Raw genomic sequence first — 57,671 nt, 5'->3', positions numbered from 1 at the left:
GCCGACGGCGGGCAGGAGAGAGTGGGGGGCCGCCCGGGTCGAGGTGCGCGCCGAGGGCGCGATGCTCGTCGGCGAGGTCACCTGCGCGGTGCCGGTGGCCGGCGGGGTACGCGCCGCCGCCGACCACGCCCGGGCGCTGGGCGGTTGGGTCGCCGTACGCGGTGCCGCCGGCGGCGCCACCACGACCCGGGTGACGGTCCCGTGCGGGTAGCGATCGCCGACGACAGCCCGCACTTCCGCGAGGGCCTGCGGGCGCTGCTGACCAGCCTCGGCGTGGACGTCGTCGCCGTGGTGGAACGCGGCGCCGACCTGGTCTCGGTGGTGATGGCCACACCCGCCACCGCCCCGGTGGACGTCGCCCTGGTCGACATGCGGATGCCGCCCACCGGCACCGACGAGGGGCTGCGCACCGCGCGGCGGATCAAGGCGTTCCGCCCGGACGTGGCGGTGCTGGTGTTCTCCGCCGACGACGAGGCCCCCTACGCCACCGAGCTGCTCGGCGGGGCGCTGCCGGGAACCGGCTACGCGCTCAAGTCCAACATCACCCAGCGCGACGTCCTGCGCTCGACGCTGAGCCGGCTGGTGCGGGGCGAGATCGTCGTCGACGGCGACGTCGCCCGCCGGCTGGTGACCCGGCCGGAACGCGCGCCGGACCTGCTCCGGCTGGACGAGCGGGAGCGCGCGGCACTGGTACTCGCGCTGCGCGGGCAGCCGGTCGAGGTGGGTGTGCTGGCGGGTCTGCGGGCGAAGCTGGGGCTGCCGGCCGTCCCCGGCGTCAGCTGCCAGCTGCTCGCCTGGCTGCTCGCGCCGGCCGACGGCCCTGGCCCTGGCCCTGGCCCGACGGATCGCGCCGGCCCGCGTCTGGACGCCCCGCCCCGTGACCCCCCACAGCGTGACGGAGCCGGATGAGCCACCTCAGCACCGCGGACGTCCCCGGGGCAGGGTTGAACCTGGTCGCGTTGACCCAGGGCAGGCCCACCCGGCGGGTGGCCACCGAGCGCGGCCGGGCGAACTCCCGCAGGCCGGCGGCGCCGTGGACCCGGCCGAACCCGCTGTCGCCGCTCCCGCCGAACGGCAGCGCCGGGATCGCCGCGAACGACAGCACCGCGTTGACCGAGACCATCCCGGCGTCGAGACGCGCGGCGATCTCCTCGCCGTGGGCCCGGGAGAACACGGTCGCGCCGAGGCCGTAGGCGGTGCCGTTCGCCAGGGCGACGGCCTCGTCGACGTCGGCGACGGTGCGCACGGTCATCATCGGCCCGAAGGTCTCCTCGCGCACGGCCGCGCTGTCCTCGGGGACGTCCACGAGCACGATCGGGTCGATGTACGGCACGCGCACCGACTCCGGGCCGCCGAGCAGCGCCGTCCCGCCGCGGGCGAGCGCGTCGTCGAGGTGGCGGCGGACGACCTCGCTCTGGCGGGGCAGTGTCATCGGGCCGTAGTCGGCGCCGGCGTCCGACCCGGGCCGGATGTCGGCGAGGACGCGGCGCAGCTGGGCGAGGAAGGCGTCCCGGACACCGGCGACGACGTAGACGCGCTCCACCCCGGCGCAGGTCTGGCCGGCGTTCGACGTCGCCCCCCAGGCCACCGCGCGTGCCGCGGTGGCCAGGTCGGCGTCCTCCGCGACGATCGCCGCGTCCTTGCCGCCGCACTCGACGAGGACGGGGGTCAGCGTCTCGGCGCAGGTGGCCATGACCCGCCGCGCCGTCGCCGCCGAGCCGGTGAAGGCGATCTTGTCGACGCCGGCCGTGCACAGCGCCGCCCCGGTCTCTGCGAGCCCGGTCACCGCGGTGAACACGCCGGGGGGCAGGTCCGGGTTCGCGGCGGCGAACGCCTCGGCCAGGTACACGCCGACGGTGGGCGTGAGCTCGCTGGGCTTGAACACGACGGTGTTGCCCGCGGCCAGCGCGTAGGCGATGGACCCCATCGGCGTCAGGACCGGGTAGTTCCACGGGCCGATCACGCCGACCACGCCGTAGGGCAGGTGGTCGATGCGGGCCTTGTGGTTGGCCAGCACGAGCCCGGTGCGGACCCGGCGGGCGCGCAGGACCCGGTGCGCGTTGCGCGCCGCCCAGCGCAGCTGCTCGCAGGCCAGGAGGAGCTCGAGCCGGCCGTCGATCTCCGGTTTCCCGTTCTCCAGGTGTATGAGCTCGATCAGGTCGCGGTCGTGGGCGGCGAGCCAGGCGTCCCAGCGCAGCAGGGCGGCGCGGCGGCCCGCGAAGCCCGCGGCCCGCCACTGCCCCGCGGCGGCCCGGGCCGACCGCACGCTCGCCGCCACGTCGTCGGCGGACATCGCCAGGTAGGTCCCGATGACCTCGTCCGTCGCCGGATTGCGTGTCTCGAACTTCGCCATCGCGACCACCGTCCCGTCCCGTCTCCTCGCCCGCCTGACGCCCGCCTGACGCGGCCGGCTGTCAGCTACTTGCCCTGGAAGACCGGTGCGCGCTTCTCGGTCCGGGCGCGGCGGCCCTCCTGCGCGTCCTCGCTGGTCCAGCATGCCTGGTAGGCGGCCATCACCTCACCGGGACGCACCGTCTCGGGGTCGGCGGCCGCGTTGAACGCGCGCTTGGAGTAGGCGAGGGTCAGCGGCGCGAGGCCGGCGATCTCCCGGGCCCAGGCGAGGGCGGTGTCGAGCCCGCCGACGCGCTGGACCAGTCCCAGCTCGAAGGCCCGGCGCGCCGGGACGCTCTCGCAGCCCAGCACGATGGCGCGGGCCGCGCCGCCGCCGGCCAGCTCGGCCAGCCGGCGCAGCGTCCACGGGTCCACCGACAGGCCGAGCCGCGCCGTCGGCACCGCGAACGAGGCCTCCTCGACGGCGACACGCAGGTCCGCGGCGAGCGCGAGCTGCAGCCCTGCGCCGATGGCCGGGCCGTTGATGGCGGCGATCACCGGGACGGGCGCGCCGGTGAGCGCGTGCAGCGCCCCGTAGAGCGCGTCGGTGAAGGCCTCGCCGTAGACCTGGTCGAGATCCGCGCCGGCGCAGAAGCTCGTCCCGGAGCCGGTGAGGACCACGGCACGGACACCGGCGTCCAGCGCCCGGCCGATGCCGGCGCGCAGGCCGAGGCAGTGCTCGGTGTCCAGCGCGTTGCGGCGCTCGGGCCGGTCGATCCGCACCACGGCGATCTGGGGGTCGCCGGGGCGCTCGCCAGTGCGCGCGGTGCTCTGCTCTGTGCTCTGATCGGCGTTCGGCTGGTCGGGCTGGGGGCTCTCACCGGCCGCGGGCCGGGGGTCGGACACGCCGCGAAGCTCAACGTCTATCACGGCGTCAACCCTCCCAGATCTCACCCCGCTGCTCCCGAAGTAGCGCGGAGCCACCCACCAGCACATGATCCACCAGGGTCCGCGGGGCCGGGTCGGGCAGGGCCAGGCACTCCCGGCGCAGCGTGGCCGCGGCTTCCTCCGCCTCCGCCCGCACACCCTCGAACCAGGCCGGGTCGTGCGTGTGGCCGAGCAGCAGCGCGACCCGGTCGATCGGGTCGCGCGCCCGCCACGCCGCGACCTCGGCGGCCTCCTGGTACCTGCTGGCGTCGTCGGACGTCGTGTGCGGCGCCATCCGGTAGGTGTTCGCCTCGATCAGGACGGGGCCCTGACCCGAGCGGGCGTGCTCCAGGGCCCAGGTGGTCACCGCATGCACCGCCAGCACGTCGTTGCCGTCCACCCGCACGCCCGGAAAGCCGAAGCCCGCCGCGCGGCGTGCCAGCGGCACGGGTGACTGGCGCGCGCTGGGTGTGGAGATCGCCCACTGGTTGTTCTGGCAGAAGAACACCACCGGCGCGCCGAAGCTCGCGGCCCAGACGAACGCCTCGTTCGCGTCGCCCTGGCTCATCGCGCCGTCACCGAGGTAGACCATCACCACCTGGCCGGCTGCGCCGTCGAGGCGGACGCCCAGGCCGTAGCCCACCGCGTGCAGGGTCTGCGACGCCAGCACGAGCACGTAGTTGGCCACGTTGTACGCCTCGGGATCCCAGCCGCCGTGCGTGACGCCCCGCAGCAGGCGCAGCACCTCGACCGGGGGGATGCCGCGGTGCCAGACCACGGCATGCTCGCGATAGCTGGGGAAGAGGAAGTCCCCCGGCTCGGCGGCGGCCGCCGAGCCCACCTGGGCGGCCTCCTGGCCCCGCAGCGGAATCCACAGGACCAGCTCGCCCTGGCGTTGCAGCGCCGTGGCCTCCTCGTCGAGGCGGCGCGCCCGCACCATCTCCCGGTAGAACGACTCCGTCTGCCGGGAGTCAGCACGCACAGTGAAACGCGGGTCGTCGACGAGAGTGCCGTCCGGCGCAAGCAGCCGAACACCCGTGTCGAACGGAGCGCCGTTCTCACTGCGTTCCGCCATCAACGTCATCCGTATTATTCCTGTCTGGTCGACGACACAGTTTGCGATGCCTGCGAGGAGGGGACACCCGAGGGGTAGTCATCACCCGACCCAGGGGGGCCGTCCGTCGTGTTTCAAATTGTTTGGATAGTGCTGGCAGGTCTCGTCATCGGTCTTCTCGCACGACTTATCATGCGCGGGCGGCAGGATATCCCAATCTGGCTCACCGTGGTCGTCGGTATAGTCGGCGCCCTGGTCGGAAACGTGATCGCCAGCGCAATCGGCGTGCGTAACACGTCGGGCATCGACTGGATTCGGCACATTCTTCAGGTCGGCGTCGCCGTTGCCCTGGTCGCGCTCGTCGCGCCGTTGTGGGCGAACCGCCACCAGCGCCATCCGGTCGGCCGCTAGCCCACCGGCGGGTCGGTGGGCCCGCTCCTCTTCCAGGGAGCGGGCCCGGCGGAGGTGGGGCCCGACCAAGCAGCCGTGCCCGCTAGACGTAGGCCTCGTCGACGTAGCACCAGCGCCAGTCCTCGCCCGGTTCGTACGAGCGGACGATGGGGTGCTCGTGGGTGTGCGCATGGGCACGGGCGTGCCGCGACGGAGAGGAGTCGCAGCACCCCACATTGCCACATGTGAGACACAGCCTGAGGTGCACCCATTGCGAACCGACCCGCAGACACTCTCCGCAGCCGTCCGGCGGGGTGGGCTCGACAGGTCGTACCAACGACAGATGCGGATCTTCGCCAGCGGCCATGAACCCATTCTCCATTGACCGAACACGGGCTGCCAAGCAGGCCACCATCCCGCCCCGAAATCTCAGTACGTCCTAAATTCTGGCGTGCGAAGAACCCGTGACCGTGGACACTGCCAACCGCGGCCACCGCCACCGGGCCGGAAAATGAATGGCCGCGGTTCTCAGAAGGCGGCGTGCCGCTCCACCGCGCTGAGCCAGGCCTGCGGGTGACTGGCCTGCGGGTTGTGATCGGCACCGGCGATCACCGCGAGCCGGGCACCCTCGATGGCGCCGGCCAGATCCCGCGCGGCACCGCGCAGCAGGACGTCCCGCTCGCCGACGATGACCGTCGTGGGGCAGCGGATCTCGCCCAGCCGGTCGATCATCGAGGGGTAGGCGTTGAGCTCGTGGCCGAAGGCGGCGAGGGCGGCGGGGTCGGCGTGGTCCCCATGCCCCAGCAGCGCGGTCGCGGCGGCGATGCCCTCCATGAGCGCGCCCATGCCCAGCCGGGACAGCAGATGATCACCCGCTGCCGGCGCCGCGGCGGTGTCCATCAGGATCAGCGACCGGACGGCCTCGGGGTGGGCCAGCGCGTACCGGAGCGCGATCACCCCGCCCATCGAATGCCCCAGCAGGTGCAGCGGCGCCAGCTCCAGCGTCGCGACGACGGTCTCGAGATCGCGGACGAGGTGGTCGAAGGTGTACTCCGGGCGGGCCGCCCGCCCGCTGGTTCCGTGGCCGCGGTGGTCGTAGGCCACGACCCGGCTCGACACGGCGCCGGCGAGCTCGCGGGACACCCCGGCCCAGTCCCTGGTGCTCCCACCGATGCCGTGCAGGAGCAGCAGCGGGGTGGATGAATGCGCCTGGCCCGTCCAGGTCTCGACGTGCAGCGCGAGGCCGCCGACGTCGACCCGGTGGCCGAGGTCCTTCTCCAGGACGGCGAAGACCAGGTCGTCGCGCAGCGGCACGCCGAACCGGGTGTCCCCGTAGGGGAAGGGCTCGTGGCGGTCCGTACGCCGGTAGCCGCGCCGCTCGTACCAGGCGATCAGCTCGGCGCGCAGCGAGATGACGTACAGCTCCATCCGGGCCGCCGCCCACTCGTCGCGGGCGAGTGCCTCCGCGGCGGTGAGCAGACGGTCCCCGATCCCCCGCCCCTGGATGTCCGGCTGGACGGCGAACATGCCGAAGTAGGCGCCGTCCGGGCGCCGCTGGAGCTGGCAGCAGCCGACCGGCTCCCCGGCCGGGCCGAGCGCGAGGAGCATCCGGATGTCGGGCTCGGCGAGCGCGGCGGCAAGCATCTCCGGGTCGGTGCGCTGGCCGCCCAGCAGGTCGGCCTCGGTGGTCCAGCCAACCCGGCTGTGCTCGCCCCGGTACGCGGACTCGATCAGCTCGACAAGCGCGGCGACGTCGCCCGGCCCGGCGGCGCGCAGGGTCAGCTCCGCGCGATCCCCGACGGGGTGATCCGCATCAGTGGCCATCAGGCGGCCGCGCCGAGCAGCTCGGCGGCGAGGCGGGGCAGGACGGCGCCCAGTGGCGAGTCGACGGTGAACTCCGCCCGCGCGTCGCCGCGGGTCGGGCCCTGGTTCACGATCCCGACCGGGATGCCGAGCTCTCCCGCCCGCAGTACGAACCGGTAGCCCGACATGACGGCCAGCGACGAACCGAGCACGAGCAGCCCGCGGGCGTTCTCGACCAGCGCGACCGCGGACGCCAGCCGCGCCGGCGGCACCGTGGCGCCGAAGAAGACCACGTCGGGCTCCAGGTCGCCCCCGCAGCCGGCGCACCCCACTACGACGAAACCGTCGATCGCCTCGTCGGGGAGGGTGACGTCGCCGTCCGGGTTGACCTCGGCGCCGAGCGGCGACGCGGCGGCCACCCCGGTGGCGAAGCCCGGGTTCACCGCGCGCAGGCGGCGGTCGAGCTCGGCCCGCGCACTGAGCGCCCCGCAGGCCCGGCAGCGGACCCGGGCGAGCTCGCCGTGCAGGTCGATGACCCGGAGCGACCCGGCGGCCCGGTGTAGCCCGTCGACATTCTGGGTGATGACGCCGTCGAGCAGGCCCGCGGCCTCCAGTTCCGCCAGAGCGCGGTGCCCGGTGTTGGGGCGCGCCCCGGCGACGTGGCGCCAGCCGAGGTGGCTGCGCGCCCAGTACCGGCGCCGGGCCGCCTGGTCCCGGTTGAACTGCTGGTAGGTCATCGGCGTGTGCCGGCGCAGCGAGCCGTTCGGCCCCCGATAGTCAGGGATTCCCGAGTCGGTCGACATCCCCGCTCCGGTGAGCACCGCGACGCCACCGCCGGCGACAAGATCACGCAACCGGGCGAAGACCATGCCTCGAGGGTATGGCCCGCCGCCCGGACGAGGCGGCCGGGTGCCGGCGAGGCGCCCCGCGGCGCCCGGTGGTGCCGCCCACACCACAGACGTACCGTTAGCTCATGAACACGCGCTGCAAGGACCCTGCTGAGGTATCTGGTCCGAGCGCCCCGCCCTGCCACCCTGCCGGCGAGCTGACCGATCTGGCCGCCGGCCACCCGGCCGCCGCGACGACGGGCTCCTGCGTGACCTGTTCCGACGGCGTGATCGAGATGGAGATCGTCCGCCTGGAGGAGGGCGGGCTGGCCCTGGCGCGGGCGTCGGCGGGCGTCGAGGAGATCAGCATCGCGCTTGTGCAGGCGCAGGCCGGCGACACCGTCCTGGTGCACGCCGGGGAGGCGATCGCCGTCGTGTGAATGACCGGTGAACGACCGGAAGGGGTGGGAGAACCGTGTCCACAGTCGAGGATCCGATCCATATTCTCTGGATCAACGCCGGACTCAGCTGCGACGGGGACTCGGTCGCGCTCACCGCAGCCACCCAGCCCAGCATCGAGGACATCGTTCTGGGCACCCTGCCGGGTCTGCCGAAGGTGAGCGTCCACTGGCCGCTCATCGATTTCGAGTCCGGGCCGGAGCAGGGCGCCGACACCTTCATCGACTGGTTCCGCAGGGCCGACCACGGCGAGCTCGATCCGTTCGTCCTGGTCGTCGAGGGGTCCATTCCGAACGAGGACCTGATCACGAACGGCGGCTACTGGAGCGGTTTCGGGAACGACCCGGTGACCCGCCAGCCGGTGACGACCAGCACCTGGCTCGACCGGCTTGCACCGAAGGCACTGGCGATCCTCGCCGCGGGAACGTGCGCCACCTACGGCGGCATCCACGCGATGGCCGGGAATCCGACCGGGGCGATGGGGGTGCCCGACTATCTCGGCTGGGACTGGAAGTCCAAGGCGCAGATCCCCATCGTGTGCGTTCCGGGCTGCCCCGTCCAGCCGGACAACCTGTCGGAGACGATCACCTACCTGCTCTACCAGGCGAGCGGGCAGGCGCCGATGATCCCCCTTGACGACCAGCTCCGCCCGCGTTGGCTGTTCGGCGCCACCGTGCACCAGGGCTGCGACCGGGCCGGGTACTACGAGGAAGGTCAGTTCACCACGGAGTACGGCACCCCGCAGTGCCTGGTGAAGATCGGCTGCTGGGGCCCGGTGGTGAAGTGCAACGTCCCCAAGCGCGGCTGGATCAACGGGGTGGGCGGCTGCCCGAACGTCGGCGGGATCTGCATCGCATGCACGATGCCGGGCTTCCCGGACCGTTTCATGCCGTTCATGGACGAGCCGCCCGGCGCCCACGTCTCGACCACCGCGAGCGGCCTGTACGGCGCGGTCATCCGCAGACTGCGCGCCATCACGATGCGTAAGGCGGACGTCGAACCGCACTGGCGGCGCCGGGACGTCCACGCAGGCCAGGACGACGATCGCGCGCGGGAGAAGGTGCTGACATGACGACCACCTCGGCGCACACGGCAACCGATGCCCGGGACGCCCACCTGCTGGAGATGTCGTGGGACCCGATCACCCGCATCGTCGGGAGCCTCGGCATCTACACGAAGATCGACTGGCCGGCGCGCAGGGTGGTCGAGTGCCACAGCACGTCGTCCATCTTCCGCGGCTACAGCATCTTCATGAAGGACAAGGACCCCCGCGACGCCCATTTCATCACCAGCCGGATCTGCGGCATCTGCGGTGACAACCACGCCACCTGCTCGGTATACGCGCAGAACATGGCGTACGGCGTGAAGCCGCCGCCGCTCGCCGAATGGATCATCAATCTGGGCGAGGCCGCCGAGTACATGTTCGATCACTGCATCTACCAGGAGAACCTGGTGGGGGTCGACTACTGCGAGAAGATGGTCGGCGAGACCAATCCTGAGGTACTCGAGCTGGCCTGGGCCACCGAGTCGCCGCACGCCGACGAGCACGGGTACCGGACCATCGGCGACATCATGCACGCCCTCAACCCGATCGAGGGCGAGTTCTACCGCGAGGCGCTGGGGATGAGCCGGCTCACCCGCGAGATGTTCTGCCTGATGGAGGGGCGGCACGTCCATCCATCCACGCTCTACCCGGGTGGCGTGGGCACGGTGGCCTCCGTCCAGCTGTTCACGGACTACCTCACCCGGCTGATGCGCTACATCGAGTTCCTCAAGCGCGTCGTCCCGATGCACGACGATCTCTTCGACTTCTTCTACAAGGCGCTGCCCGGCTACGAGGAGGTCGGCCGGCGGCGGATCCTGCTCGGCTGCTGGGGGGCGTTCAACGAGCCGGAGCGGTGCGACTTCACCTACCGGAACATGGCCGACTGGGGCCGGAGCATGTTCGTCACCCCGGGGGTGGTCGTCGACGGCAACCTGGTCACGAACAACCTCGTCGACATCAACCTCGGCATCCGCGTCCTGCTGGGCAGTTCGTACTACGACGACTGGGACGACCAGCCGCTGTTCGTCACCCACGACCCGCTGGGGAACCCGGTCGACCGGCGGCACCCGTGGAACCAGACCACCATCCCCCACCCGAGCCGGCGCGACTTCGACGACAAGTACTCGTGGGTGATGTCGCCGCGCTGGTTCGACGGCATCGACCACCTGCCTCTCGACACCGGCGGCGGCCCGATCGCCCGGCTGTGGAGCACGGCGCTGTCCGGGCTGGTCGACATCGGCCACGTCCGCGCGACCGGGCACAGCGTGCGGATCACGCTGCCGAGGTCGGCGACGGTCGGCGAGCGGACCTACGAGTGGACGATCCCCCGCTGGAGCAACACCCTGGAGCGCAACCGCGCCCGCACCTACTTCCAGGCGTACGCGGCGGCCTGCGCGCTGTACTTCGCCGAGCAGGCGCTGGCCGAGGTCCGGGCGGGCCACTCGAAGACATGGGAGTCCTTCGACGTCCCCGACGAGGCCGTGAGCTGCGGGTTCACCGAGGCCGTCCGCGGGGTGCTGTCGCACCACATGATCATCCGGGACGGCCGGATCGCGAACTACCACCCGTACCCGCCGACGCCGTGGAACGCCAGCGTGCGCGACGTGTTCGGCACGCCCGGCCCGTACGAGGACGCGGTGCAGAACACCCCGATCTTCGAGCAGAACCCGCCGGAGTCGTTCAAGGGGATAGACATCATGCGCACTGTCCGCAGCTTCGACCCGTGCCTGCCCTGCGGGGTGCACATGCACACCGGCGCCGGGCGCACGCTGGACGTCGTCCACACCCCGCACACCTTCACCCCCGCCGGGTGATCACGATGGCAGTGGGGACGGCGGTCGCGAGCACGGACCCGCGGGGCGCGGCCGGCCCACGGGCCCCGGCCGAGCGCGACTCGGCCGGCCCGCGGAACTCGGTCGACCCGCGCGCGGCGGCGGCCCGGGTGGACGACCTGCTCACCCGGCTGGAGCAGCTGGGCGACAGCCGGACCAGGGTGCTGGCCGAGGAGATCGTCCGAGCACTGATGGAGTTCTACGGGGCGGGCCTGGCCCAGCTCACGGCGATCGCGGGCGCGGAGAACGTGCGGGCCTTCGCGGCGGAGCCCCACCTCGGGGCGCTGCTGGCCATGCACGGCCTGCACCCGGTGAGCACCCGGCGCCGGGTCGAGGAGGCCTTCGCGCGGCTCGGGGAGCTCCCCGGGGCACACACCCTCCGCTTCGAGATCACCGGCACGGAGGAAGATCCGGTCGTCACCGTCCGCTCGTCGGGCCGGCCGCCCGGCCCGACGGTGGTCGCCGCGGTCGAGGACGCCGTCGAGACGGCCGCCCCCGAGGTGACCGTGCTGGTCGAGGGGGCCGGGGCCGCCGCGCCGGGCGACCTCGCCGCGGGGCGGGCCCTGCTCCCCGTGGTCGGGGTGGGCACCTCGTGACCGCGACGCTGCGCCGCTACCTCGCGCCCGGCACCGGCCCCGGCGCCGCGCGCTGCGAGCTCTGCGGCGAGCGGATCGCCGAGGAGCACGGGCACATCACCGACCTGGACACCCGCTCCATCCTCTGTTCGTGTCCCGGCTGCCGGCTGCTGTTCACCCGGGCCGGCGCCGGCGGCGGCCGCTACCGGGCGGTGCCGACGAGGTACCTGTTCGCGGCGGCCTTCCCCGCCGGGGCCGAGCTGCTCGCGGCGGCGGGCATCCCCGTCGGGCTGGCCTTCTTCGTGATCCACGACGGGGCGGTGGGCGCGTTCTACCCGAGCCCGGGAGGCGCGACGCACTGCGAGCTGCCGGCCAGCACGACGGCCAGCGGCTTCGATGCCGACCTGGCCGCGGCGGTGGGCTGGCAGCTCACCCCCGAGGTCGAGGGCCTGCTCGTGCACACCACCCGGGACGGCCAGAGCGGCTACCTGCTGCCGATCGACGCCTGCTACCGGCTGGTCGGCGAGCTCCGGCTGCACTGGCGTGGCTTCGACGGCGGCTCGCAGGCCCGGCAGCGGCTCGCCGCCTTCCTCGCCGACGCCCGCCGCAGGGCGGGTTCGCCTGACAGCGGGGCGGGTTCGCCTGACGGCAGGGTGGGGGCCCGCGATGGCTGACCTGGGCTTCGACTGCCTCGACGTCTCGCCGCAGCGTTACGCGGCGGCCCCGACGCTGCTTTTCCGGCTGCGCATCGCCGAACGCGGCGGCGAGCGGCTGCACGCGCTGGCGCTGCGCTGCCAGATCCGCATCGACCCGGGCGCCCGGCGCTACGACCCCGCCGAGTCCCGCGCGCTCACCCACCTGTTCGGGACGGGCCCGGGCCCGCCGCACCCGATCCAGTTCGCCACGGTCTCCACGGTGGTGCCGGGCTTCGCCGGCTCCACCGAGACCGAGCTCGCCGTGCCCTGCGGCTACGACCTCGAGGTCGCGTCCGGGCGGTACTTCGGCTCGCTGCGCGACGGGGTGATCCCGCTGCGGCTGATGTTCAGCGGGACGGTGTTCGGGATCGGCCCGAACGGCCTGCGGGTCGAGCAGGTGCCCTGGCATCTGGAGGCCGGCTACCGGCTGCCGGTCGCGACCTGGCGGGAGCTGATCGACATGTACTTCCCCGGCGAGGCGTGGCTGCGGCTGGACCGGCGCACCGTCGACGCGCTCGCGCGGTACCGCCTGGAGCGCGCCATCCCGACCGCGGACGCCGCGATCACCTCCCTGCTGTCCGGAGCGACACCATGAGCACTCATGACGGCGACGGCGCCCCCGCCCGGGCCGACCCGGTCGGCTTCCTCGACGACGCGGCGCGGGCGGTCTCCGACACCGTCCTTTACGAGGGATACCTCCTCTACCCGTACCGGGAGGACGCGCTGAAGAACCGCCACCACTGGCAGTTCGGCGTGCTGATGCCGCCGGCGTTCGCCGCGGCGGGCACCGGCGAGCACTCCGCCGCCCGCACCGAGTTCCTCCTGGACGGCGGCCCGGGCACGACGCTCCGGATCGGTGCCCGGTGGCTGTGGGAGGGCGGCGGCGCCCGCGGCGACGCGGCGGGGGCGCTCTCGGTGCGGGTCGGCGAGCTGGCGGGCGAGCCCGTCCGGCGGGGCCTGGTGCTCGGCGGGCCGGAACCGGGACGCGGCGAACTGCTGCTCGGCGCGCAGGCGCTGCCCGGCCCCTACGGCGGGTACCGGATCCACGCCACCGTCCGCAACGTCTCCGTCCCGCCCGGCCAGCCGCCCGCCGACCGGGACGCGGCGCTGGGCCGGGCGTTCGTCGCCGTCCAGGTGGTGGCCCGGGCGTACGGCGGTTGTTTCCTCTCACTGGCCGACCCGCCGGAGTGGGCGGCGGACGCCTCGCGGGCCTGCGTCAACGAGCGGCTGTGGCCGGCGCTCCTCGGCCGCCCGGGCCGCCCGGGCCGCTCGGACACGGTGCTTGCCGCGCCGATCACCCTGCCCGACCATCCCGAGATCGCGGCGGAGAGCCCGGCCGCGTTCTGCGACGCCACCGAGATCGACGAGATGCTGGCCCTGCGGACGTCCACGCTCACCGACGCGGAGAAGCTGGCGGCGCGCACGGGCGATCCGCGGGCCGCCGAGCTGCTCGCGTCCGTCGCGGAGCTCGCCCCGGCGATGGCCGAGAAGCTGCACGGCCGCGGCCGGGTCATCCCACCGCCGGCTCCGGGCCCGGCATCAGACGCGACACCGGGCGCGGAGCCGGCGGTGGGCAGCGCGGTGCGGCTGCGACCCCGGCCCGGACGGATGCTGACCGGCCCGCTGACCGGTCTGGCGAGCGGGGCCGCGACCGGCAGCGACGCGCAGGACATGTTCATCGACGGCCGCGCCGCCACCGTCGCCGCCGTCCTGCACGACGTGGACGGCCGGACCCATGTGGCGGTGACCCTGGACGACGACCCCGGCGCTGACCTGCGCCGGGAATTCGGTCGCTTCCTGTACCTCACCCCTGACGAGCTGGAGCGGCAATGAGTTGGACAGTGAACCAGTGAGCACGCTGGTGGCCGGCGTCGGCAACATACTGCTCGGCGACGACGGCTTCGGCGTGCAGGTCGCCCGCCACCTGCGGCGCACCGGCCCGCCGCCGCGGGTGACCATCGCCGACTACGGGACCAGCGGGCTGCACCTGGCCTTCGACCTGTGCTCCGGCGGTTATTCGACGGTGGTGCTCGTCGACGCGCTCGGACGCGGGTACGAACCAGGCACGGTGTCCCTCGTGGACCTGACCGACGTGCGGGCGCCGTCCGAGGTCGACGCGCACGGGATGCGCCCGGACGTCGTCCTCGACCTGGTCGACACGCTCGGCGGGCATCTCGACCGGGTGCTGCTGGTCGGCTGCGAGCCGGCCTCGGTGGATCACCAGGTCGGGCTCTCGCCGCCGGTGGCGGCCGCCGTCGAGCCGGCGGCGCGCCTCGTCCGGTCGGTCATCTCCGGCCAGTCCGAGATCGACGGCGCGCCCGGGATCACAGTCAGGCGGATCGAGACCCAACGGGAGGAATGATCATGTCGCACTGGATGGTGCTCGCCGCGGTCGCGGTCGGAGCCGGCGCAGCCACTGTCGTCATCGCCCCCGATCTGCGCCGATACCTCGAGTTCAGCAGGATGTGATCGGCGTGTGTCTCGGTATTCCGGGTGAGGTCGTGGAGATCCGGCCAGACCGCCCGGACATCGCGACGGTGGACGTCAGCGGGGTGCGGCGGGCGATCAACATCGGGTTGCTCGACGAGCACCCGCCGCGCCCAGGGGACTGGGTCCTCATCCACGTCGGGTTCGCGCTGTCCCTGATCGACGAGGCCGAGGCGCGGGCGGCGCTGGACTTCCTCACCGGCATCGGGCGTGCCTACGACGACGAACTGGCCGCGCTGCGCGCCTCGTCCATCGACTAGCGCGGGCGACAGGCCACGCGGAGCGGCGATCGACCACGGAGAGGCGGAGGAGATGCGCTTCGTCGACGAGTACCGGGACGCGGGCACCGCGCGGGCGCTGTCCGCCCGGATAGCCGAGCTCTGTGAGCCGGGCCGGACGTACGCGTTCATGGAGGTGTGCGGCGGGCACACGCACACGATCTACAAGCACGGCCTGGAGGACCACCTGCCACCGGCGGTCTCGTTGGTGCACGGCCCGGGCTGCCCGGTGTGCGTCATCCCGATGGGACGGGTCGACGACGCCATGCACATCGCCCGCCAGGACGGCGTCATCATGACCTCGTTCGGCGACATGATGCGGGTGCCGGGCAGCCACGGCTCGTTCTTCGACGCCAACGCCGAGGGCACCGACATCCGGATGGTCTACTCGCCGCTGGACTCGCTGAAGATCGCGCGGGCGAACCCGGACCGGCAGGTCGTGTTCATGGCGATCGGCTTCGAGACGACGACGCCGTCCACAGCGCTGACGGTGCGGCGGGCGGCGGCCGAGGGACTGACGAACTTCTCGATCTTCTGTAACCACATCACGATCGTTCCGGCGCTGCGGGCGATCCTGGACTCCCCCGACGTGCGGATCGACGGGTTCGTCGGCCCCGGGCACGTCTCGACGGTGATCGGCTGCCGGCCGTACGACTTCATCCCCCGCGACTACGGCCGGCCGCTGGTGGTCTCCGGGTTCGAGCCGCTGGACATCCTGCAGTCCATCCACAAGCTGCTGCGGCAGCTGCGGGACAGGCGCTGCGAGGTGGAGAACCAGTACACCCGGGTGGTGGCGGCCGAGGGGAACCCGGTCGCGCTCGCCGTGATCGACGAGGTGCTGGAGCCGCGGCCGGACTTCGAGTGGCGCGGGCTGGGCCGCATCCCGTGGTCGGCGATGCGGGTGCGGGAGCGGTACGCCGCCTTCGACGCCGAGCGGATCTTCGCGCCGCCGGGTGCCCGGGTCGAGGACCCGAAGGCCTGCCAGTGCGGCGAGGTGCTGACCGGGGTCATCAAGCCGTGGGAGTGCAAGGTCTTCGGCACCGGCTGCACCCCGGAGACGCCGATCGGTGCCTGCATGGTCTCCCCCGAGGGCGCCTGCGCCGCCTACTACAACTTCGGCCGCGCCCGGCACCGCGCCACCGAGCCCGCGAAGGAGATGAGCCGAGCATGACCGCGGCGAAGGTGGCCGCCGGCCGGAGCGAGAGCGGCGTCCTGGACCGGGTCGAGGCCGCGCGGCGACGCCGACCGAAGCTGCGCGACACCCACATCACCTCGGCGCACGGCGCGGGCGGCAAGGCCACCGCGACCCTCATCGACGCCGTGTTCCTGGAGGGGCTGCGCAACCCGCTGCTGGAACCGCTCGAGGACGCGGCGGTGTTCACCGTGGACGGGACGCGCCTGGCGCTGACGACCGACTCGTTCGTCGTCACCCCGCTGTTCTTCCCCGGCGGTGACATCGGTGATCTCGCCGTGAACGGCACGGTCAACGACCTCGCGGTCGCCGGGGCACGCCCGCTGCACCTGGCCTGCGCGGTCATCCTCGAGGAGGGGATGGCCGTCGACGACCTGCGCCGGATCGTGGCCTCGATGGCCCGCGCGGCGACCGACGCGGGGGTGTCGATCGTCACCGGGGACACGAAGGTCGTCCAGCGCGGGCGGGCCGATGGCTGCTACGTCACGACCACCGGCATCGGGCTCGTCCCCGCGGACATCCGCCTGGGCGCCGCGCGGGCCCGGCCGGGCGACGCCGTCCTGGTCACCGGGCCGATCGGCGACCACGGGATCACGGTGCTGCTGGCCCGCGGCGAGCTCGACATCAGCGCGGACCTCTCCTCCGACACCGCCCCGCTGGCCGAGCTGACGTCCCGGCTGCTGGAAGCGGTCGGGGCGCCGGCGGACGGTCCGGGGGTGCGGGCCATGCGCGACGCGACCCGCGGCGGGGTGGCGACGATCCTCAACGAGGTGGCGACCGCCGCCGGGGTCGGAGTGATCGTCGACGAGGACGCGGTGCCGGTGCGGCCCACCGTGCGCGGGGCCTGCGAGCTGCTCGGCCTCGACCCGCTGTACGTCGCCTGCGAGGGCAGGATGGTGGTGATCGTCGCCCCCGAGGTGGCCGAGGCGGCGCTGGCCGCGCTGCGCTCGCACCCGCTGGGCGCGGACACGGCGGTGATCGGGCGGATCGCCGACGACCCGCCGGGCATGGTGCTGCTCAACACCGCGTTCGGCGGGACCCGCATCGTCGACCTGCTGGTCGGCGACCCGCTGCCGCGGATCTGCTGACCGGGCTGGCGCGGTGCACGAGCTCTCGGTCACCGTCGAGCTGGTCGACATGGTCGCCCGGCGGGTCCCGGCGGACGTCCAGGTGACCCGGGTGGCGCTCGAGATCGGGCGGTTGTCCGGGGTGATGACCTCGCCGCTGCGCTTCTGCTTCGACCTGGTCGCCGCCGGGACGTCGCTCGACGGCGCCCGGCTCGACATCGCAGAGCCGCCGGGGCGGGGCCGCTGCCGCCGGTGCGGGGCCGACGTCGACCTGCCGGACCTGCTCACGCCGTGTGGCTGCGGAAGCCATGAGATCGAGCTGACCGGCGGTGAGGAGGTCCGGATCACCGCCGTCGAGGTGCGCTGACGGTCGGCGGGACCAGCGGACGAGCCAAGCCGAACGGGAGGGCTGAGCGGGACCAGCGGACGGGCCGAGCCGAACGGCCGGGTGGGGAGGGACGGGCGGGAGGGGCTGAGGGAGCGGAGGTGGGCTGATGTGCGGGACCTGCGGTTGTGATGACAGTCGGGAGGCGGCTGAGGCGCGGACGCTGCGGCTCGAGGTGGACGTGCTGGCGCGCAACGAGGAGTCGGCGCGGGACAACCGGGCGTGGCTGGCGGCCCGGCGGGTGTCGGCCGTCAACCTGATGAGCTCGCCGGGCGCGGGCAAGACGACGCTGCTGGAACACACGATCCGCGCCGTGGCGGGGACCGTCACCTGTGCCGTCGTGGAAGGCGACCAGGAGACACCGCTGGACGCCGAGCGCATCCGTGCCACCGGCGCCCGCGCCGTCCAGGTGAACACCGGCACCGGCTGCCATCTGGAGGCGGCGATGGTCGGGCGGGCTCTGCGGGAGCTCGACCCGCCGCCCGGGGCGGTGGTGCTGATCGAGAACGTCGGCAACCTGGTCTGCCCGGGGCTTTTCGACCTCGGGGAGTCGGCCCGGGTCGTGCTGGCCTCGGTCACCGAGGGTGAGGATAAGCCCAGCAAGTACCCGCACATGTACCGGGTCGCCGACCTGGTCCTGCTCACCAAGGTCGACCTGCTGCCCTACCTCGCCTTCGACGGCGACCTGTTCGCCGGGTCCGTGCGGCTGGTCAACCCATCCGCCCCGGTGCTGCCGGTGTCGGCGACCGCCGACACCGGGCTCGCAGACTGGTACGGCTGGCTGCGCGCACGATCATGCCCGCCAACCACCGGCGGCCCGCCCTGATCTGCCCCACTCCGTGTTCTCGCTGCCCAGTTATGCTGCCAAGTTATGGAGCCCACCGATTCTGGTGCTCGACTCCTCGCCGTTTGACTTCTTTCTCGCCGTTTCAGACAGAATTCCCAGCGAAATTCGCCCAGAAATGGCGAGTGGGATGCCAAATAGCGAGCAGGCCGGCCCGGCGTGCGGGGCTTTTGTCCCGACGTGCGGAGCTTTGTTCGGTCCCGTGCGCACCGTCTGCCAGTCAGGTGCGCTGCTGGCCGCGGGCGTTCGCGACCATCGCCTGGCCGAGGCTGATCCCGCCGTCGTTGCAGGGCACCCGGGAGTGGGTCAGGACGGTGAAGCCCCGGTCGACCAGCCCGTCCATGATCTCGCCGAGCAGCCGCAGGTTGCCGAAGACACCGCCGGAAAGCGCCACCGTTCCCGCCGGGCATGCCGGGAGCCCCGGGCGGCCCGGGGCTCCCGGGCCGCCCAGGAGGCTGTCGCGCAGGGCGGCGCAGATGTCGACGGTGAGCCCGGCCAGCGTGCTGTGGAACCGGGCGGCGATCACCGTGGGGTCGACGCGTTCGCGCAGGTCGTCCACGACGCCGCGGATCAGGTCGGCGCCCGGCAGCAGCAGCCCGGCACCCGACGGCGGGGGGCTCGCCGGGTAGCGGCCGTAGTCGCCGGGGGCGGCGATCCGCTCCAGCTCGATCGCGGCCTGCCCTTCGTAGGTGATCGTGTCCCGGACGCCGACGAGAGCCGCGACGGCGTCGAACAGCCGTCCGACGCTGCTGGTCAGCGGGGCACCCACCGGGGACGGGGCGGCACCGGACCTGGCCAGGGCGGCGACCGCGTCCCAGCGGTCGGCGTTGCGGCGGGCGACCGCGAGGCGGTCCGGGTCGGCGACGCCGGCGGCGAGCAGGTGGGCGGCGGCCATCCGCCATGGTGCCCGGATCGCGGCGACGCCCCCGGGCATCGGGACGGGCGTGAGGTGTGCGAGCCGGGTGAAGCCGGCCAGGTCGGCCCACAGGAACTCCCCGCCCCACAGGGTGCCGTCCGGACCGAAGCCGAGGCCGTCGAAGGCCACACCGAGCACCGGCCCGGGATGGCCGTTGTCCGCCAGGCAGGAGGCGATGTGCGCGTGGTGGTGCTGCACACCGACGACCGGCAGGTCCTGCTCCAGCGCCCACTTCGTGGACAGGTACTCCGGGTGCAGGTCGTGCGCTACCCGCTCGGGCGAGATGTCGAACAGCCGGCGCAGGTGGTCGATCCCGCTGACGAACGACCGCAGCGTCTCGTGGTTCTCCAGGTCCCCGATGTGGCCGGAGAGGTACGCCCGCCGCCCCGCCGCCAGGCACACGGTGTTCTTCAGCTCGGCCCCGCAGGCCAGCACCGGCCGCTGGATGTCCCAGGGCAGCGGCAGCGGCTCCGGGGCGTAGCCGCGGGAGCGGCGCACGAGCGTCTCCCGGCCGCGCACCGACCGGGCGACCGAGTCGTCGAGCCTGGTGTGGATGGCCCGGTCGTGGGCGAGGAAACCGTCCGCGACCGGGCTGAGCGCGGCGAGGGCCTCCTCGTCGCGGTACACGATCGGCTCGTCGGAGATGTTGCCGCTGGTCAGCACGATCGGGCCGGGCAGCAGGCCGAGCAGGAGGTGGTGCAGCGGCGTGTACGGCAGCATCACGCCGAGCGTCCCGGTGCCCGGCGCCACCGCCTCGGCGACCCGGCCGGCGCACCGGCAGCGCTCGACCAGGACGATCGGCCGGCGCCGCCCGGTGAGCAGGAGGCGCGCGGTGGGGTCGAGGCAGCACATCTCCTCGGCGGTCGCCAGGTCGCGCACCATGACGGCGAACGGCTTGGCGTCCCGGTGCTTGCGCCGGCGCAGGGTCGCCACCGCGGACCCGTCCGCGGCGAGCACGGCCAGGTGGTACCCGCCCAGCCCCTTCACCGCGAGAATCCCGCCGCCCCGCAGCAGCCCCGCTGCTCGCTCCAGCGGCTCGTCGGACGTCGGCGACGCGGCGGCGGTGGGCCGGAAGCTGAGGGTGGGGCCGCAGTCCGGACAGCACACCGGCTGGGCGTGGAAGCGGCGGTCGGCCGGGTCGTCGTACTCCGCCCGGCACCGCGCGCACATCCGGAATCCGGCCATCGTCGTGGCCGGCCGGTCGTAGGGGACGTCCCGGATGATCGTGAAGCGGGGGCCGCAGTTGGTGCAGTTGATGAACGGGTGGCGGTAGCGCCGGTCGGCCGGGTCGGCGAGCTCGGCCAGGCAGTCCGCGCAGGTGGCACTGTCCGCGCAGACCCGCGTCCGCGGCCCGGCCCCGCCGCGGGCCGGGTCGCTGGGGGCGATCCGGAACCCCGGCGCCGCCGGCCCGGCTCCGGGCGGCGCGGGACCGCCGGAGACGTCCACGCTGTCGATCTGGGCGAGCGGCGGCGCCTCCTCGCGCAGCGCGGTCAGGAACGCGGCGACCTCCGGGCCGGCGCCGTCCAGCGCTATGTGGACGCCCTCAGCGTCGTTGGAGACCTGGCCGCTCAGGCCGAGCCGGGTCGCCAGCCCGTAGACGAAAGGGCCGGAAACCGACGCCCTGCACGATTCCGGTCACCTCGACCTCGACCTGCTCTCGCGACGTCATTCATCCAGTCTCGCCCATTCATCCAGCCTCGCCCAGCGGGCGTCCGAAGGCCTCTCCGAAGACGAGCTCCTCGACGGGACGGCGCCGCAGGTTGCTGGGGAAACCGCGCTCGGGATAGCCGACCGCGAGGTGCGCGGCGGTCGCGTAGCCGTCCGGTATGTCGAGCAGCTCGGCGACCTTCGGTTCGTCGGCGACCAGCAGCGTCGTCAGCGCGGTGGCCACCCCGGCGCCGCGCAGCGCGAGGCAGAGGTTCTGCACGATCGGGTAGACCGACGCCCCGCCGACGATGCTCAGCCGGTCCAGCTCGGTGTCGGTGGGATGCAGCGCCGCGAGCTTCGCGCACACCACGACCAGCACGGGGACGTCCGCCAGGGTGCGCGCGAAGTGGTCGGCCTCGGTCGGCGTGCTGATCCCGCGCTCGTCGAGGTAGGGCTGCCAGCGGGCCAGGTAGAGGTTGGCGAGCACCCGCCGGCGCTCCGGGTCCCGGACGACCACGAACCGCACCGGCTGGCGGTTCCCGCCCTGCGGGCCGAACCGGGCGGCGTCGAACGCGGCGACGAGGACGTCGTCGGGCACCGGGTCGGGCCGGAACCGCCGGCAGGTGCCCGTCGTGCGCATCGCGTGTGTCAGCTCCATGGGTCGATCCTGGTCGACGGAGGCGTCACCGGACGAGGCGTCACCGACGGAGACGTCGTCGAAGGAGACGTCGACCTGCTGGAAGCTCTTGAACTGCTCCGCCTGGGCATACGAGGTGTAGACCCGCCGGTCGGAGTCGGTGAGGACGACGTCGTCCACGAACGGGGTGAGCAGCGCGCGCGGGTAGAGCCGTCCGGCGCGCACGGTGTTGATCTCCATCGCGAACACGATCACCGCGGCGAGCAGGTACAGCCAGGTCATCAGGCCGAGGACCAGGGCGAACAGGCCGTAGACCTGCGTGCGCCCCTGTAGCTGGTACTGGAGGAGGTAGGTCCCGGCCGACTGGAGCAGCTGCCAGCCCAGCGCGGCGATCGCGGCTCCGGGCAGGATCTGGCCGAACGTCACCGACTTGACCGTGAGCAGCCGGAACGCCATCAGGATCAGGCCCGTGTTCCCGGCGATGCCGAGCACCACCGCGAGGACCTGCGCGCCGGCACCGAGACCGGTGCCGAGGTCGCCGGCCCGGGTGGTGATCGCGGACAGCAGGGTCGTCAGCACGACACCGAGCCCGAACAGGCCGATGAGGCCGAAGCTGCGCACCCGGGCGAAGAAGGGGTTCGGCCGCGAGCGCCGCGGCACCGCCCAGACCGTGTCCAGCGCGTTCCCGAGCGCGCGGGCCACCCCGAGGCTGCCCCAGATGCTGCCGAGCACACCGATCGCCACCGCCACGGCACTCCCGCGCAGGGCCTGGACGTCGCTGCGGAGCTGGTCACCGATGATCGGGAACTGGCTGAGCGCGGAGCTCACCACCTGCTCCTGGATGTCGGGATGCCCCGCGAGGACGAAGCCGAGGCCGGTCGTGAGCAGCAGGAGCAGCGGAAACAGGGAGAGGAATCCGTAGAACGCGATCAGCGCGGCGAGGTAGCCGCCCTGGTCCTCCGCGAACTTGTAGATCACCGCGAGCGGGAACGCGACCCTCGGCCTGCTCTGCTGCGCCCGATCCAGCCGAGCGCCGAGCGCCATCCCGCGCCTCCTCGTCTCGATGCGTCGCAGGCGGCGGCACACCGGTAAGAACTGGACCTACCTCCGCGATCGTAGGGATGTATTCCACCGACGCGGCGCAACGCACGCGGGATCTCCAGCCGGCTGTCACCCCGGCGACCTGTCAGCGTGTGGGCTGGTAGATCCGGGTGTGCTCCGACGTGGCGATCTCCGCCCGCTCCGGGACGGACTCGTCGAAATGGGTGATCTCCTGGCCCAGCACACTGTTGAGCACCCAGTCGGTCGCCACCCTGACCCGGTTCGCGCCCGCGGGGAGCGCGGCCAGGTGGTAGGCCCGGGTCAGCAGCGCCGCCGGCGGCCCGCTCAGGGTGAGGCCGAACGGGTTCGCCACCGCGGCGCGGCCACCGAGATCCACCACGAAGCCCAGGTCACGGTGCCGGTACCGGCGCGGCGAGCCATACCCGAGCGAGGCGGCCACGTTGCGGGCCGCCGTCCGGCCCTGGCGGATCGCGTGCTGCGCGGTCTGCCCGGCCGGCGCTCCCCCCCGTGTCACGTCGGGGACGGCGGCGGCGTCCCCGAGCGCGAACACCCCGTCCGCGGTGGGCACGCGGAAGAACTCGTCCACGATCAGCCGGCCGTGCGCGGTGGGCAGCCCGAGCGCGGCGACGAGCGGGCTGGGGCTCACGCCGGCGCACCAGACGACCGTGTGGGTCGGCACGCCCGTGCGGGTGCGGACCGTCGGCCCGCCAGCCGCGAGCGTGACCGCCTCGGCCCCGATCTCCACCACCGACGTGCCCAGATGGACCTCGACCCCACGCCCGGCGAGCACCCGCGCGGCGCGATGCCCCAGCGCCGGCGCGAGCTCGTGCAGCACCCGCGGCGCGTGATCCACCAGCAGCCAGCGGACGTCGGACGGCCGCAGCCGCTGGTAGGCCGCCGCGGCGTGCCGGGTGAACCCGACCATCTGCGCGGCGAGCTCCGTCCCGGTGTAACCGCCGCCGACCACGACGAACGTACACAGCGCCGCCCGGCGGCGCGGGTCGTCGGCGGCGTCGGCCAGCTCCAGCCGGCGCAGGACGTGGTCGCGCAGCGCCACGGCCTCGTCGAGGTTCTTCAGCCCGAGGGCGTGCTCGTCGAGGCCGGGCACGTCCAGGGTGCGGGTGACCGAGCCGGGCGCGAGGACCAACCTGTCCCAGCCGACGGTCCGGGTGGTGGCGTCCGCGGAGCGCACGGTGACCGTGTGCGCGGACAGGTCGGCGGCGACGACGTCACCGAGCCGCAGCAACGTGCGACGCAGGACGGCACGCAGCGCCACGGCCAGGTGGCGGGGCTCCACCGTGCTGGCGCAGACCTGCGGCACCAGCGAGGTGTAGAGCAGATGGTCCACGGGTGAGACCACGGCAAGCTCCGCGCGGCCGGCGGGAAGCGCGGATTCCAGCCGGCGCAGCAGGCTCACCCCGGCGAAGCCGCCACCGACGACGACCACCCGGGAAACCCCGGCCCGGCCGGAGTCAGTCGGGGCCGTCGAGCCCGTCCGGTCCGTCCGGCCCATCGGGCCTCGCTGCTCCGTCGGGTCTGGCCGCCGCCCCGGCGTCGGCCGCCCGGTCGGCTTCCACGGCACCTCCGGGACCGACCCGACCACGGCTGCTCCCCCGATGATATGAATATCGACATGATCGGCGAAAATTCCTCGACGGACGGTGTCCCATCGGGAGAAGTCCCGACGGAAAACCCTTCGATGGACAACGCCGCCGCCTATGTCGACGGCTACGGTGTGCGATCCCGTCCACTGCGCGAAATTCTCTCGCTGTTGACCCGTGGCAGCCAGCCGATCGAGGTTCTGATAGCCCGGACCGCGACACCGCGGCGCGTGGTCGAGGAGCTTCTGCGCAGCCTTGGCGAGGATCTCACCGAAAACAAGCACGGCCACCGGATACGGCCGGAATTGACCGCCGGGTATCGCACCCGATTCGCTCTGGACGAGCTGGAACCGGCCGACGCCCGCGCCGGCGGCGACGCCCGCGCCAGTGGCGACGCCCGCGCCGGTGCCGACGGCCTCGCCGCAAGCCGTGTCGGCGGCGGCGCCGACAGCGGCGTCGAGCTCGACGCCCTGGGCCGGCTGATCGCGGCTGCCCCGGCGCCCCGCCGGGATCTCGACCACGTGGCGGCGACCGCCGCGACGCTGGCCCGCCGCGCGGCCTGGCTCACCAGCACCTACGACCTGGCCGGCCGGCGGGTGCTGTTCGTCGGCGACCACGACCTGACCTCGGTGGCGCTGGCCCGGCGGCAGCCCGGCGTCGAGATCACCGTGGTCGACCTGGATGAGCGGACCCTCGCCTACATCGACGCCACGGCACGATCCGAGGGACTGTCGATCCGCACGCTGTTCGGCGATCTGCGATTCACCCTGCCGCCCGCCGCGCGGGAGTGGGCGGACCTCGTCCTCACCGATCCGCCGTACACCCCCGAAGGGGTCGGCCTTTTCCTCGGGCGAGCGCTCGCCGGCCTGGGTGACCGGAAAAACGGAGTCGTCGTCGTCGCCTACGGCCACAGCCGGCTCCATCCGATGCTGGGTTTTCAGGTACAGCAGTCCATGCAGCAGTTCGGCGTCGTCTTCGAAGCCATACTGCCGGCATTCAACCGTTATGACGGCGCGCAGGCCGTGGGAAGTGCCAGCGATCTGTACGTGTGCGCGCCGACCAGCCGCACGTGGAAAGTCCTCGAGCGGGCGGTGGAGAGCTTCGGAACACGCATCTACACCCACGGAACGCAGTCCGTGGAGAGCACCGCGGCGGTCGAGCTCGGGCCGGCCGCGACGGTGATCGGCGACGCCACCGCCGCCGGATCGCCAGGCGCCCGCCGCCTCGGCCTGCGCTCGCTGTTCACCGGCTCGGACTACCTTCGCGACCTCGGCGACAACGCGGACGTCGCCGTGGACCTCACCGCCGACCCCGGGCCGCTGCTGCTGCGCGCCCTGCTCGCCGTGACCGCCCGCAAGGTCCGGTTCGTCGTGCCGGTCGACCATCCCGACGTGTCGACCCCCGGCGCCCGGGCCGCTCTCGCGAGCCTGGTCGCCCCGAAGTACCGCCTGACGTTCCCCCCACCGGCCACGGCGGGACGTCCACGGGGGGCGACTGGGACCGAGAGCGGCGGCTACGAGGTCGTCCACGCGGATCTGGTCGACGCGGGCGACGGCGACGGCGAGGCGGACGCCCGGGTGGGCGCCGACGGTCCGCTCCGGCCGCCCGCGTCAGACGTCGCCGCGCGCTGGCTGCTCGAACGGGCCCACGGCCGGATCGGGAACGTGCTGCGCGAGGGCGTGATCCGCGCGGCCGCCCGGGACGGACGGACGCTCTCCAAGAACGACGCCCGCGCGCTGGTCCGAGCCCAGGTGGGCACCGTCGATCTCGACACGCTGGACCTGGCCGCGATCGAGACCCCTCGTGCACGCCTGGAGCGGGTACTCCAGGCCGTCCGCGCGCCGAGGGCCGCACCAGCGCCCGCCCCTCAGAATCCCAACCATGGGCAGGACTGATCAGGCGATCAGGCCTGGATACGAACGCGAAATCAAAGTCGTTCACGGTTGGGCTCACCGCTTGTGTGGGCGAAGCGGCGTCCTTCTGGAGTGAGTCGGGCGTTGCGATGAGTCATACGGAACGGACAGCTTCGACTGGCGCGCCAACCGCGGGGTCGGGCATGTGCATCCGCTGGGGAAGGAAGAGAGGGGTGGCGAGCAGGAGGACGCCGGAGATGGTGATGGCGGTGAGTGGGCTGGTGAGCGTCGCGAGGACGCCCCAGATCACCATGAGGGTCGCCTGGGCGAGTTTGCTGCTGATGCTCCATGCGCTGAGGACTTGTGCGACGTGGCCGGCGGGAGTGCGTTGCAGGCGTTCTGTCGCGTTGATGGGGTTGAAGACGCCCATGCAGGTGATCAGCAGGGCCTCGACGACGATTACCGTGAGGAGTCCGGGAATGCCGGGACGGGTCAGGGCGAGTCCGAGCGGGAAGATCGAGCGCAGCCAGCCGGAGACGATCATGACGCGGTGCCGACCGTAGCGGGTGACGAGGCGCGCGGAGAGGCGGGCGCCGGCGAAGCCGCCGAGTGCCGGGATGCCGAAGGCGAGACCGTACTGCCAGGCGGGGAAGTGGTACTCGCCCAGCAGAAGGACGGCCAGGAGCGGGCTGGTGGCCATGATCAGACCGCCGACTGCCACGGAGTTGAGGAACAGACGTCGTAGAGCGCGGTCGTGCAGGATGAATCGCCAGCCGCTCAGAAGGTCAGTGGCGCGTACCTTGGTGGCCGCGTCGCGGGGCGCTGCGACGTCGCCGCCACGGATGCGGAGGACCCCGAGCGCGGAGAGCAGGTAGCTGAAGGCGTCGGCGGCGACGGTGACGACCGGGCCGAGCAGCCCGATGAGCGCTCCGCCGAGAGGCGGGCCGGCCGCGGTCGCCACCCAGCTCGTGCCCTCGAATCTCCCGTTCGCGACGAGCAGATGGTCCGAGTGGACGAGGTGCTTCAGGTACGCACCGGATGCGGCGGTGAAGGCGATGCTCGCCGTTCCGGAGATGACCGAGACGACCAGCAGTTGGCCGTAGGACAGCAGACCGAGGAAGTACGCGATCGGAACGCTCGCCATGGCGAGGAACCGAACCAGGTCCGTCGCGATCATCACGGGGCGCTTGGTCCGGTGCTCGATCCACGGCCCGAGCGGGACCGCGACGATCGCGGCGACGGCGAGGCCGGCTGCTCCCAGGAACGAGACGGCGAATGCCGACGAGTGCAGCACCCGGACCGCGATGAGCGGGAACGCCCCGAAAGCGATCCACGTGCCGTATGTGCTGACGGCGTAGGCCGACCACAGCCACCCGAAGCCGGGCCCCGATCTCACACGCACATGGCTCCTCGCGACAACCGACGGTTTGGATGCCCGAAGCACATCAGTCATGCTGGAGCGCGATCAAACAACCGATTCCTCGGCGAGCCACAACCAACAGTTGTGCGCACCTAAGATGAACCAGTGGACACCGAGGCATTGCGATCGTTCGTCCGGGCGGCCGAGCTCGGACAGTTGCAACATGCGGCCGACGAGCTGGGCGTGACGCAACAGGCGGTTTCCAAGCGGATCGCCGCCCTGGAGCGCGGGCTGGAAGTCCGGCTGTTCACCCGTACCGCCCGAGGGGTTGAACTGACACTCGACGGTCAGGCTTTTCTCCCGCACGCGCGGAGCATCGTCACGGGTGTCGATCGCGCCATAACCGCGGTCAGGCCGGGCTCCCGGGCCCTTCGGATCGACGTTCTCGGCCTGCGAAGCGCGCAGGCCGTTGTTCTGCACGACTATTGGCGGTCGCATCCCGAAACCAACCTCGACGTGGTGACCCTCAGGGTCAACGACCCACGCGTGGCGGTCACCGCCGTCGAGGCAGGCGATATCGACGCCTCGTTCCGTACCGTCACCGACCCGGCCACGCTGCCACGCGGCGTGCAGATGATCCATGCGTTCGACTCCCCGCTGGAACTTCTCGTCGGCCCGAGACATCCGCTCGCCGCCGCGCGAAGACTGACGCCACCGCAGCTGCGCCAGCATCGGATATGGGTGCCGGGTATCGCGCCCCGAAGCGAATGGGCGGAGTTCTACGACCAGCTCGCCACCGACTTCGACCTACGCATCGACGCGGCAGGCCCGCACTTCGGCGATGAAGTACTTTTGGACACCCTCGCGGAATCCGCAGACGTGGCCACCCTCGTCGGGGCACGCGACCGGTACATCTGGCCGACGAACCACGACCTACGCCGCATCCCTATCGTGAATCCGATGCTCGCATACCCCCTCTCGCTCATCCTCCCCAGAACGAATCCACACCCAGGACTCCGCGCGATCATCACCCACCTCGGAACCCTGCCGAGGCTCCCTGAGACGGTCTGGCTCCCGTCCTGGGCAACGACGCCACGGCGCGGCGGCGGCGACATCGCGAATGCTCGCGGGTGCCAACCTCGACCAAGGTGACTCGATCGACCGCTGACCGGCCGCGCGAGAAGTAGAAGTAAGGAGAGCGCGACGCCGGCAGGGTGGTGACGTCGGGGCGGAACGGGCAGGACCAGGCGCAGATGATGTCGCGTGAGCGCCCGCCTCGGTCTGGAGTGATCCCCGTGCCTGTCGCCAAGGTTCTGTCCGTCGTCCCGGTAGCCGACTTCGACGCGTCGATCGCCTGGTACGAACGGCTGTTCGGCCGGCCCGCCGACGCGCGTCCGATGCCGGGGCTGGCGGACTGGCACATCACCAATGACGCGTGGGTGCAGGTCTTCCGCGACGTCGACCACGCCGGAGGATCGGCGTTGAACTTCGCCGTCGACGATCTCGAGGACGAAACGGCGGTCCTGGCCGGGCGCGGCATCACGCTCGGCGAGGTCACCGAGACGACCAAGAACGCGAAGCTGGCCTCGGTGGCCGACCCCGCCGGCAACACCGTCACCCTGATCGAGAACCCGTCGACCTGACCGACGCCGTCAAGCTACCGGTCAGGCCGGGCTCCTGAAACGTCGGCGCACCGCGTCCAGCTTCTGGTTGTTTCGTTCGACTTTCCAGAACTCCCAGCCGTTGCAACCGACTCCCCTGGCGTCCGCGGCAGCGCCCGACGGAGTCGTGAACGAGGAGCCGGACGCCGTCCGAATTCGTCCGTTGGCGAGGACCGTCGCCCGGTGCTCCGCTCCGCCGCCGTGGGCTATCAGCCCTTCCTCGGGGAAGACGAGGCCGGCTCGGAGAAGATCGGCGACGGTCACACCGTAGCTTCTCCTGGTCTTTCCCCCAGCATGCGCAGGGACCGGGACGTCCTCCTGGGGAGAGAAGATGGTCAACCCGAGCGCGGCGGGCGACCAGATCCGTTCAGCCATCGCCCGGTAGAGTTCGGCCCGCTTGTCGATGAAACTCTGGACGGAATCCCCCAGATTGTAGGGGATGAACTTGTCCTGTAGATTCTGGGCGGCAACGAACTTCCGGAACTTGACCTTTCCCCTGCCCTCGTGACTGCTCGGAGAAACCGAGGCGGCGAGCCAGTTGAATCGCGGGTAGATCTCCATCTTGTCCACCAGCGACATGCTGCCGATGCTGGCATTCTCCTCGCCGTCCAGCAGAACCAACCCGCCCAGCCTGCTCCGAAGCTTCTTGAACTCCGTGCCGGTCAATGTCCCGGTGTCGTAGATGCCGGGCTTCCTGGTGAATAGGTGCTCAATTTCGTACGGCCGCCTCCCGTCCGTTCGGGTGAGCATCCTGTCCGCTCTCTCGTGACGTTCGGTTCCCCGCTCCAGCCAGGCGGTCAGGCGGGCAAGAAAATAGAGGAGAAAGTTCCGGTTTCCGCCCTCACGATAGCCCATCGACGAGATTTCTTCGAATCTCTCGTACCAACCGGCGGCGGCCGTGCCGAGTTCCCGACTGAGGGACTCCGTAGTGCGGGACTCGCGCACCCGCGGTAGCAGCGGGTCAATGACCTCGGCGAGGTCGGACGAGCCGTACGACTCTCCGCTGAGGCCACGGGTGACGACGAACAGGTCGACGAAGTTGGCCACCAGCCGGGCCTTGGCGAGGAAGACCGCTTCGGTGTCCTCCGTTCGGGCAGCCACCAGCGTGAGGTCGAACTGCCGGGTAACACCGTTGCGGGCGTTGAACCAGATCGCCTCGAACTCGGTGCGGTACTCCCCTGCCGCCCGCAGCAGGTCCAGATACCGTCCGTGCAGCGGCTCCAGCCAGTCGGTCAATAGGCTCACGCGCGAGCCGTTCTTCCGGGCCGGCCACAGGTCGTCCTCATGCCTGGAAAGCCATTCATGAGGAGCCTGCTCACGGGCGCGCTCGGACTCCTCGGACGGGTCGACGTCGAAGTACCGCGCGTGCAACGCCGCCCGCACGAACTCGAGCGGGCCGTTCCTGTCCACCGCCTCCAACGCGGTGACCATGGATCTCCATTTCACGTCCAGCTTGTCCAGGTCGTCGCGGGCGTCGCTGAACAAGTAGTTCTTGAGGTGGTCCAGCGGGGCGAGCCGGACTCCTCGGTCGTTCATCGTGGAGAACATCTCCTGGCCGCGTTCCCGATCGCCCGCGTCCATCTCCACGAGGGAGACCCGGTGCAGCAGCCAGCGGCCGAAGTAGGGAAGCAGGTCCTCTTTGATCTGCGCCGGGCAGCAGGCGAGGATGTGATTGGATGCATCCCACACCCGCCGGATGTCGGGGGAGGCCGCGTCGATGCCGAACTGGTGGTCAGCGAGCAGGGCAGCGAAGTACGGTTCGAGGTTCTCGACGCGTACGGCGAAGGACTGGTTGAGTGGTCGACCGCCGCGTATGAGTACACCCAGCTGCATTCTCAGATCGTCGACATCGTCCCGATGAGATGCAATCTTGTACAGCTGGATCAGGAGGAGGAGCAGGGTGGTGACCCGCTGCTGACCGTCAGCCAGGTAGGTCTGCCCGTTCTGCCGATAGACAATGATGGAACCCAGAAAATAGGGGTCGTATTGGTCGACGTCCCCGTAGTTGTCGGTGTCTTCCCACTGTCGAAGAAACTTGCCGGCAAGGTCGCCGATGAGTTCCTCGATCTGCGGCCGCTCCCAGGCGTAGCTGCGCTGGAAGGCGTCGAGCTGGTACGTCCGCCCGTCGAACAGCTCCTGGACCACGATGCTGTTCGCCTTGACGATCGGCTTCGTGATGCGCGCCTTGCGCACGGCCTCTCCCCACATCGTCTGGACGCCGCCAGGAGGTGCAGCCTGACTCTGGTCAGGTGACGAGTGCCTTGACCAGCACCACCTCGTCGCCGCTGCCGAACCACGAGAAACCGGACCGCACGACCCCGACCTCCTGGCCGGGCCGAGGGTGGGACCCACCGACTGGCTCGTGCCGTGCGCGGTCGAACGGGACCTGGTCTCCGATCCGACCCGCCGGCTGCAGCCGGCGGCGCGCCGCCTCTTCCAAGAGCCAGTCCACGACATCCATCGCCGAACGGCCCTCCGCCACGACCAGCTCGGCCCCGCCCACGAGGTCCGCCAGGAGCACGGCCTTCTCCTGCTCGCGTTGTTCCGTCCAGCCGATCTGGGCACGAGGGCCGGTGGTCTCGGCACGTGCCAGGCTGTCGGCGATGTTGTCGACATAGGCTTGGACGAGCCAGCCGGGTGCCCGCACGCGGGCCCGCGCTGACAGCTCCGCCAGCGAGGCCTGCGAGGGCTGGGACACAGGAGACCACGCGTAGGTGGTGGGCGTCGGTTTCGAGATGTTCGGGTGTGCCTTGAGAAGGCCGCGGAGACGTTCCCACTGACGGTTGGCGTCCTCGAGCCGGACACCGGCATCGACGAGGGTGCTCCTGATCTCCTGGAGGCGAACGGGACGGCCGTACTGCCTGATGACCGCCACGAATGCCGTGCCAGCGTCTTCAGTGAACTGCTTCGCGAGTACCCGGTCACTCATCGAAACCTCGTTCAGGTCGGAGTCGTGGCCTGCCAACGGCCAGGGTGAAAGAGAATCTGCTGTCGTGTGCCAGACGGCATTTGCGCGTCAGGCGCCCGATTTCCGAGGTCATTGCCACACTCTTGCATCTTCCACCAGAATCCAACGACCCGAGGATTTCCTTCCGTCTTCGAAGTACTCCAGCAGCCTGGTCGCAGATTTCGGCGTTGTTTCTCGAAATCCTAGGGATCTCGCCCGCGCCAGCGGCGGCATTTCGACCTAAAACCTCACCCCCGTCACTCCACTCCCACATTTATACATCAATGCGCACCATCGACTTAAAATGCCGTTTGCGATGTATGGTCCCGTTGTGTGATATGTGGCAAAAAGCGGCTTCCGGCATGCCTGAACGAATGATGATGCTTGAACGCAGTGGGCCCACAGGGATGACGACACTCCCGCATGGTCACCGCCCAGGACCTCGCCGGGAGTCCGCCCGCACTCGCACGCCAGACTTCACCGGCCGTCAGATGACTCAGCGGCGGATCGACAACAAGGACGGTTCCCGAAGTGGGTGCCGGTGGATACCACAGTCTGCCGGATCAGGACAGGCAGCGGACACACCAGAAGGAGAGCCCGGCGAGGGCGAGAGTGAGGGCGACATAGATTCCGGTCTTGTACCACTGGAACGGCCAGAAGCGGCTCGCCGGGTGGTAGTGCCGCGTCAGGCTACGTTCGCCCCTGTCAACGACCTGGCGTAGCTGCTTGTCTTGGACGTGCTTGTTCCGCCAGATGATGTAGCGGCGGATCACCGATGCTTGGGTGCGGTGGTTGCGGTGGTCGGTGCCGTCCAACGCGAAGTAGCGCAGGGCGGTGAACTGGGCCTCTATGCGGTTGAGCCAGCTATTGCAGGCGGGGTGTAGGCGATCTCGACGTTGCTCGCCGCCACCCAGTCCCCGACCCGGCTGTCGACCCGGGTCGACAGGTGCGGGCTGCAGTTGTCACAGACGATCGCGATCCGGGCCTGGTTGAACGACACGCCCTCCTCACGGGGCAAGACCCGTAGGCCCTCATGGCTGATGTCGGCGACCACCCCCTCTGCGACCAGGAACTCTGCGAGTTTGGTCAGGCTCCAGGTCGAGAACGGCAGCTGGTGCTCGGAGGGACGGGACTTCGCGATCTTCTTGATCTCCCTGCGCTCGGGTGGGTGAACTTCCGGGGCCGCCCGCCGGCGTACTTCGAGTAAAGGGAGTCGAACCCGTCGGCGTTGAAGTTGTGGATCACATCGCGGACCCGGTCCTCCGACGTGAACGTCACCTCGGCGATCTTCGTCAGCCTGCGTAGCTCGCCGACCGGTTCGCGGGCGTCGTCGACCCGCAGATCGACCTCGCCGCTGACCGGACGCCCGCTTCGCGTGTCGCCGACGGCGTGGCCGGGTCGACGACCCGCAGGGCGGCGGACTGCCCGCCGCGTAGATCGCCGCCAGTCTGGTCCGCCGCAGCCAGCGCGGCGACCAACCGCGCTGGGAAGGGCTGCGTCGCCGAGGCGTCATAAGCCGCGACGGTCCGCTCGGCGACTCCGGGGTGTTCCATCAGGTTCGCCGCCACGCAGACGTCCTCGCGCCGGGCGACGCTGACCTCCGCTTCCACCCGCGGCCCTGACACGACCGCGACTCCGCCGCCGGCTGCCACGATCCCAAGCTGCGCCCCGTCCGCCCCGGGCAGCCGGGCAGCCGGGCCGCCGGGCCGCCGGGCCGCCGGGCCGCCGGGCCGCCGGGCCGCGACGTTGTCTGCCGACAACCCCGCGTGAAGCCAGTCGAGCGCCAAGTCCCCCCAGCGCCACGGCGAGTACACCGCTCGCGGTCGCGACCCCCAGCCACCCCGTCTCAGGGTCACGGGCCACGATCGAGACCGTCACCCGTGCAACCCTAGAGGTAGCAGCCGAACCCTCCGCTGGAGCTCTTCCCTCTGCCGGAGACCGCCCATCCCTGATGCCGATCGGGCACCCCGGAGAACTCTGCGAGGGTGGGCCGGCGCGTGACCTCACCGGCTCGGCAGCCTTGCCGCGCTCGTCACGACAGGTTGAGCGCGTCCGCGACCGTGGCGAGATAGTCGACGTGACCGTCAGCGGAGTCCAGGCCGCGTCCCATCGTGGCCACGGAGACGTGGGTTCCGCCGGCTTCGCGCCAGGCATCGATCTCCGCCGTGAGGTCGCCTACTCCGCCCCGGGGAAGAACCACGTAATCGGCGCCGAACTCCTCGACCGACCGGCCGAGGCCGTGCAACTTCTCGCGTAGCCGCTTCCAGGCGGCCAGGGCGTGATCGACGCCGAAGCCGCCGAAGAAGACGAAACCGTCCGCGAGCCGGGCCGCCCGGTCGAACGCGGCCTCGCCGGACCCGCCGAGCCAGATCGGGACGGGCCGGGACGGCTTCGGCACGAGCGCGGCCCGGTCGACCCGGTCGAAGCGGCCGGAGAAGTCGACGACGGGTTCGGTGAACAACCGGCGAAGCAGCGTGATCTGTTCTTCCTGCCGAGCCCCGCGGGTGCGGAAGTCCTGGCCGAGGGCCTCGTACTCGACGGAATTCCAGCCGACCCCCACACCGAGACGCAGCCGACCGCCGGACAGGAGATCGACATCGGCTGCCTGCCGGGCCACGAGTGCGGTCTGACGCTGCGGGAGAATCAGGACCCCGGTCGCGAAACCGATACGTTCGGTGATACCGGCCAGATAAGCGAACATCACGAACGGGTCGTGGAACGGGTCCTGCTCGGTGTAGGGGCCTGACAGCGCGGGCGTCCTGTCGGCATGTACGGCGCCGAGCACGTGGTCGTAGGCGAGCAGGTGGTCGAAGCCGAGGTCCTCGACGGCGGTCCCGATCCGCCGGACGGCGTTCGGATCGCCTCGAAGCTCGATCTGCGGGTAGACGACACCGATCTGCATGGACGTCATTGTGCGCTGCCGATCTTGAGGATGTTGATCGCCACCCCACTGACACGCCGGTCGGGGCGGCTCGGCCGGCTCGGCCGGGACCACACCACGGCCGATCCTTCTACCAAACGTAGAAAGTAGACTGGACCCGGTGCAACGAAGATCGCTCGCCGCGACGTCGACCGCAGCGCTCACGACCCTGACGGCAGTCGCCGTGATGATGCTGGCCGTCATTCTCGTCACGCCCCGTCCCGCCTGGGCGCACTCAACGCTACACAGCACCGACCCGGCCGACGGGTCGACCCTGGAGGCGCCACCCACCCGGATCTCGCTGGTGTTCAGCGAGGCCGTCTGGGCGGACTACGCGACTGTCGCGGTCACCCGCGCCGGCGGCGGCCAGATCCCGGCCGATCCGCCGCAGGTCACCGACACCACCCTCTCGGTCGCGGTGCGGGACGTCACAGCGGGCGACTACCACGTCGCCTGGCGTGTGGTCTCGACTGACGGGCATCCGATCAGCGGCGAGTTCTCCTTCGCGGTGGCCGCTCCCCCCGCCGCTGTGGCCACGACGGCCACACCCGAACCCGCGGCACCGCCGGGCGGCGCCACGACCCCGGGCACGGCGACCACCGCCGCGCCGCGGCCGACAGACCCCGCGCCGACGCCGCCGGCCACCTCGGAACCCGCCGGGGACGGCGGCAACGGCTGGGTCATCGGAGTGGTCATCGCCGGGCTGGCCGTACTCGGCGGCGCGGTACTGCTGATCCGACGGAACCGGGAGTAGGAACGATGGCCGTTCCCGTTGTCGCACTGGCCGCGCTGCTGGCGCTGGTCGCGCTGGTGGCCGTCGTCGCCACCGGCCCCGCGGGGGTGGACCTGCCGGGGCTGCCCGACGCCGGTTCGCTCACCCACTGGGGGCTGCCGGTGGCCCGGGTGGTCAGCGAGGTGGCCGCCGTCGGGACGGTCGGCTGGCTGCTCGCCGCGGCCGTACTCATCCCCGCCCAACAGGGCCGGCTCGGCGCGGTGGCACGCCGCCACGGGCGGGCGGCAGCGGTCTCGGCGGCGGTGTGGGCGGTGGCGGCGCTGGCCGAGCTGGTGTTCACCGCCTCCGACATCACCGCGCGCCCACCCGGCGAGGTGCTGGACCCTGCGGCGCTGCGCTCCTTCGTCTCCGCCGCCCCGCAGGGCAGGGCGCTGCTCATCGTGGCCGTCGCGGCGCTGGCCGTCGCGCTGGTGAGCGCGACGCTGATGTCGACTGTGGCCGCCGGATGGCTGCTCGCGCTCGCCTGCGCGGCGCTGCTCCCCCCGGTCGTCACCGGGCACGCGGCCGGATCGTCACAGCACGCGCTCGCCGTCATCGCGCTCGGCCTGCACATCACGGCGGCCGTGGTCTGGATGGGCGGCCTGCTGGCCCTGCTGACCATGCGGGCCCTGCCGGACACCACCTTCTTCGCCGCGTTGCGGCGCTACTCGCGGCTGGCCGCCTGGGCCGCGGGGGCCACCGCGGTCGGAGGCGTGGCCAGCGCCGCCGTCCGGCTCGGCGGGTTCGGCCCGCTGTTCGACGACCGGTACGGCCTGCTGGTGCTCGGCAAGGCCGCCGGCCTCCTCACCGCCGTCACGCTCGGCGCCCTCGTGCGCCGCCGGGTGATCACCGCTGCCGTGGCCGGCGACCGCGCCGACGCGAGTGCCGTCCGAACGGACCCCAAGCCCGCGGACACCGTCGACGCGGCCACGGCAGGCGCGGGCACGGCAGGCGCGGGCACGGCGAATGCGGCCGCCGGCGGCGTACCCACCCGCCTGAGCGCGTTCCGGCGGCTCGCCGCGGTCGAGATCTGCGTTCTCGCGGCGACGTTCGGACTGGCAGCGGGCCTGGCGCAGACGGCGCCGCCGGTCAACGACTCGGCGCTGCCGACCGACCCGACCGAGGGCCTGCTCGGCTACCCGATGCCACCGCCGATCACACCTGGACGGCTCCTCACCTCCTGGCATCCCGACTGGGTGTTCCTCGGCCTGGTCGCCCTCGCCGCCGGCCTGTACCTGACCGGGGTCATCCGGCTCGCGCGCCGCGGCGACAGCTGGCCGATCGGCCGCACGATCGGGTTCCTGACCGGACTCGCGCTGGTCGCCGTCGTGACGTCCGGCGGCCTCGGCACCTACGGGCCGGTGCTGCTCAGCGTGCACATGACCCAGCACATGATCCTCACGATGCTGGCGCCGATCCCACTGGTGCTCGGCGCGCCGATCACCCTCGCGCTGCGCGCGCTGCGGCCGGCGTCCGCGCCGTACCGCGCCGGGCCGCGCGAGTGGCTGCTCGCCGGGCTGCACTCCTGGCCCGCGCGGGTGGTGACCCATCCGCTGTTCGTCACCGCGAACTTCGCCGGCAGCCTGTACGTGCTGTACCTGAGCGACCTGCTCGGCTACCTGATGAACAGCCACCTCGGCCACCTGGCGATGAACGCCCACTTCCTGATGACGGGCTTCTACTTCTTCGAGGTCCTCATCGGCATCGACCCGCTGCCGAAGCGGCCACCGCACCCCGGGCGGGTGCTGATGCTGATGGCGGTGGTCCCGTTCCACGCCTTCCTCGGGCTCACGATCATGAGCACGTCCACGGTGCTGGGCAGCAGCTGGTACGAGCAGCTCGTCCGCCCCTGGGGGGTCAGCCCGCTGCACGACCAGGGCACGGCCGGGGGCATCACCTGGTCGTTCGGGGAGGTCCCGACCCTGGTGGTGCTGCTCGTCCTCGCCGTGCAGTGGGCCCGCACCGACGAGCGCCGCGCCCGCACCCGCGAGCGCCGCGTCGACGCCGCCGGGGTGGACGAACAGCTCGACGCCTACAACGCCTACCTCGCCCGCCTCAACGGCGGACGGTCCGCGCCGGCGAAACAGGCCGCACCGACCGTCCCGCCGGTACCGGCCCAGCGCGGCGACACCGGCTCCCCCACCACCGGACCAGGCTCCTGACCGTTCCAGCTCCCAATTCCGAAGATGATCATCTGACGTGGGTGGTGTGGCCATGCCCACTGGTTTAGCAGGCGCTATACTTCTCGAGTGGGCGGGCGACAGTGGGAGGTCTACCTCGTCGACGAGGTCCGCGAGTGGATCGACGACTTGGATACGGCTACACACGCACGAGTCGTGCAGGCTATCGACCTGCTTGCCGAGGCTGGCCCCGGATTGGGCAGGCCGCTGGTCGACACGATCAGCGGCTCGGCGGTGCCGAATCTGAAGGAACTCAGGCCGGGTACGGTGCGGGTCCTGTTCTGCTTCGACCCGTGGCGGTCGAGCATCCTGCTCGTCGCGGGAGACAAAGCCGGGCAGTGGAACGCGTGGTACGCCGAAGCGATCCCGCTGGCCGAGCAGCGCTACAAGACCTATCTCGTGGAACGCGGTCAGGAAGAGAGCGATCGGCGATGAGTGGTTACACACGGTGGGCCGACATCCGCGCCGAGCAGGTTGTCAGGGCTGGCGGAGAGGAGGCAGTCGCAGCCGGCAGACAGGAGCTCCTGGCGGTCGCGGTCGGGCACCGGCTTGCCGAGGTCCGTCGGGCGCGGGGTCTGACCCAGCAGCAGGTGGCGGAGCGCATGGGGGTGACCAAGGGCCGGATCTCGCAGATCGAGCAGGGCTCTGTCTCCGGTCAGGACATCGTCGCCAGATATGCCGCTGCTCTCGGGGGCCGGTTGCACCAGGCGATCTACTTCGACGACGGGGACATCGCCGCGATCGCATGATCGAGAACGCGCCCTTCGACACTCTGGCCACGCTAGGTCGGACGCGCAAGCACCGATATTCAGCGTCTGCGGGACGCAGCGGCTGCTACGCGGGAGAAGAGGCGGTGCCGTGGGCTACTCGTTCGCGGAGGTGACGGTCGTCCGGCATGGTCTGAGCGCCGCCAACATCGCCTTCGCCGAGGCCGAAGCCGCGGGACGGGCCGAGACCGGCATCACCGGCCGCGATGTCGACGTCCCGCTTTCCCCGTTCGGCCGGGCGCAGGCCGCCGCGCTGGGGCGGGGCCTCGCCGCGCGACCGCCCATCATGCGTCGCCCTGAGGTCGTCGTCTGCTCCCCCTACCAGCGCGCGCGAGAGACCTGGGAGATCGCCGCCACCACCGCGGAAGCCACCGGGCTACGGCTACCGGAGCCCGTCGTGGACGACCGCCTGGGCGACCGGTTGATGGGGCGGCTGGAGCTGCTGACATCCGCCGCGATCGCCGACCGGTTTCCCGCCGAGGTCGAACGAAGTCGCGCAGCGGGGCCGTTCGCCTACCGGCCGCCCGGGGGTGAGTCCTTCGGTGACATCGCGGTCCGCCTCACCTCGCTGCTGGAAGACCTGGATCGCCGCTACCCGGGCCGTCGGATGTTCCTCGTCGCGCATGACGCCGTTGTGATCATGATGCGGTATGTGATCGAGAGCCTGTCCTTCGACGACCTGGCCGCGATGGTCGCCGAGGGGCCGGTCATCAACGCGGCGATCACCCGTTTCGCCCACGATGGTGACCGGCTGACGCTGGTGGAGTACAACGCGGCCACCCACCTTTCTGACCCTGCTCAACCGCACCGGGCCCCTCCTCCTCGAGACCGGTGACGGCGCCGCCGCTGAGCCCTCCGCTCGCCGCGGATTGACCAGGTCGTCAGGAACGGGCCGGTGTCGGGCGGCTCCGGGTCGCTTCGGCGTCGAGGTGGCGGCGGGTGAAGACCCAGCTGATCTCCAGCGCGATGCCGCCGGCCAGGGCGACGGCCGCACCCGTCCACGGGCCGGTGGTGCCGACCAGCGAAAGCTGGAAGAACTCCTGCCCGTAGGGGACGGCCAGCACGACCGCGAACGCGAGCGCCATCGTCGCGACGAGCAGGATCCGCCACCAGGTGTAGGGCCGGGCGACGATCGCCAGCGCCCACAGGGCGACGAGGAACAGGGTGAGCGTCGCCATCGACGTCTCGGCGTCGAGGTCGCCGTCGTAGATGGAGCGGGCGAGGAAGTAGGAGGTCAGGGTCGCGGCGGCGGCGAGCACCCCGGCGGGCAGCGCGAAGCGCAGGACCCGGCCGACGAAGTCCGGGCGGGCCCGTTCGGCGTTCGGGGCCAGGGCCAGGAAGAAGGCGGGGATCCCGATCGTGAGTGATCCGATCAGGGTCAGGTGGCGGGGCAGGAACGGGTAGGGCACCTGGGTGATCACCACGACGATGGCGAGCAGCACCGAGTAGACCGTCTTGGTCAGGAACAGGTTCGCGACCCGCTCGATGTTGCCGATCACCCGCCGGCCCTCACCGACGACCGAGGGCAGGGTGGCGAAGCTGTTGTTCAGCAGGACGATCTGGGCGACCGCGCGGGTTGCCTGACTCCCGGAGCCCATCGAGACGCCGATGTCGGCGTCCTTGAGGGCGAGCACGTCGTTGACGCCGTCGCCGGTCATCGCGACAGCGTGCCCGCGGGACTGCAGCGCGGCGACCATCTCCCGCTTCTGCTGCGGGCTGACCCGGCCGAAGACCGAGTTCGCCTCCAGGACGTCGGCGAGGGCCTCCGGGTCGGCGGGGAGCGTGCGGGCGTCCACCGGGTTCTCGGCTCCGGGCAGGCCGAGGGTGTGGGCGACGGCGCCGACGGACAGGGCGTTGTCTCCCGAGATGATTTTGGCGGCGACGCCCTGCTCGGCGAAGTAGCGCAGCGTGTCCGAGGCGTCGGCCCGCAGGCGCTGCGCGATGACGACCAGGGCGACCGGGGTGGTCAGTCCAGGGACCTCGGCGGGGTCGGCCACGGCCCCGGCGAGGGTCGCGCCGTAGGTGGCGAGCAGCAGGACGCGCAGGCCCTGCTCGCCGAACCGGTCGGCCTCGGCGAGCGCCGGATGGCTCTCCGGGAGGAGCACGTCCGGTGCACCGAGCAGCCAGGTGGCCGCCGGGCCGGTCGGGTCGGCTGGGTCGGTGATCTCGGCGCCGCTCCACTTGCGCGCCGAGGAGAACGGCATGTCGGCCTGGACGGTCCATCCGGCGGGCGCCGGCCAGGCGTCGATGATCGCCTGCATGCTGGGGTTGGGACGTCTGTCCGCGGCGCCGAGGGTGCCGAGCACCGCTTCGGCGGTCGCCTTGCTCCCGTCGGTCTCCTTGCCTCCGCCGGTCTCGATGTCGTCGTCGAGCATGCGCAGCTCGACGACGTCCATCGCGGCTTCGGTGAGGGTGCCGGTCTTGTCCAGGCAGACGACGTCGACCCGGGCCAGCCCCTCGATCGCCGGCAGTTCCTGGACGAGGCACTGGCGGCGGCCGAGCCGGACCACGCCGACCGCGAACGCCACCGAGGTGAGCAGGACCAGGCCCTCGGGCACCATCGGGACGAGGCCGGCGACCATCCGGCGGATGCCCTCCGCCAGGTCGTCGTCGTTCACCAGGATCTGACTGATGATCAGCGCCACCCCGGTCGGGATGATCATCCAGGTGACGACCCGCAGGATGGTGTTGATGCCGTTGCGGAGCTGGGAGTGGACCAGGGTGAAGCGGCTCGCCTCCTCGGCGAGCTGGGCGGCGTAGGCGGCGCGGCCGACGCGGGTCGCGCGGAACGCGCCGGACCCGGCGACGACGAAGCTCCCCGACATGACCGTGTCGCCGGGACGTTTGTGCACCGGGTCGGCCTCGCCGGTGAGCAGCGACTCGTCGACCTCGAGGTTCTCCGCCTCGAGGACGAACCCGTCCACGGCGATCTTGTCGCCCGAGCCGAGCTCGACGACGTCGTCGAGCACGATCTCGGACGCCGCGAGCTCGGCGGCGACGCCGTCGCGCCGGACGACCGGGCGGGCCTCGCCGACGACGGCGAGCCGGTCGAGGGTCCGCTTGGCGCGGATCTCCTGGATGACGCCGATCAGGGTGTTGGCGATGATCACGCCGCCGAACAGGGCGTCCTGGACGGGGCCGACGATCACGATGAGGACGAAGAGCACGCCGATGATCGCGTTGATCCGGGTGAGGACGTTCGCCCGGACGATCTCGCCGACCGACCGGCTGGAACGGACCGGGATGTCGTTCACCCGGCCGTCGGCGACCCGCTCCGCGACCTCGGCGGCGCTCAGGCCCCGCGCGTCAGTGCCAAGGTCGGCGCCGGTCTCGGTGCCGGTGTCCATATCGGTACCGATGTCCGTGTCGGCGCTGGGATCCGTGTCGGTACCGGTGTCCGTATCGGCGCCGGGATCCGTGTCGAGGTCGGTCGCCGTGCGCGGCTCGTCCCGGGGGTCGTCCTGTTCGGTGGACGCGGACGTCGTGGCCGCTGGCCGGTCCATCGTCACTCACTTTCGTTCGGTCGGTCCTCGGATCCCGGGTGTCCCTGGGCGTGTGTCCCCCGAGCGCCAACGGTATTGGACACCCCGCCGCCGACAGTTCGGGCCTCCCGGGCCGCTCAGGCCGGCGTCGCCGGGATCCTGCCGCCGAGCACGAGCGCGAGCAGCAGCAGCCCGAGGCCGATCCGGTACACGACGAACGGCGCGAAACCGTGCGCCGAGACGTACCGGAGGAACCAGGCGATCGCCGCGTACCCGACGACGAACGCCACGACGCTCGCGCCGACCAGCGGACCCCAGGCCGGCTCGGCCGCCCGCTCGCCGGCCTCGCCCGTCGTGCCCGTCGCACCCGTCGCGGCGTGCGGCCGGACCTCGCGGTAGAGACGGTGGAGCCCGAAGGTTCCCGACACCAGGACGGCGGGAACAGCCAGCAGGAACGAGTAGCGCGCGGCCGCCTCCCGGGAGTAGCGCAGCAGGAGGCCGCCACCGATGGTCGCCCCCGAGCGGGACACCCCCGGCACCAGCGCGGCGGCCTGCGCGAGCCCGATCAGGAGCCCGTCGCGCACGGACAGCTCCGCCAGCGGCCGGCCGCCGCGCGGCGCACCGCCGATGGTCATGGCACCGCCGCGCGCCGCGCGCCGGGCCGTCAGGCTGTCGGCGGCGCCGAGCAGCGCGCCGACGCCGACCAGGGCGCCCGCGGTCAGCCGCAGATCACGGAACCGGCCTTTGATGACGTCCTCGAAGAGGTACCCGACGGCTCCGATCGGCACGGTACCGAAAATGATCAGCCAGGTGAGCCGGGCGTCCGCGGCCAGCGCCGGATCCGGCGCTGGATTCGAGTACGACCCCGACCCCGGCCTCATCTCCGGCCCCGGTCGCGCGCCGAGCGCCGTGAGCTGCCCCGGGACCGGGCCGGCAAGCGACCGCAGCCAGGCGCGGCCGAGGCGGGCGATGTCGGCGCGGAGGTAGACCATCACGGCGGCGGCCGTGCCGAGCTGGGTGACGGCGGTGAACGCGGCGCCGGGGTCGTCCCAGCCGGCCAGCGCGGCCACGACCCGCAGATGCGCGCTCGAGGAGACCGGCAGGAACTCGGTGAGCCCCTGGACCAGACCGAGGACCGCGCCTTCCGCCCAGTTCACTGCAGGATTCCGTTCACCGGGAGCACCGTATCGGCCCGCACGCGGCCGTCGGATGCCGGCTTCTCCGCCTGGCCATCCACTCGAGCCCCGCCCGTCACCTCACGTTAACCAGGCTGGCTCACCGTAACCGCAATGCCATCTGCTGCTGGAAAGGAGGCGGGGTCATGACGGAGCTTCTCGCTGGTCTGCTCGTCGAGGCGGTCGGAACGGTGCTCGTGCTGCTGGTCACCGGGCTGGTCCGCCGCTGGCTGGGCGCTTCGCCCGCGGTGGGCGCGGTCTGACCCCACTGCCACCACGGTCGCCACGGACGCGGAGACCACCGCGATCGTCCAGCCGACCGGGCCGACGGGCCGGCAGCCGAACAGGGTGCTGACCACGGGGGTCTGCACGATCCCGGCGAGCACCGCGAAGCTCCCGGCCGCCGTGGCGATCACGAGCGGATCCCGGCCGGCCAGGGCGAGCGTCTGCCCGAGCTGCGATCCGACGACGGCCAGCAGCGCCACGGTCGAGGCCCGTCCCGGGGTGCCGGTGCGTCGGGCTACGGCCCAGGCGGCGGTCGCCGCGCCCGCGGTGGTCGCGCCGCGGAGCAGGATCGCGCGGCGCAGCGGGCCGGCGAGGATCGTGTCCGCGGAGTGCGGCGGGTCACCGCCGCGGCCGCGCACCGCCAGCGCCATCGCGGGCGCCATGTCCGTCAGCAGGTTGACCAGCAGGAGCTGACGCGGGCTCAGCGGCGCCCGGCCCGCCACGGCCGCGCCGAGCAGCGTGAAGGCGACCTCGCCCGCGTTCCCGCCGACCAGCACCGACACCGCGTCGGTGACGGACTGCCACATCCGCCGGCCCTCGATGACGGCGTCTGCCAGCCGGTCGACGTCGGCGGTGGTGAGCAGCAGGTCGGCGGCCCCGGTCGCCGCCGCCGACCCGCGTCCCTGGACGGCGACGCCGACGTCCGCCGCGCGGATCGCGGCCGCGTCGTTGGTGCCGTCACCGGTCATCGCCACCGTGCGGCCCTGCCGGCGCAGGGTCATCACGAGCCGTACCTTCTGCTCCGGGGAGATCCGGGCGAAGACCGCGGCGGTGCCGACCCGGCGGCCGAACTCCTCGTCCCCGAGCTGGTCGAGCTCGGGCCCGGTGACGACGGCGCCGGCGGTGACGCGGAGCCCGACCTCGGCGGCGATCGCGGCCGCGGTGCCCGGATGATCGCCGGTGACGACGAGGACGCGCAGACCGGCACCGGTCAGTCGGCGGATCGCGGGGGCGGCCGTCGGGCGCGGCGTGTCCGCCAGCCCGACGAATCCGACGAGTTCCAGATCCCGCACGAGCGCGTCCGGGATGTCGACCGGCCCGCACGCCACCGCGGCCCGCTGCGCCAGCGGCGCCGATGGTGCGGGCGGTGCCGGGGACTGCGGGTGGAAGGGCTTCGAACGAGCCACAGCGAGCACACGCAGGCCCCGCGCGGCGAGCGCGTCGACCGTGCGGTGGGCCGCCGCGACATCCCGGGCGGGCATCCGGCAGCGGTCGAGCAGCGTCTCCGGCGACCCCTTGACCGCCAGCACCGTGGCGTCACCGGCCTGCACCATCGTGACGGCGTAGCCACGCGCGGTCTCGAACGGCAGCTCGGCGAGTCGGCGGCCCAGCGGTTCCAGCGGCTCCGCCGCGGCCAGCACGGCACGGTCGGTGGCGTGCGGGATGGGCCCGTCCGGCCGGGGGCTCGCCGCGCCGGCGACGCGAAGCACGTCATCCCGGGACGCACCGCCCACCACCGCGACCTCGCGCAGCACCAGGCGGCCCTCGGTGAGCGTGCCGGTCTTGTCGAAGCAGACGGTGTCGATCCGGCCCAGCGCCTCGACGGTGCGCGAGGAGCGCACGAGCACGCCGAGGCGGGCGAGTCGGCGGGCGGCCGCGACCTGGGCGACCGTGGCGACGAGGGGCAGACCCTCCGGCACCGCGGCGACGGCCACCGCCACCCCCGCGCCGAGCGCCTCCCGCGCCCCGGCCCCGCGCAGCACCGACAGGGCGGTCACAGCGAGCCCGCTGGCCGCGGTCAGCGGCAGCGCGAGCCGGGTGAGATCACCCAGCCGGTTCTGCACGCCCACCGGCGCCGCCGTGCCGACCACGGCGGCGCTCGCGCGGCCGGCCTCGGTGGCCTCGCCGACGGCGACGACGATTCCCCGGCCCGTGCCGGCGAGCACGGTCGTCCCCTCGAAGAGCATGCAGCTGCGGTCGGCGAGATCGGCGGACGGCGTCGGCTCGACGGACTTGCCGACAGGGACGGACTCGCCGGTCAGCGACGCCTCGTCAACCTCGAGGGTGTCCGCGGCGAGCAGCCGCGCGTCGGCGGGGACGACGTCCCCGGCCCGTACCAGGATTCGGTCACCTGGCCGCAGCTCGTCGGCCGGCAGCACGCGGAGGCCATCGGTCGTCTCGACCCGGGCGAGCGCGAGGTGGCGCGCCATCAGTCCGCGCATCGCGGCCTCGGCGCGGGCCCGCTGCGCACCGCTGAGAACGGCGTTCGTCACCGAGACCCCGGCCACCAGCGCCGCGTCGACCGTCGAGCCGAGGACGGCGCTGGCCGCCGCGCCCACCATCAGCACCGGTACGAGCGGGTCCCGCAGGTCCGCGACGACCGCGGCGCCGAGCTCCCGGGCGCCCTTCCCGAACGACCTGACCGTCGGGTGGGCGCCGGCGCCGTCCGATCGGACCCCGCCCGGCTCCGCCGGGTCGCGCGGTGCGGCGGGCAGCCGGCGGCGCACCGCCTCCGCGTCCAGCGCATGCCAGTCCGTACGCCGCACCGGCGCCGGCGGTGGACGTCGGTCCGCGCGGGACGCGGCCACGAGACCCTCAGCCATCGAGCTGACCGCGGCGGCGCTCACCGGGCCGCCCCGGGCCAGCGCTCCGGCCAGTGAGCGGCCTGGACGTCCGGAGGCTCCCCCACCGACGACGGTGGTCAGGGCGGACAGCGCCGAACCGGACACCGCCAGGGAGGCCGCCCGGCGGCTGGTCGCCCGGGCCGGCACCGGGTACTGCAGCACCCGCCACACATCGGCGAGCCCGCGCACGCAGAGCAGATCCGCGCACCAGGGCGGCCGCTCCCCGGGACGGACAAGCCCGACACCGACGTCGGCGACGTGCAGCGCGTCCGTGTCGGAGCCGCAGCCGACCACGAGGACGACCGCGCCTCTGGCCTGCGCCCGCCACACCTCGGTCGCCAGATCCGTCCCGCCGCGTACCCGTGCGTCGACGAGCGGGGTGAACTCGGCGGTGCTGACGTGCTCACCGAGCAGGACGCTGCCGCAGGCGCGCGCCGCCCGCAGCACCGCCTCCGCGTGCCCGTCCGTCTCGACACCGACGAGCCCGCTCACCACGGGCCGGGTGCCGCGCAGCTCCACGGGCAGGCCGTCGGGGTCGGCCGCCCGGCGGGCCCCGCGGGCGTGCGCGGCGACGAGCCGGACGGCGCCGTCCCGGGCCACGACCGCGCCGGGGCGGAACGGGCGCCACACGTCCAGCCCGTCCACGAGGGCGTCGACGACCGTCCAGCTGGGGCCGTCCGGTGCCGAGAGCACCCGCGCCGCGCCGGACAGCAGGGCGGCCGGCGACACCACCACGGTGTCGACACGGTCGAGGCGGCGCAGGCACGACCGCTCCAGCGCCAGTACGTCGTGACCGGCCAGCCGGCGGCCCGCCGTCGCGGCGAACACCTCCCGGCCCAGCCACGCGGCGCGGGGAACGGTGGTGAGGAGCAGGTCGCCGGCGAGCACCGGCGACCCGGACACCGCCAGGGTCGCCGCGCCGAGTGCCAGCCCGGCCGCGGCCATCCGGTCGGCGCACCGCTCCACCGGGCCGGCCGGCAGCGGGCGCGGCCGTCGCTCCCGCGCGACCTCACCGAGACGGCCGAGGGCCGCGCTGTGCGCGCCGCGGGTCGCCCGGCCCAGCTCGGGTTCGAGCCGGGTGAACGCGGCCCGCGCGGCGAGGAGCTCTCCCAGCGTGGCGCAGCGGTGCGCCGCGCCCACGAGGATCATGTCGGGGCTCTGGCTGAGCGCGGCGACCCCCGCGTTCGCCAGGCCGAGCGCGAGGTCGGTGCCCGTGCGGCCGAGCCCGCGCTCGACGGCGCGCCGGGCCCGCGGCTGGTGGTCGACCAGCGCCACGGCCGCGGCGGCGGCGCGCGGCACCGCCGGCAGCCGCAGCAACCGTCCGGCCACGGCGAAACCGAAGGCGGCGGCGTCCACGCCGAGCGCGACGAGCTCGGCGGCGACCGGTCCGGGATCACCGGGGTGCCCGTTCCGATCCTGCCCCCGCGGCCGGGCGTGCGGCCCCCCGGCTGACGGGGCTTCTGTCGACAGGGCTCTGGTCGACGGGGCTTCGGTGGCGGGCCGCGGTCGCGCCGCGGCGGCGTTCTCCACCTCGGCCACGGCGTCGATCACGTCAGCGACGTCGACCGCGTCAGCGTCGAAGGCGACCAGGAGACGACCGAGGCCCTCGTCGACCTCGGCCCAGTCGACTCCCTCAAGCGCCCGGACGGCGGCGGCCGCGTGGTCGTGCACGTCCCGCCGGAGCAGCTCGACGTGGGCGGAGCCAGCGCCGCACCACACCGCGCGGGGCCGCCGCGACGGCCGGTGAAGCTCCGCGACAAGCGCCCGCGCGGCGCTGCGAGGCGAGGGCAGCGGGAGGCGCCCCACCACCGGTCAGGCGCTCGGCGAACGGTGGCCGGTGCCGCCGTCGCGGCCCGCGCTCACGGGCCGGCTGTGCTGGGAGACATAGGTACCCGCGGCGATCGCGGCCGCGATCGGCCACTCGATGATCTCGATGGCGGCCAGCGCGCCAAGGCCCGCGTAGTAGGCGGTCCGCTTCGCCGACGGGAGGGCGAGCGGCCCGATCCGGACGCCGTCGGTCCGCGGTGGCGGCGCCACCTCCAGCCGCGCGGTGACATAGGGCAGGCGCATGACAACGACCCGCCCCGCCCGCTCCCTGCGCCCACGAAACAGCTTCTGGACGGCGGTGACCGCCGACGCGGCCGCTTCGGGAACCGTGCCAGCCGCCCGGGACACGACCGACCGGGACGTCGTCGACCGGGCCCCTGCCGGCCGGGCCGCCGCCGCCCGAGCCACCGCCGGCTGCGCGGGCTGCGGCGCCGCCGTGCGCGTCGACCGCCCCCGGGTCGCGGCGGCGCGTTCCGGCTTGGGACCGCTCCCCGTCGGACGGGTCGTGCTCCCACGCGCCGTTGTGCTCCGTGCGCTGGTCGTCCGCGCCGTAGTGCTCCGCGCGGCCGTGCTCCGTGCCGTGCCCGTGCGGGCCGTGCCGCCCCGAGCCGCCGTCCCGCGGGACGGCGTGCCCGTGGCCCTGGTGCCGGTCGCCGCGGCGCGGGCCGTCGTGCCGCGGGACGCGCCCGCCCGCGAGCCTCGGGCGGAGGTGGACCGGCCGGACGCCGGGCCCGCTGTCGAGGCCGCGGCAGTCGAACTCGCGGCAACGGGCGAGCTCGTCGCGGTGGGCGAAGACGGGGCAGGCGAGCCGCCGGCGGGCGCGGTCACGGCGGGCGAGCTGGTGGAGGCCGGCTCCATGGCGGGCGGGCGGGGCGCCGTGTGCTGGTCGGTACCCGCCTCGTCAGCCCGGGTGGGAGCGCTTCCCGACCTGGTCGCCGCCGAGGCCGTGGCACTCGCCGGCGGCACGGCGGAGAAGGGAGGGGTGACCGCCTGGATCGACTCCGGGCGACCGACCGAGCCACTGATGGCACCGGCGCCGTTACTGGACGTACCGGTCTCCGATGAACTGGTCGCCATGGTCCCGTTCCCTCCGTCGCGCGTCCCGAAGCAGCAAGCCTAGGTTAGATCATTATTACCCAGCGTATATTACTGATGACGGATCGTCGAAACCACCGGGTGACGCGACGGCTGAGCGACGAGGACTGAACAGCGCGGACCAGGGCTGGACGACGGCGTACCCGTCCAGGATCTCCGCGTCGGGGACGCATCCGGCGGGGGCCACCGAAGCGTGTTGGCCGAGCCACCTCATACGTCAGCGGGACAACTCGGACCAGAACGGCCCGGGCCGGTTCGACGTGAGGGCTGAATGACGGCGCAGCAGAATGACCGGGGGCGGGGACGGAGCCTCCGCACGAGGCCGACCGCAGCACACAGCTGACCACGGGACGTGGCCGACCGTGCCATACGACCAGCCACGGCACGAGGCCGCGAACGCCACGGGATCGACGAAAACGGTACCCGTCGACGACTAATCGCGTGCGTTCACCAGGCGTAGTCGGGCAACGACCTCATGACCGGCCTGATAAAGCGCAGAAAAGGCATGTCCCGGTTCGCAGAGGTCCTTCTCCGACAGGTCCAGGTATCGGCGACCAACATACGTGAGAGCACGGAAGGTCACCCGCCCGGACTCCGGGACAGGCGCTCGCTCCGAGTCTTCGTCGAAGGTGTCGAGGTGTGCTCCGACGACCGAGAGGAAATGGCGGGTCGCGGCGACCACGACACGGTGTGCGCCACCGCCCACCAGGCCGCCACCGGCACTCGTGTAGAGGCTGGTGGTGCCATCGGCCAACGAGACAACCGTGGCTGTGCCCTCGGTCATCCCGATTTCCATCAGCGCACCCCACACTACGGTGCCATCTATGGGACGACGCATTCCCTCGACCGCGGGATCAAGGGTGAGAACACCCTCGCGAAGTCGATGGAACAATAGTGCACAGTTGTCGGAGCGAAGAGGCACGCGGCTACCGAGCATCGTCCAAATCGTAGTGGGGGAACCCGGGTCCGTCCCAGCATCCGACCGAATCCGATCCCTAATGATCAGTGCTGACCACACTTATTGGTGGTGGGGTCGGCCGCGTGCGGACCACACGCGACTCCAAGGTCACCGTCAGGCATCACGCCGGTCTGCGGCCGTGACCGCGTCCGGCCCCTCGGGGCCAGATCCGGGCAACAGACCCGGGCCACGGACCCGGGAGGCCACCCGGGCCGAGCCGCACCTCGAGGAGGAACGCATCAGTCACTTAAGGCACACTTTCGACCCGTGAGTGTCCGGAGCACCACGGTCAGCCGCGACGGCGAGCCTCCGCCGTACACCCCGGCGGCCGACCACGGCCGTCCCGCGACGCCTACATGGTTCCTGATCTGCGCCGTCATGTGTGTCTGCCTGTGCGCGGCGGCCGGGGTGGGCGCCATCGCCGTGGTTGAGCGGCGCGCCCACGCGGTGTCGGCGATCAGTAGGCAGACGATGGCCGGCACCCAGGCGTCCTGGGACATCCACCGGCACCTGGCTGAGGCGGCGGCGGCCGAGGCCTCGACGTTCCTCGGGATCAGCACCACGCCGGGCGCGGCTCCCTACGACGACTTCGCCGCCGCGATGCGGGCCGCGAACGAGGCGATGGTGCGGGCCGGAGCCACCACCGATCCGGGGTCCGGCGGCCTCGCCTGCCCCGGGCAGGAGCCCCCCGCCACCGTCAGGCCGAGTCCGACCAGCTCCGGCCCGACCAGCTCAGCCACGGCCGGGGCCACAGCCGGAGCTGGAGCCGGAGCCGGAGCCGGAGCCGGGGCGGCCGGAGCCAGTGGCGGACCAGGCAAGGGCGGATCAGGCAGGGGCGGATCAGGCAGGGGCGGCGCCCGGTCCGCGGCGCCGCCGAGCAACGAGGCCGCGGCCGCGGCGCTGGCCACGCTGGTCTGCCTCACTCCGGTGTACACGCGCTACGTCGGCGAGGCCCGTGCCAACGACCGCATGGGCATGAGCGTCGGCGGAGCCTACCTGCGCATGGCCAACTCGCTCATGAACGACCACCTCCTGCCCGCCAGCGCGACACTCGCCCGTTCCCACACGGAGGATCAGGCGCAGGCGTTCCGGCGCGCGACCCGGGCGGGCGACGTCGCGGGGCTGGCCGTGGTCGCGTTACTCGCGCTCGCGGCGCTGGCGGCCGCCCAGGTGCTCGGCGTGCTGTGGACCCGCCGATGGCTGAATCCGGGCCTTCTCGCCGCCACGCTCCTGGTCACGGTGGGGATCATCTGGCCGCAGGCAGCCCTGGCCACCGAGCGGGCGAAACTGGCGAGCGCCCGGTCCGAGGGCTATGACGTCCAGGCGATGCTGGCTCGGGTCCGCCATCTCGCGCTGCGCGCGGAGGGGGACGTTCTCTACTGGCGGATCGCTCAGGGCGGTGAGATCGTCTTCGACGCCGACTTCGACCAGACCGCCGCGCAGCTCGCCTGCGCCGCCCGAGGCCGTGAGCCGGGCACCACACCCCTGAACGAACCGAGGGCCCTGAACGAACCGAGCAGTGCGGGCGCGGCGAGCGCGGCGGTGGAAGGCCTGCCCGGACCGCACGAAGCGGCGACTCGCGACCCGAATCTCGTGCGCTGGTGCGGTCCGGCGACGGCCCGCCCGCTCGATCCGGGCATCGTCAAACTCGTCGACACCGCCCGCCAGGCTGGGGCTACCGCGATCGACGCCCCGGTCGGCGATTCAACGCCCAGGGCCACGGGTCGGTTCATGGAGCTGGACAGGGCGCTGACGAAGGCGGACGGCGTGGCCGAGGCACGGTTCGGCACCGAGGTCGCCGGGGCCGGCGACGCGCTGCGCGGCGTGGCCGCCGGCGCGGGGGCGCTGTTCCTGCTCGCGGCGGTGCTGGCCGCCGCCGGGCTGGCGCCGCGGATCCGGGAATACGGGTGAGACGCGCCGCGCTGGTGGCGGCGGCGCTGATGACCGCAGCGGCGCTGGTCGGGTGCTCGACCGTTTCCGGTGACCTGCCCCGCGCGGCCGACCAGCCATGGGAGCCGCTGGTGACCGCGTCGGCCGAGGCGGCCGAGGCAACCCAGGAGGCCCGTCCTGAGGCTGCGGTGCCCACGAACCTCGTCCCGCCCGCCGACGCCGGGGACTTCGTGTCGGGAGGCTCACTCGACAGGATCCGCAAACGCGGCTTCCTACGGGTGGGTGTCTCGCGCGACACCCAGACCCGCGGCGCGTGGAGTCCGGTGTCGCACCGGTTCGAGGGCTTCGACGTCGAGCTCGCCCAGCGGATCGCAGAGGCCCTGTTCGGTCCGGGTACGGCGGACGAGAAGGTGCGGTACCGCCCGGTCAGCTACGCGGAACGCCTGCCGGCGGTCGAGAACGGGGAGGTGGACATCCTCGTCAGCACCCTGACCTACTCGGAGTCACGGGCCGAGCGTGTGGGTTTGTCCGCGGCTTACTTCACCGCCCATCCACGGCTGCTCTCCCATCGGGAGAGCACGCACTCGGAAGCGGGGCCCGGCATCGACTCCCCGGAGGAACTCGCCGGGAAACGGGTGTGCGCCCCGCGGGGGACGACGACGCTGACGAACCTGGAGAATACCCATCAAACCCATCCCACGTTCGAGATCGTGGATCACCTTAACGAGCTGTCCGACTGTCTGGTTGCCTTCCAGCAGGGTGAGGTCGACGTCGTGGCCGCGAACGACGCGAGTCTGGTGGGGATGCTGGAACAGGATGCCACCGCCGTACTCGGAACGTTCTCAGTCGGGCGGGACGAGTACTACAGTGTCGCATTCGAGCGGGACGACACCGAGCTCGCCGGATTCGTCAACGGGGTTTTGGAGCGTCTACGGCGTGACAAGCCGGAGTGGCTGAAATTATGCGAGAGGTGGAAGGCTCCCGAGATGCCCTGCGAGGAGTCGCTGCCACCCGAGCCGCAGTGGGCGCGCTGACCAGGCACGGGGCGGGTGGTACCGGTGGTGGGGACCGCCCGGCGGCGCCCGGGAAAGGGGGATGGGTGGTGACCGGTGAAGACCGGACAGTCTCGGCGGGCGGGATCGCCCGCGACCTGACGGCCGCCCGCGAGCAGCTCGCCAGCCTCAGCGACCTCGTACGCGAAGCGCTCGACTCACCCGAGCACGTGCGTGGCCGGATCGTCGCGCCGGTCGGCCTGGTCACCTTCGCCGACCGCGACGTGCTGGAACAGGACGGCGTGGGCCTGCGCCCATGGCTCGACGACCTGGCCGCCGCCGCGCTCGGGGGCCGGCGCGACGGCGACGTCGCCCGCGGCCTCGCAGAGTGGCGCGAGCTCGCCGTCAGCACCGAGCAGGCCGCGCGGGCGGTGACGAGCGCGAACGCGGTCGGGCTGAACCAGCGCCGTGAGCTGCGTGGACGTCTCGCGGCCGTGCACGGGAAGGCCGCCCGGCTGGGGCTGGCCGAGGACGAGGAGCTCTCCGCGCTGCACGCACGGGCGTTCGAGGAGCTCTACCGGGCGCCCACCGACCTGGCCGAGGCCGAACGGCTCACCATGGCCTACGTCCGCGCCCTGCACAGCCGGGACGTCCGAGCCGAGGGGCCGGGCCGGTGAGCGAGCCGACGGGTGTCGCGTGCGTCCGGCCCGGCTGTGTCGGCGGGGTCATCATGACCAGCGGCTTCTGCAACCGGTGTGGCGCGCCCGGCCCGGAACCGGCATCGGAGACGGAAACAGAGTCGGGACCGGCACCGGCAGCGGTAGTGGTACCGGCACAGGCGGCGCCCCCGGAACGAGAAGCCGTACCGGATCAAGCGGCGACACCGGAGCAGGAAGCCGAGCAGCCAACGGAACAGGGAGCTGAACAGGCACCGGAACAGGGAGCCGAGCAGGCGCCGGACACCGCCGATCCCGTGCTGGTCACCACCCAGCCGATCAGCGTCTCCCGCCCGGCCGCCAAGGATCGCGACCCGCTGCGCCTGCCCGTCCGGCGCGACGTCGTCGTGGCGAACCGTCCCGTGCTGCTGTCGAGCCCGAACGTGCCGACGAACCTGCGCGAGTGTGCCGCGTGCGGTACCAGGGTCGCCCGGCCCGGCCCGGAGGGCGCCGTCGAGCTGGAGGGTGTCTGCCCGCGCTGCCGGCAGCCGTACTCGTTCACGGTCAAGCTCGCGGCCGGCGACCACGTCGGGCAGCAGTACACCGTGCACGGCGCGATCGGCCACGGCGGGATGGGCTGGGTGTACGCGGCGACGAACGACAACCTGGGTGACGACGACATCCAGGCCTGGGTGGTGCTCAAGGGCCTGCTCGACGTGGCGAACCCGGAGGCGCGGCGGATCGCCGAGGTGGAACGGCGGATGCTGATCTCCGTCAACCACCCGAACATCGTGAAGATCCGTGACTACGTCTCGCACCAGGGCGAGGACTACATCGTCATGGAGTACGTCCCGGGAGTGTCGCTGTCCCGGCTGGCCGAGACCCAGCCGCCCGGCCCGGACGGGCGGCCGCGGCCGCTGCCCCCCGCGGACGCCATCCGTTACCTGCTGCGGCTGCTGCCCGCGCTGAGTCACCTGCACCGGCGGGGGCTGGCGTACTGCGACCTCAAACCGGACAACATCATGGTCAGCACCGAGCAGGTCACGCTGATCGACCTCGGCGGCGCGCGGCGGCTGGACGACCAGTTCTCCAGCTTCCTGTCGACGCCCGGCTACCGCGCCCCGGAGCTGGAGGAGGGCGAGTTCCGCCCGGCGGAGGTGACCCGGCACAGCGTGCCGACCGTCGCCTCGGACGTCTTCGCCGCCGCCCGCACGCTGGCCCGGCTCGTCCTCGGCCGGTTCCCGGGCTTTTTGGACGTCCACCGGCACGGGCTGCCGCCGCGGGGTGAGCACGCGCCGCTACTCGAGTTCGAGTCCCTCGACCACCTGCTGCGCCGGGGCACGGCGAGCGACCCGGCCGACCGGTTCGCGACCGTCGCCGAGTTCGCCGAGGAGCTCACCGGGGTGCTCTACGAGATCGCCTCGCGCACCGAGGGGAACGTCCCGCCGCTGGCCAGCCGCTGGTTCGAGCCGGATCTGCATCCGACGGGCGAAGCCGACGACGGCCACGGCGAGGCCGACGAGCCGCCGACGGTCTGGGAGATCCTGCCCGACCTGCGGATCGACGCGGACGACCCGCAGGCCCGGGTGCTCGCGACGACCCCCGGGGAGGACCCGGCCGCGCTGGCCGACCGGCTCGCGGAGGTCGCGCAGCCGACCCGGCAGACGCGGCTGGCACTGGCCCGCGCCCAGATGCGCGCCGGCTACACCGACAAGGCCGAGGTGACGGTGCGGGAGCTGGCCGCCGCCTACCCGCGGGAATGGCGGGTGACCTGGTGCCAGGGCCTGCTCGACCTGGCAGCGGGGCGATCGACGCAGGCCGCCGAGGCGTTCGAGAAGGTCTACGCGCGCATGCCCGGCGAGCTGGCGCCGCGGCTCGCCGTCGCGACCGCCAGTGCCGACGCCGGCGACCGGGCCCGCGCCGCCGAGCTGTTCGACGTCGTCAGCCAGGTCGACCCGGCGATCACCAGCGCCGCGTTCGGGCTGGCCCGCTGCCTGGACGACCGGGACGGCAAGCTCGACGCCTACCGTCGGGTGCCGGCGTCCACGCACGCGTACACGGCCGCCCGAGTGCGGATGATCGGCGTGCTCGTCGGCTCGCACCTGCGCCCCGAGCAGGCCGGCGCGGTGCCGGTCGTGGTCTCCCTGGACGACCTGCGCAGCGCCGAGGCCATCCTCGAGAGCTCCCGGCCGCGGCTCGGTCTCGACCGCCGGCGCCGCGCCGAGCTGCGGCTGGACATCCTCGCCGCCGCGCTGCGCATGGTCGGCGCCGGCCCGCCGGGGCCGACCCGGACGGGGCCGAAGCAGGTGTTCGGGCGCAGGCTCGTCCCCCGTGAGCTGCGTCTCGGGCTCGAAGCGGCGTACCGGGACATCGCCCGGCTGGCCGGTGACCGCCGCGAGCGCATCCGGTATGTCGACGCGGCGAACCGGATCCGCCCGCGGACCCTCTGGTGATCTGCGGGGCGACGTGATCGGTTTTCGGGTCGACGTCTACACCGACGAATACCTCCCGGACGGCGTCACCGACGCGGATGCCCTGCTCACGGTCTGCGCCGAGGATGACGGCGCACCGGGCGAGCCGGACGTCGAGCACGTCGAGCACGTCGAGCACGTCGAGCACGTCGAGCACGTCGAGGTGATCGTCATCGACTGCTCGGGGTCGATGAGCACACCCGCCACGAAGATCTACGCCGCGCGGCGGGCCGCGTGCGCGGCCGTGGACGGCCTGCGCCCGGGGACGCTGTTCGCCGTGATCCGCGGCACCGGCACCGCCCAGGTTGTCTACCCGCCGGGCGGCGGCCTGGCCCGCGCCGCCACGGACACCCGCGACCAGGCCCGGCGGACCATCAACCGGATGAGCGCCGCCGGGGGCACCGCGATCGGGAGCTGGCTGCTGACGGCCCGGGACCTGTTCGCCGGCCATCCCGACGCCGTCCGGCACGCCATTCTGCTGACCGACGGGCGGAACGAGCACGAGAGCGCCGCGGACTTCGCGGACGCGCTGGCCGCGTGCCGGGGGCACTTCCAGTGCGACAGCCGGGGCGTGGGCCGCGGCTGGGTCGCCGCCGAGCTCACCGCGGTGTCCGACACCCTGCTGGGCACGGCCCGCGACATCGCCGACCCGGCCGACCTGGTCGCCGACTTCCAGGCGATGACGAAGGCGGCGATGGCCCGCGCGCTGCCGGCGGTCTCGCTGCGGGTGTGGATCCCGCACGGGGCACGGATCAGCACGTTCAAGCAGGTGCATCCCACCCTCGAGGACCTGCTCGAACGCGGGACGGCCGTCGGCGGGCAGGAGACCGAGTTCCCCACCGGGGCGTGGGGCGCCGGCTGCCGTGACTACCACCTCTCCGTCTCCGGCCTGCTCCCGCACCGGATCACCCGACCGAGCCGGCTCGCCCGCATCGCGGTCGTCACGGACCGGCGGCGGCTGGCCGGTGGGGACGTCCAGGCGATGTGGACCGCGGACGAGCAGCTGCACACCCAGGTCTCCCGGGAGGTGCGGCACAGCAGGGGTGTGATCGACCTGGCGGAGGCGATCAGGCTGGGCATGGCCGCGCGGGGCCGCGGCGACCTCGCCGCGGCCGGCGCGCACCTGGGCCGCGCGCTCGACCTGGCCCGCGCCAGCCACGATCAGGCGACGGCCGAGATTCTCGAGCAGGTGGTCGAGGCCGACCCGGCCGGGGACGCGCCGGCCGGGGACGCGCCGTGGGTGCGGCCCGACGTCGACCCCCACCTGTTCGAGGTGCTCGAGGTCCGCTACCGGTTCACCCGGGCTCTCGAACCGAGGAGGGCGCGGTGAGCACGGAAACCGGCCCGGCCGACGGTGACGGGGACAGCCCGCACAGCGAGGGCGAGGACGGGCCGGCCTACCGCCCGCCGACCGGATGGCTGGCCGGCCCCGGCCCGGGGCGGGCCTATCCCACCCCTGAGCTGTCCGGGGCAACCACCCAGCATGCCGCCGGCCGCGGCGGGACGACCGGGCGGCGCACCGATCCGGACACAGACGACGACCCCGACGAGCCCGACGACGTGCCGGACGACCCCGACGACTACGCCGACGGCGAGCCCGCGGACGACCTGCCCGCCGGCGATGCCGGCATCGCCGGCGCCGGGCCGGGCGGCCCCCCGGCCGCGGCGGACGGGCTCGCCCTGGCCGGCTCCGGGGAGCCGCCGGCACCACGGGCCGGCCGCGGACGGCCCCCGCTGGGCAGCTGGGACCCCGACGACAGCT

General features: G+C 72.6%; 51 protein-coding genes and 2 pseudogenes (2 of these 53 cut by a window edge). 32 read left to right on the top strand and 21 right to left on the bottom strand.

Features of this window, described 5'->3' with window-relative positions:
- Both E0504_RS35970 and E0504_RS52555 read left to right on the top strand, forming a co-directional pair.
- On the top strand, positions 1–211 hold the 3' portion of the coding sequence (locus E0504_RS35970) for a hypothetical protein (protein ID WP_131626717.1). The gene continues 1,724 nt to the left of window position 1, outside the view; only the last 211 of its 1,935 coding nucleotides appear in the window; its start codon lies off the left edge, out of view; it ends in the stop codon at positions 209–211.
- Positions 202–438 (top strand): annotated as a pseudogene (locus tag E0504_RS52555) (response regulator transcription factor); the annotation flags it as partial. The gene E0504_RS35970 and the pseudogene E0504_RS52555, both read left to right, overlap by 10 nt.
- A gap of 337 nt (positions 439–775) precedes the next feature.
- On the opposite strand, the gene E0504_RS35960 reads toward E0504_RS52555, so the two are convergent.
- The 3 genes from E0504_RS35960 to E0504_RS35950 form a co-directional block, all read right to left on the bottom strand.
- On the bottom strand, positions 776–2,353 hold the full coding sequence (locus E0504_RS35960) for an aldehyde dehydrogenase family protein (protein ID WP_112108314.1): 1,578 nt from the start codon (positions 2,351–2,353) through the stop codon (positions 776–778).
- Between the two features lie 65 nt (positions 2,354–2,418).
- Positions 2,419–3,261, bottom strand: coding sequence for an enoyl-CoA hydratase (locus tag E0504_RS35955; protein ID WP_243657773.1), 843 nt, complete (start codon positions 3,259–3,261; stop codon positions 2,419–2,421).
- Positions 3,262–3,265: 4 nt separating this feature from the next.
- Positions 3,266–4,342, bottom strand: a complete 1,077-nt coding sequence (locus E0504_RS35950; RefSeq protein WP_071064427.1) for a thiamine pyrophosphate-dependent enzyme — start codon at positions 4,340–4,342, stop codon at positions 3,266–3,268.
- 99 nt (positions 4,343–4,441) lie between these two features.
- On the opposite strand from E0504_RS35950, the gene E0504_RS35945 reads away from it, so the two are divergent.
- Positions 4,442–4,723, top strand: a complete 282-nt coding sequence (locus E0504_RS35945; protein ID WP_083391076.1) for a GlsB/YeaQ/YmgE family stress response membrane protein — start codon at positions 4,442–4,444, stop codon at positions 4,721–4,723.
- 82 nt (positions 4,724–4,805) lie between these two features.
- Here E0504_RS35945 and E0504_RS35940 read toward each other — a convergent pair whose 3' ends face one another.
- The 3 genes from E0504_RS35940 to E0504_RS35930 form a co-directional block, all read right to left on the bottom strand.
- Positions 4,806–5,069: a UBP-type zinc finger domain-containing protein gene (locus E0504_RS35940; protein WP_083391079.1), complete on the bottom strand. Its 264-nt coding sequence runs from the start codon at positions 5,067–5,069 to the stop codon at positions 4,806–4,808.
- A gap of 161 nt (positions 5,070–5,230) precedes the next feature.
- Positions 5,231–6,526: an alpha/beta fold hydrolase gene (locus E0504_RS35935; RefSeq protein WP_112108313.1), complete on the bottom strand. Its 1,296-nt coding sequence runs from the start codon at positions 6,524–6,526 to the stop codon at positions 5,231–5,233.
- Positions 6,526–7,374 (bottom strand): Sir2 family NAD-dependent protein deacetylase, encoded by an 849-nt coding sequence (locus E0504_RS35930; protein ID WP_112108312.1) that lies wholly within the window; start codon positions 7,372–7,374, stop codon positions 6,526–6,528. The genes E0504_RS35935 and E0504_RS35930 overlap by 1 nt, the downstream gene beginning before the upstream one ends.
- A 104-nt stretch (positions 7,375–7,478) precedes the next feature.
- On the opposite strand from E0504_RS35930, the gene E0504_RS35925 reads away from it, so the two are divergent.
- The 14 genes from E0504_RS35925 to hypB all read left to right on the top strand — a co-directional run bounded on the left by E0504_RS35925 (position 7,479) and on the right by hypB (position 18,173).
- On the top strand, positions 7,479–7,772 hold the full coding sequence (locus tag E0504_RS35925) for a HypC/HybG/HupF family hydrogenase formation chaperone (protein WP_071064436.1): 294 nt from the start codon (positions 7,479–7,481) through the stop codon (positions 7,770–7,772).
- Between the two features lie 35 nt (positions 7,773–7,807).
- Positions 7,808–8,863, top strand: a complete 1,056-nt coding sequence (locus tag E0504_RS35920) for a hydrogenase expression protein HypE (protein ID WP_112108311.1) — start codon at positions 7,808–7,810, stop codon at positions 8,861–8,863.
- Positions 8,860–10,650, top strand: coding sequence for a nickel-dependent hydrogenase large subunit (locus E0504_RS35915; protein WP_112108310.1), 1,791 nt, complete (start codon positions 8,860–8,862; stop codon positions 10,648–10,650). The genes E0504_RS35920 and E0504_RS35915 overlap by 4 nt, the downstream gene beginning before the upstream one ends.
- Positions 10,651–10,655: 5 nt before the next feature.
- Complete coding sequence (locus E0504_RS35910) at positions 10,656–11,264, top strand: hypothetical protein (protein WP_112108338.1); 609 nt, start codon at positions 10,656–10,658, stop codon at positions 11,262–11,264.
- Positions 11,261–11,917: a DUF5947 family protein gene (locus tag E0504_RS35905; protein ID WP_071064442.1), complete on the top strand. Its 657-nt coding sequence runs from the start codon at positions 11,261–11,263 to the stop codon at positions 11,915–11,917. The genes E0504_RS35910 and E0504_RS35905 overlap by 4 nt, the downstream gene beginning before the upstream one ends.
- The gene (locus E0504_RS35900; RefSeq protein ID WP_112108309.1) at positions 11,910–12,533 is read left to right on the top strand and encodes a DUF6084 family protein; all 624 of its coding nucleotides are present in this window, start codon (positions 11,910–11,912) and stop codon (positions 12,531–12,533) included. The genes E0504_RS35905 and E0504_RS35900 overlap by 8 nt, the downstream gene beginning before the upstream one ends.
- Positions 12,530–13,771, top strand: coding sequence for a hypothetical protein (locus E0504_RS35895; protein WP_131626716.1), 1,242 nt, complete (start codon positions 12,530–12,532; stop codon positions 13,769–13,771). The genes E0504_RS35900 and E0504_RS35895 overlap by 4 nt, the downstream gene beginning before the upstream one ends.
- A 16-nt stretch (positions 13,772–13,787) precedes the next feature.
- Positions 13,788–14,300 (top strand): hydrogenase maturation protease, encoded by a 513-nt coding sequence (locus tag E0504_RS35890; RefSeq protein ID WP_071064449.1) that lies wholly within the window; start codon positions 13,788–13,790, stop codon positions 14,298–14,300.
- Between the two features lie 2 nt (positions 14,301–14,302).
- Positions 14,303–14,407, top strand: a complete 105-nt coding sequence (locus E0504_RS54505) for a hypothetical protein (protein ID WP_373693973.1) — start codon at positions 14,303–14,305, stop codon at positions 14,405–14,407.
- Between the two features lie 5 nt (positions 14,408–14,412).
- Positions 14,413–14,685: a HypC/HybG/HupF family hydrogenase formation chaperone gene (locus E0504_RS35885; RefSeq protein ID WP_020460081.1), complete on the top strand. Its 273-nt coding sequence runs from the start codon at positions 14,413–14,415 to the stop codon at positions 14,683–14,685.
- Between the two features lie 52 nt (positions 14,686–14,737).
- Positions 14,738–15,874 carry a hydrogenase formation protein HypD gene (gene hypD / locus E0504_RS35880; protein ID WP_131626715.1) on the top strand — a complete coding sequence of 379 codons (1,137 nt, stop codon included), beginning with the start codon at positions 14,738–14,740 and terminating at the stop codon, positions 15,872–15,874.
- Positions 15,871–16,983, top strand: a complete 1,113-nt coding sequence (hypE, locus tag E0504_RS35875; RefSeq protein ID WP_131626714.1) for a hydrogenase expression/formation protein HypE — start codon at positions 15,871–15,873, stop codon at positions 16,981–16,983. Before hypD ends, hypE begins: the two co-directional genes overlap by 4 nt.
- 13 nt (positions 16,984–16,996) lie before the next feature.
- Positions 16,997–17,329, top strand: coding sequence for a hydrogenase maturation nickel metallochaperone HypA (locus E0504_RS35870; RefSeq protein WP_071064455.1), 333 nt, complete (start codon positions 16,997–16,999; stop codon positions 17,327–17,329).
- A 127-nt stretch (positions 17,330–17,456) separates the two neighbouring features.
- Positions 17,457–18,173 carry a hydrogenase nickel incorporation protein HypB gene (gene hypB, locus E0504_RS35865; RefSeq protein ID WP_071064457.1) on the top strand — a complete coding sequence of 239 codons (717 nt, stop codon included), beginning with the start codon at positions 17,457–17,459 and terminating at the stop codon, positions 18,171–18,173.
- Positions 18,174–18,411: 238 nt separating this feature from the next.
- Here hypB and hypF read toward each other — a convergent pair whose 3' ends face one another.
- The 4 genes from hypF to E0504_RS35845 all read right to left on the bottom strand — a co-directional run bounded on the left by hypF (position 18,412) and on the right by E0504_RS35845 (position 24,056).
- Positions 18,412–20,679: a carbamoyltransferase HypF gene (gene hypF, locus E0504_RS35860; RefSeq protein WP_131626713.1), complete on the bottom strand. Its 2,268-nt coding sequence runs from the start codon at positions 20,677–20,679 to the stop codon at positions 18,412–18,414.
- Positions 20,651–20,776, bottom strand: coding sequence for an acylphosphatase (locus tag E0504_RS53635; protein ID WP_112109420.1), 126 nt, complete (start codon positions 20,774–20,776; stop codon positions 20,651–20,653). The genes hypF and E0504_RS53635 overlap by 29 nt, the downstream gene beginning before the upstream one ends.
- Positions 20,777–20,794: 18 nt before the next feature.
- Positions 20,795–22,435 carry a YhjD/YihY/BrkB family envelope integrity protein gene (locus tag E0504_RS35850; RefSeq protein WP_112109421.1) on the bottom strand — a complete coding sequence of 547 codons (1,641 nt, stop codon included), beginning with the start codon at positions 22,433–22,435 and terminating at the stop codon, positions 20,795–20,797.
- A 142-nt stretch (positions 22,436–22,577) separates the two neighbouring features.
- The gene (locus E0504_RS35845) at positions 22,578–24,056 is read right to left on the bottom strand and encodes an NAD(P)/FAD-dependent oxidoreductase (RefSeq protein WP_373693972.1); all 1,479 of its coding nucleotides are present in this window, start codon (positions 24,054–24,056) and stop codon (positions 22,578–22,580) included.
- 96 nt (positions 24,057–24,152) lie between these two features.
- On the opposite strand from E0504_RS35845, the gene E0504_RS35840 reads away from it, so the two are divergent.
- A complete protein-coding gene (locus tag E0504_RS35840; protein ID WP_243657772.1) occupies positions 24,153–25,949 on the top strand; it encodes a bis-aminopropyl spermidine synthase family protein in 1,797 nt (598 codons plus the stop codon).
- Between the two features lie 112 nt (positions 25,950–26,061).
- On the opposite strand, the gene E0504_RS35835 is transcribed toward E0504_RS35840, so the two are convergent.
- Positions 26,062–27,309, bottom strand: coding sequence for an MFS transporter (locus E0504_RS35835; protein ID WP_112109423.1), 1,248 nt, complete (start codon positions 27,307–27,309; stop codon positions 26,062–26,064).
- A gap of 123 nt (positions 27,310–27,432) precedes the next feature.
- Here E0504_RS35835 and E0504_RS35830 point away from each other — a divergent pair, with 123 nt between their 5' ends.
- Both E0504_RS35830 and E0504_RS35825 read left to right on the top strand, forming a co-directional pair.
- On the top strand, positions 27,433–28,419 hold the full coding sequence (locus E0504_RS35830) for a LysR family transcriptional regulator (protein WP_112109424.1): 987 nt from the start codon (positions 27,433–27,435) through the stop codon (positions 28,417–28,419).
- A 143-nt stretch (positions 28,420–28,562) separates the two neighbouring features.
- Positions 28,563–28,910: a VOC family protein gene (locus E0504_RS35825; RefSeq protein WP_200835525.1), complete on the top strand. Its 348-nt coding sequence runs from the start codon at positions 28,563–28,565 to the stop codon at positions 28,908–28,910.
- Positions 28,911–28,931: 21 nt separating this feature from the next.
- Here E0504_RS35825 and E0504_RS35820 read toward each other — a convergent pair whose 3' ends face one another.
- The 5 genes and pseudogenes from E0504_RS35820 to E0504_RS35800 form a co-directional block, all read right to left on the bottom strand.
- The gene (locus E0504_RS35820; protein WP_160144391.1) at positions 28,932–31,121 is read right to left on the bottom strand and encodes a DUF262 domain-containing protein; all 2,190 of its coding nucleotides are present in this window, start codon (positions 31,119–31,121) and stop codon (positions 28,932–28,934) included.
- A 52-nt stretch (positions 31,122–31,173) separates the two neighbouring features.
- A complete protein-coding gene (locus tag E0504_RS50715) occupies positions 31,174–31,857 on the bottom strand; it encodes a hypothetical protein (protein WP_160144392.1) in 684 nt (227 codons plus the stop codon).
- A 719-nt stretch (positions 31,858–32,576) separates the two neighbouring features.
- Positions 32,577–33,216: pseudogene (locus E0504_RS54500) on the bottom strand (helix-turn-helix domain-containing protein); the annotation flags it as partial.
- A complete protein-coding gene (locus tag E0504_RS35805) occupies positions 33,168–33,662 on the bottom strand; it encodes a DUF1028 domain-containing protein (RefSeq protein WP_207974641.1) in 495 nt (164 codons plus the stop codon). The pseudogene E0504_RS54500 and the gene E0504_RS35805, both read right to left, overlap by 49 nt.
- Before the next feature lie 245 nt (positions 33,663–33,907).
- Positions 33,908–34,777: an LLM class F420-dependent oxidoreductase gene (locus E0504_RS35800; protein WP_112106304.1), complete on the bottom strand. Its 870-nt coding sequence runs from the start codon at positions 34,775–34,777 to the stop codon at positions 33,908–33,910.
- 139 nt (positions 34,778–34,916) lie between these two features.
- On the opposite strand from E0504_RS35800, the gene E0504_RS35795 reads away from it, so the two are divergent.
- The 5 genes from E0504_RS35795 to E0504_RS35775 all read left to right on the top strand — a co-directional run bounded on the left by E0504_RS35795 (position 34,917) and on the right by E0504_RS35775 (position 39,349).
- The gene (locus E0504_RS35795) at positions 34,917–35,549 is read left to right on the top strand and encodes a copper resistance CopC family protein (protein ID WP_112106305.1); all 633 of its coding nucleotides are present in this window, start codon (positions 34,917–34,919) and stop codon (positions 35,547–35,549) included.
- A gap of 5 nt (positions 35,550–35,554) precedes the next feature.
- Positions 35,555–37,729 (top strand): cytochrome c oxidase assembly protein, encoded by a 2,175-nt coding sequence (locus E0504_RS35790; protein ID WP_112106306.1) that lies wholly within the window; start codon positions 35,555–35,557, stop codon positions 37,727–37,729.
- Positions 37,730–37,816: 87 nt separating this feature from the next.
- Positions 37,817–38,182: a type II toxin-antitoxin system RelE/ParE family toxin gene (locus E0504_RS35785; RefSeq protein ID WP_112106307.1), complete on the top strand. Its 366-nt coding sequence runs from the start codon at positions 37,817–37,819 to the stop codon at positions 38,180–38,182.
- Positions 38,179–38,496, top strand: coding sequence for a helix-turn-helix domain-containing protein (locus E0504_RS35780; protein WP_112106308.1), 318 nt, complete (start codon positions 38,179–38,181; stop codon positions 38,494–38,496). Before E0504_RS35785 ends, E0504_RS35780 begins: the two co-directional genes overlap by 4 nt.
- A gap of 109 nt (positions 38,497–38,605) precedes the next feature.
- Positions 38,606–39,349 carry a histidine phosphatase family protein gene (locus E0504_RS35775; protein ID WP_235013970.1) on the top strand — a complete coding sequence of 248 codons (744 nt, stop codon included), beginning with the start codon at positions 38,606–38,608 and terminating at the stop codon, positions 39,347–39,349.
- A gap of 46 nt (positions 39,350–39,395) precedes the next feature.
- Here the strand turns inward: E0504_RS35775 and E0504_RS35770 are convergent, their stop codons facing one another.
- The 4 genes from E0504_RS35770 to E0504_RS35755 form a co-directional block, all read right to left on the bottom strand.
- On the bottom strand, positions 39,396–42,017 hold the full coding sequence (locus E0504_RS35770) for a cation-translocating P-type ATPase (protein WP_112106310.1): 2,622 nt from the start codon (positions 42,015–42,017) through the stop codon (positions 39,396–39,398).
- A gap of 116 nt (positions 42,018–42,133) precedes the next feature.
- Positions 42,134–43,153, bottom strand: a complete 1,020-nt coding sequence (locus E0504_RS35765; protein ID WP_112106311.1) for an undecaprenyl-diphosphate phosphatase — start codon at positions 43,151–43,153, stop codon at positions 42,134–42,136.
- Between the two features lie 104 nt (positions 43,154–43,257).
- A complete protein-coding gene (locus E0504_RS35760) occupies positions 43,258–47,829 on the bottom strand; it encodes a cation-translocating P-type ATPase (RefSeq protein ID WP_131626710.1) in 4,572 nt (1,523 codons plus the stop codon).
- Between the two features lie 3 nt (positions 47,830–47,832).
- Positions 47,833–48,090, bottom strand: a complete 258-nt coding sequence (locus E0504_RS35755; RefSeq protein WP_235013972.1) for a hypothetical protein — start codon at positions 48,088–48,090, stop codon at positions 47,833–47,835.
- Here E0504_RS35755 and E0504_RS35750 point away from each other — a divergent pair.
- Entirely contained in the window at positions 48,089–48,967 is an 879-nt protein-coding gene (locus E0504_RS35750) for a hypothetical protein (RefSeq protein WP_165938712.1), read from the top strand. The two genes, E0504_RS35755 and E0504_RS35750, sit on opposite strands and share 2 nt — an antisense overlap.
- 408 nt (positions 48,968–49,375) lie before the next feature.
- Here E0504_RS35750 and E0504_RS35745 read toward each other — a convergent pair whose 3' ends face one another.
- Complete coding sequence (locus E0504_RS35745; protein ID WP_235013973.1) at positions 49,376–49,726, bottom strand: hypothetical protein; 351 nt, start codon at positions 49,724–49,726, stop codon at positions 49,376–49,378.
- Between the two features lie 441 nt (positions 49,727–50,167).
- Between E0504_RS35745 and E0504_RS50710 the strand changes: the two genes are divergently transcribed.
- From E0504_RS50710 to E0504_RS35710, 6 genes are all read left to right on the top strand, one after another.
- The gene (locus tag E0504_RS50710) at positions 50,168–51,811 is read left to right on the top strand and encodes a hypothetical protein (RefSeq protein WP_165938711.1); all 1,644 of its coding nucleotides are present in this window, start codon (positions 50,168–50,170) and stop codon (positions 51,809–51,811) included.
- Positions 51,808–52,824, top strand: coding sequence for a glutamate ABC transporter substrate-binding protein (locus E0504_RS35730; protein WP_131626707.1), 1,017 nt, complete (start codon positions 51,808–51,810; stop codon positions 52,822–52,824). Before E0504_RS50710 ends, E0504_RS35730 begins: the two co-directional genes overlap by 4 nt.
- A gap of 68 nt (positions 52,825–52,892) precedes the next feature.
- Positions 52,893–53,459 (top strand): hypothetical protein, encoded by a 567-nt coding sequence (locus E0504_RS35725; RefSeq protein WP_235013975.1) that lies wholly within the window; start codon positions 52,893–52,895, stop codon positions 53,457–53,459.
- On the top strand, positions 53,456–55,891 hold the full coding sequence (locus E0504_RS35720; RefSeq protein ID WP_243657771.1) for a serine/threonine-protein kinase: 2,436 nt from the start codon (positions 53,456–53,458) through the stop codon (positions 55,889–55,891). The genes E0504_RS35725 and E0504_RS35720 overlap by 4 nt, the downstream gene beginning before the upstream one ends.
- Positions 55,892–55,904: 13 nt before the next feature.
- Complete coding sequence (locus E0504_RS35715) at positions 55,905–57,239, top strand: VWA domain-containing protein (protein WP_131626706.1); 1,335 nt, start codon at positions 55,905–55,907, stop codon at positions 57,237–57,239.
- A protein-coding gene (locus tag E0504_RS35710; RefSeq protein WP_207974640.1) for an FHA domain-containing protein crosses the window boundary here: on the top strand, positions 57,236–57,671 show its 5' portion. Its footprint extends 542 nt past the window's final position; only the first 436 of its 978 coding nucleotides appear in the window; its start codon is at positions 57,236–57,238; the stop codon falls past the right edge of the window. The genes E0504_RS35715 and E0504_RS35710 overlap by 4 nt, the downstream gene beginning before the upstream one ends.

Source organism: Parafrankia sp. BMG5.11, from assembly GCF_004337455.1.
Note: the sequence above shows the minus strand (reverse complement) of the source record. Positions and strands in the feature narration are given on the sequence as shown.

What these genes read in the sequence shown, in the direction of transcription:
- E0504_RS35960 (WP_112108314.1), bottom strand. Translation starts at nt 2,353, where the DNA reads ATGGCGAAGTTCGAGACACGCAATCCGGCGACGGACGAGGTCATCGGG.
- E0504_RS35950 (WP_071064427.1), bottom strand. Translation starts at nt 4,342, where the DNA reads ATGACGTTGATGGCGGAACGCAGTGAGAACGGCGCTCCGTTCGACACG.
- E0504_RS35940 (WP_083391079.1), bottom strand. Translation starts at nt 5,069, where the DNA reads ATGGCCGCTGGCGAAGATCCGCATCTGTCGTTGGTACGACCTGTCGAG.
- E0504_RS35935 (WP_112108313.1), bottom strand. Translation starts at nt 6,526, where the DNA reads ATGGCCACTGATGCGGATCACCCCGTCGGGGATCGCGCGGAGCTGACC.
- E0504_RS35930 (WP_112108312.1), bottom strand. Translation starts at nt 7,374, where the DNA reads ATGGTCTTCGCCCGGTTGCGTGATCTTGTCGCCGGCGGTGGCGTCGCG.
- E0504_RS35925 (WP_071064436.1), top strand. Translation starts at nt 7,479, where the DNA reads ATGAACACGCGCTGCAAGGACCCTGCTGAGGTATCTGGTCCGAGCGCC.
- E0504_RS35915 (WP_112108310.1), top strand. Translation starts at nt 8,860, where the DNA reads ATGACGACCACCTCGGCGCACACGGCAACCGATGCCCGGGACGCCCAC.
- E0504_RS35910 (WP_112108338.1), top strand. Translation starts at nt 10,656, where the DNA reads ATGGCAGTGGGGACGGCGGTCGCGAGCACGGACCCGCGGGGCGCGGCC.
- E0504_RS35900 (WP_112108309.1), top strand. Translation starts at nt 11,910, where the DNA reads ATGGCTGACCTGGGCTTCGACTGCCTCGACGTCTCGCCGCAGCGTTAC.
- E0504_RS35895 (WP_131626716.1), top strand. Translation starts at nt 12,530, where the DNA reads ATGAGCACTCATGACGGCGACGGCGCCCCCGCCCGGGCCGACCCGGTC.
- E0504_RS54505 (WP_373693973.1), top strand. Translation starts at nt 14,303, where the DNA reads ATGTCGCACTGGATGGTGCTCGCCGCGGTCGCGGTCGGAGCCGGCGCA.
- hypD (WP_131626715.1), top strand. Translation starts at nt 14,738, where the DNA reads ATGCGCTTCGTCGACGAGTACCGGGACGCGGGCACCGCGCGGGCGCTG.
- hypE (WP_131626714.1), top strand. Translation starts at nt 15,871, where the DNA reads ATGACCGCGGCGAAGGTGGCCGCCGGCCGGAGCGAGAGCGGCGTCCTG.
- hypB (WP_071064457.1), top strand. Translation starts at nt 17,457, where the DNA reads ATGTGCGGGACCTGCGGTTGTGATGACAGTCGGGAGGCGGCTGAGGCG.
- E0504_RS53635 (WP_112109420.1), bottom strand. Translation starts at nt 20,776, where the DNA reads ATGACGTCGCGAGAGCAGGTCGAGGTCGAGGTGACCGGAATCGTGCAG.
- E0504_RS35850 (WP_112109421.1), bottom strand. Translation starts at nt 22,435, where the DNA reads ATGGCGCTCGGCGCTCGGCTGGATCGGGCGCAGCAGAGCAGGCCGAGG.
- E0504_RS35840 (WP_243657772.1), top strand. Translation starts at nt 24,153, where the DNA reads ATGGACAACGCCGCCGCCTATGTCGACGGCTACGGTGTGCGATCCCGT.
- E0504_RS50715 (WP_160144392.1), bottom strand. Translation starts at nt 31,857, where the DNA reads ATGAGTGACCGGGTACTCGCGAAGCAGTTCACTGAAGACGCTGGCACG.
- E0504_RS35800 (WP_112106304.1), bottom strand. Translation starts at nt 34,777, where the DNA reads ATGCAGATCGGTGTCGTCTACCCGCAGATCGAGCTTCGAGGCGATCCG.
- E0504_RS35790 (WP_112106306.1), top strand. Translation starts at nt 35,555, where the DNA reads ATGGCCGTTCCCGTTGTCGCACTGGCCGCGCTGCTGGCGCTGGTCGCG.
- E0504_RS35780 (WP_112106308.1), top strand. Translation starts at nt 38,179, where the DNA reads ATGAGTGGTTACACACGGTGGGCCGACATCCGCGCCGAGCAGGTTGTC.
- E0504_RS35770 (WP_112106310.1), bottom strand. Translation starts at nt 42,017, where the DNA reads ATGGACCGGCCAGCGGCCACGACGTCCGCGTCCACCGAACAGGACGAC.
- E0504_RS35750 (WP_165938712.1), top strand. Translation starts at nt 48,089, where the DNA reads ATGACAACGACCCGCCCCGCCCGCTCCCTGCGCCCACGAAACAGCTTC.
- E0504_RS35755 (WP_235013972.1), bottom strand. Translation starts at nt 48,090, where the DNA reads ATGCGCCTGCCCTATGTCACCGCGCGGCTGGAGGTGGCGCCGCCACCG.
- E0504_RS35745 (WP_235013973.1), bottom strand. Translation starts at nt 49,726, where the DNA reads ATGACCGAGGGCACAGCCACGGTTGTCTCGTTGGCCGATGGCACCACC.